Genomic DNA, 57,671 nt, shown 5'->3' on the forward strand with positions numbered 1-57,671 from the left:
TGTATTAGGCACGCCGCCAGCGTTCGTCCTGAGCCAGGATCAAACTCTCCAATAAAGTTTGAATCATAAGCTCTGAAACATAACACTTGCGTGTTGTATTACTTAAACCTCTCACTCGTCATTCAGTTTTCAAGGAGCAATCGACAGCAGCCGAAGCCGCTAACTTTGGTGCTTTATGTCGTCCGTCTCAGCGGCGACTTTTATAAGATACCACAGACGCTGCTACGATTGCAAGCGCAATTTACAAACTATTTACTGGTATTGAAAAATGGGGCCCGCAGGCCCCATTCCCAACACCATTACTCGCCTTGCCGTTCCCGCATCAGCGGGAATAACAATACGTCGCGGATGGACGGAGCATCGGTGAGCAGCATGACCAAACGGTCGATGCCGATCCCGAGGCCGCCGGTAGGCGGCATGCCGTACTCAAGTGCCCGGATGAAATCCTCATCCATCATATGCGCCTCGTCGTTTCCTTGTTCCCGCTCCTTGAGCTGCGCTTCGAACCGCTCCCGCTGATCGATCGGGTCATTCAATTCCGTAAACGCATTGGCATGCTCGCGCGCCACGATAAACAGCTCGAAGCGGTCCGTGAAGCGCGGATCGTCGGCATTTTTCTTGGCGAGCGGCGAAATGGCGGTCGGGTGACCGAAAATAAACGTAGGCTGAATCAGCGTTTCTTCGACGAAATGCTCGAAGAACGCATTCACGATGTGGCCGAACGTATGCGAAGGCTCGACCGGCACTTTATGCTCCTTGGCCAAGCGGTGCGCTTCCTCATCGGACATCTCCGCCCAGAAATCGACGCCGACCACTTCCCGAATGGCATCGACCATATGAACGCGGCGCCACTCCGGCTCCAGATTCACTTCATGGCCTTGATATTGAATCTTCGTCGTACCCAGCACTTCGCGAGCGATATGAGCGATCATCTCTTCCGTCAGCTTCATGATATCGCGGTAATCGGCATACGCCTCATACAGCTCGATCATTGTAAACTCCGGATTGTGGCGCGTCGAAATGCCTTCGTTGCGGTATACGCGGCCGATCTCGTACACCTTCTCCAGACCGCCGACAATAAGCCGCTTCAGATGCAGCTCGATGGCAATACGCATATACAGCTGCATGTCGAGCGCATTGTGATGCGTAATGAACGGACGCGCGGAAGCGCCGCCGGCGATAGCATGCAGCGTAGGCGTCTCGACCTCCAAGTAGCCGCGGCTGTCCAAATACCGGCGCATCGACTGAATAATCCGGGAACGGGCAATAAACGTCTGCTGAACATCCTGGTTCATGATCAAGTCGACGTAACGCTGGCGGTAGCGCAGCTCGACGTCCTTCAACCCATGATACTTCTCCGGCAAAGGCAGCAGCGACTTCGTCACAAATTCGAGCGATTGTACCTTAACGGACGTCTCGCCGGTTTTCGTCTTAAACACGACGCCGCGAACACCGACCAAATCGCCGATGTCGAGCAGGTCGAACGCTTGGTACGCCTTGTCGCCCACCGCATCTTCGCGCACGTAAATCTGGATTTTGCCGGTAATGTCTTGAATGTGTGCGAAGCTGGCTTTCCCCATCCCTCGCTTCTGCATAATCCGGCCGGCAACGCTGACGACCGGCTGCGACGCTTCCAGCTCTTCTTTGCTGGTGCCGTCGTAAGCGTCCAACACTTGCTTCGCATGGTGCGTCTGCTCAAACTTTTGCCCGAACGGGTCCACGCCCAAGCCGCGCAGCTCGTCCAGCTTGTCCCGGCGAATTTGCAGCAGCTCGCTTAATTCTTTACTCTCCGTCTCTTGACTCACAATAAACACTCCTATCGGGGGGTATAAACGGTGAAAAAAGCTTCCTGTAGGGAAGCTTTCTTATCAATCCGATTACTTCTTCTGAATATCGATAATTTGATATTGAATGACGCCGGCCGGAACGTTGACATCTACAGTAGCACCGCGGGATTTGCCCAGAATCGCCTTGCCGACCGGACTCTCGTTCGAGATCTTGTTCTGGAACGGGTCCGACTCTGCGGAGCCGACAATCGTATATTCAATCGTATCACCGAATTCAAGATCCTTCAACGTAACGGCACAGCCGACGCTGACGACATCGGTACCGACTTCGTCGTCGTTAATAATACGTGCGTTGCGGAGCATCTTCTCCAGCGTAATAATGCGCCCTTCGATAAAAGCTTGTTCGTTCTTCGCATCCTCGTACTCGGAGTTCTCGCTGATATCGCCGTAGCCGATCGCTACCTTAATCCGCTCCGCCACCTCCCGGCGCTTCACGGATTTGAGATGCTCAAGCTCTTCTTCCAGCTTCTTCAGACCTTCTTGGGTGAGAATAACCTGCTTCTCGTTCATTTCACCGATCTCCCGTCCTGTGAAAGAGTCAACTGCGTATATCTTGCCATTCACGTATCCTTAATATATTACCGGATAACCCCATCATGACTCGGTTTATTGCCTGATTATATTGCAACCGCTACCGATTGTCAAACATAGGGAAATCGCCCAATTGGGCGCCGCACAGCCTTAATAGACAACTGCCGTGTCGGCTTCGGCGTCGGATATTTGAACGGAGGATGCGTCGACTGAAGCAACAAAGTCCTGCAGGATACGCACCATCTCATCGCGCTTTGTCTCTTCCATGATGACGTCCTTCACACGTGCGGCACCCGGCATTCCTTTCAAATACCAAGCCAGATGCTTGCGCATTTCGCGCACGGCCGTGTATTCGCCCTTGAGCGCAACCAGCCGGTCCATATGCAAAATCGCAATCCGGATTTTTTCCGCCGGAGCCGGCTCGGGCAGCAGCTCGCCCGATTGCAAATATTGCACGGTTCGGTACAGCATCCACGGGTTGCCGAGCGCACCGCGGCCGATCATGATCCCGTCGACGCCGCTTTCGTCGAGTCGCCGCTTGGCTTCCTCCGGTGTGGAGATGTCGCCGTTCCCGATCACAGGAATGCTCACGGACTGCTTGACTTCCTTGATGACGTCCCAATCCGCCCGGCCGGTGTACAGCTGCTCCCTCGTACGTCCGTGAACGGACACGGCGGCGCCGCCCGCGCGCTCTACGGCCTTGGCGTTCTCAACTGCGTAAATATGCTCATGATCCCAGCCGATGCGCATCTTGACCGTCACCGGCTTGGAGACAGACGCCACAACCGCGGATACCATCTCCTCAATCTTACCCGGGTCGAGCAGCCAACGGGCGCCGGCGTCGCATTTGGTCACCTTCGGCACCGGGCAGCCCATATTAATATCGATAATGTCGGCATTCGTACGAGTGTCCACGATTTTGGCCGCTTCCACAAGCGTTTCCTTATCGCCCCCAAAAATTTGCAAAGACAACGGCTTCTCGCGTTCGTCGACGTAGAGCATCTCCATTGTCCGCGTGTTGCCGTGAACAATCGCTTTGTCGCTAACCATCTCGGCGCAGACGAGACCTGTGCCGAATTCCTTTGCAATCAGACGGAATGCAGGGTTGCAGACGCCGGCCATCGGGGCCAGCACGACTTGGTTCGGGGCGGTGACGTTGCCGATTTTCAACATGATGCAGTTCCCCCTCTCTGGAAAATGTGACTGTAATGCTTATCGAGTAACGGTCGGACTCAGCTCTTCCATATCGATGCCGAGTACGCCGGCAATATTCTGCAGGATGCGCGGGTCCGGTTTCCGGGTACCCCGCTCGATGGCTCCGAGGATTGCTATCGAAACGCCGAGCTGGTCGGCAAGTTCGTTCTGGGTATAGCCTTTCAATTTGCGGAACGCTCGGATTCGCTGAGCGATATTGATTTTTTCCATAAAGTGATGCCTTCCTTTCCTTCCAGTGTTTCCAACTGCCGTGTGAAGGATTCCCGAAGGTGTCCGGGCGAACCGATGTCATTCATTACCTCGAGCAGCGGCACGAGCACGAAGGCCCGTTCGCCCATTCTAGGGTGCGGCACGGTCAGTTCCGGTTCGGAGACTTGACGTTCTCCGTAAAGCAGCAGATCCAGATCGATCGTACGCGGCCCCCAGCGGATCGTACGCGTGCGGCCGAGCGATCGTTCAATGTCCAGCAAAGCGGCAAGCAGTTCCTTCGGCGAAAGCCGCGTTGCGACGGCGGCGACCATATTCAAGAAGGGCGGCTGCTCCGTATAGCCGACGGGGTCCGTCTCATAAATGCTGGATTGCCCGAGCAGTTCAAGCCCGGAGTGAGCGGCCAGCGCCTCTACGGCTAGCGCCAAATAATCCTCGCGCCGATTGATGTTGGAGCCCAAACCGATATAAGCGACCTCGCGCAGGCCGTTGAAGCCCGATTGGTCTTTCTGTTGCCGGTCGGCGGAAGCGCCGCCATTCGATTGTTCCGTCATTGTGTCGGTTATGCCCGCTTTCGGTGAATTTCGACAGATACCCCTTGCAGCTGTCCGCCGAATGGCGGATGCAGCTTCGTTACGCGGACCGTCAGTTCATGGATTCTAGTATAAGTATGGAAAAGCTCCATTGCAACCCGTTCCGCCAACGTCTCCAGCAGCTTCACGGGCTCGCCCTCGACGATTCCTTTGATCAGCGCATATGCGTCGGCATAGTTGATCGTTTGCTCGAGATCGTCGTAACGGCCGGCCTGCTCCAACGGCAAACGCATCGTGACATCCAGCATAAACCGCTGGCCCAGCCTCGTCTCCTCGGGGAATGCCCCGTGATATCCATAAAATAACATGCCCGACATGATGATCGAGTCTAGTTGCGGAGCAGCTTCGTTCATTAGATCATCCCCTTTGTGTTGACGTCGCTTCCGAGACTGCGGCGAACGATCGCATCCGTCATATCGGCGATGCGCCGGTTCGGCTTGATATCGTGGACGCGGACCATGTCACAGCCGGCCGCGATGCCAAGCACCGTCGTCGCCGCCGTCCCCTCAACAATATCATTCGCAGGCAGGTCCAGCGTTTGGCGCAAAAAGCTCTTGCGGGACGCTGCGAGCAGCATCGGATAGCCGGCAAGGCGGTCCGTCAGCTCGCCGAGCCGGTTCAGTACCTCCATGTTCTGCGCGTACGATTTGGCAAAACCCAGTCCGGGATCGACGATAATGCGCGACGGATCGATTCCGGCTTGAACGGCTGTATCGATAGATTCTTGCAAGTCGCTCACCATAGCGGCGATGAGATCTCCCTCGTATTCGGCGGAGCGGCGGTTGTGCATCAGGATGACCGGACAGCCGTAACGGGCTGCGGTACCGGCCATAGCCGGATCGGCTGTGAGACGCCACACATCATTGATGATATCGGCGCCCGCTTCAAGCGCACGGCTGGCTACCTCCGCCTTGTACGTATCCACCGAGATCGGTATATGCGGCAGTTCGAAGCGGATCGCCTCAATGACGGGCAGCACGCGCCGCAGCTCTTCTTCCAGGCTTACCTGCGCAGCTCCGGGCCGCGTCGATTCGCCACCGATGTCGAGCAGATCGGCGCCTTCCTGCACCATAAGGCGAGCCTGCTCCAGCGCCGCCTCAACGTTCGTGTACCGCCCTCCATCGGAGAACGAATCCGGCGTAACGTTCAAGATACCCATAATGAGCGTTCGGCGGCCTAATTCAAGCGTCAGCCCCGAAGACAACGGGATGGTGCGTATCGGATTTTGACGGTATGTCATAGGTTATTCGCTTCTTTCCTATAGTGATGCAGCAGCTGCCGGGTGATCGGCCCGGGCGTTTTGTCAGAACGGTTCAGATCGGCATCAATCAGAGCCCCGACCGGCACAAGCTCCTGAATCGAATTGGTCAAGAAAACTTCATCTGCAGACAGCAGATCCCCCCACGTATATAAGCCTTCTTGGACCGGAATCCTTTGCTTCGCCGCCAGCTCCAGCACATAAGCCCGTGTAATCCCCGGCAGGATGCCCGTTGCCAGCGAAGGCGTATACAGGCAGCCGCCCCGAATGAAGAACAGATTGCTGACGATACCTTCTGCGAGAAAGCCTTGTTCGGTCAGCATGAGACCTTCGGGCGGGGAAGCGTCGGTTCCGGCGGTGCTTATTGGGGGCTTGGCGAGTAAGGAACTGAGTTCGATTTTGGCCAAGTAATTGTTCATATAGTGAAGCGACTTGAAGCGGTATGCCCCCTCCGGCGTGTTGCGAGCCGTCCGCAGCTGGAGCAGCGGCTTGCCCCGCTGCTCCAACACCGGATCCACAGGCGGAAGGGGCTTCACGTACAGGATAATTGTAGGCTCCTCGTACTCGCCGGAAGGCAGCCCGAGCTGGTTCGGACCGGCGGTGACCGTCAAACGAAAGTAAGCGTCCGCGAGACCGTTCGCTTGGAGCAGCTCGGAGATTTGGCGTTCCACATCGGGCGCCGACAACCCGGGCTCAATTCTCAGCTGCCCGCACCCGTCGGCAAGCCGGTCCAGATGCTGCTGCAGCAAGAACGCGCGCCCCCCGTACGTCCTGAACGTCTCGAACAAACCGATGCCGTAAAGAAAGCCGTGATCGTATGCGGAGACCACGGCTTTCGCTTGTTCAATTAATGTTCCATTCATGAAGATCTTCATGCATTAAGCCTTATTGGCTGCGGCCGTGGAATTCAAGAAGTTGCGCAGCATCTGATGTCCGTAGTCGGTAATAATCGATTCCGGATGAAACTGAACGCCCTCGATCGGGTATTCCTTGTGGCGAAGGCCCATAATTTCGCCTTCTTCCGTCCGTGCGCTGATCTCCAGACAGTCCGGCAGCGTCTCCGCCTTCACGATCAGCGAATGGTAGCGCGTTGCCGTAAACGGCGAAGGCAGTCCTTCGAACACCGACTTGCCGTCATGATAGATCGGCGACGTCTTGCCGTGCATCAAACGCTCCGCTTTGATGACTTCGCCTCCGAACGCTTGCCCGATCGACTGGTGTCCGAGGCAGACGCCGAAGATCGGAATCCGGCCCTTGAACCGGTCGATGACCGCCAGGCTGATTCCTGCTTCATTCGGAGTGCACGGTCCCGGCGAGATCAGGATGTGGTCGGGGCGCAGCGCCTCGATTCCGTCCAGGTCGATCTCGTCGTTCCTCCGTACGGTTACTTGTTCGCCGAGCTCACCGAGGTACTGCACCAGGTTGTACGTAAACGAGTCGTAGTTATCGATCACGAGTATCATTGGCTTGTTCCTCCGTTAATTGGATTGCCTTCCACAAAGCCTTTGCCTTGTTCAGCGATTCGGCGTATTCCTTGTCCGGAACGGAGTCGATGACGATGCCGGCGCCCGCCTGCACCCATCCGACTTGTCCATTGACGACAAGCGTACGTATAAGTATATTAAATTCCAAATTCCCTCCGTAGTCAATCCATCCTAAGGCGCCTGTATACGGACCGCGGCGAACGGGCTCCAGCTCTTCGATAATTTCCATCGTACGAACCTTCGGGGCGCCGGTAATCGTTCCGCCCGGGAACGTCGCGGCAATAACGTCGAAAGCGTCGTTGCCGTCCGCAAGCTCGCCGGTTACCTCCGACACAATGTGCATCACGTGGGAATACCGCTCGATCGCCATAAGCTCGTCCACTTTCACGGTGCCGTAAGTCGAGATGCGGCCAAGGTCGTTGCGTTCCAGATCGACCAGCATGATGTGCTCGGCGCGTTCTTTTTCGCTCAGCAGCAGTTCCTCCGACAGCTTCGCGTCGTCCGCTTCGTTCGCCGATCTCGGCCTCGTTCCCGCGATCGGTCTTGTGCGCAGCTTACGGCCGTGCAGCTGAACGAGCAGCTCCGGCGATCCGGATACGAGCTTGACATCACCCAGACGCAGCAGTCCCATATACGGCGAAGGATTGACAATGCGCAGCGTTTCATAGATTTGCTCCGCTGTCACACCTAGATGCGGTGTCGTTTGGCGCGTCGACAAATTGACCTGGAACACATCCCCTGCCGAAATATATGCTTGAATCCGCTCCACCGCCCGCATGAACGACTCCTTGTCGAAAGAACGTTCAAGCCCTCTCAGCTGCTCGAGGTCGATATCCAGGTTCCGGTCCCGGACAGCTTGTTCAATCCGCTCGCGCTGCCGGACGATCGTCTCGTCGCGAGCGGCCCGGTCTCTGAAGACGCACCATTCGGCATACATTTGCTCGGCTCTCTGTTCCGCTTCCGAGTACAGCGTTGGTACGGTCTCGCCGTTGCGCAGCCCCTTATGAACGACGATATAGAGGTCTCCGGTCTCACGGTCGACAATATACAGCTCATCCACTAGAAGAAACGCATAGTCGGGTATTCCTTCATTCCGCGCTGCGACGGTCGGGAGCTTCTCCAGCGAACGAACGATATCATAGCCCCAATAGCCTACGCATCCTCCCAGGAAGGGCGGCAGCCCCGCCCCCTGCGGACGGGGAGCTGCGTGCGGTTCCAACCAGCGTTTGACGAGCTCCAGCGGCGCCCCGCCTAGCTCGCAGCCGGCTGCAGGATCGCTGCCGGAGCTGCCAAGCGGTGCGGATACGCTGGCTTCACGCCCGGTTCCGCGAATCACCGAGGCTGCCTGCCGTCCAAGATACGTATATCGTCCCGTTCTGCCGCTCTCCAATACGAACGATTCCGGCAGCGCTTCCTGCCAGGCATATAACCATGATAGCGGGAGCTTCCCTTCGGACGGATGCCTGCGAATGAAAGGAAGCTTGGTGTAGGGCCGCCCTTGCGCGTCCGCACCGGCTTCCGCCCACGCCTCCCATTCTGCCAATGTTGTCACGTTCAACCGTTCGTCCCCCCTGCCAATTTAGCCCTAAGTATAAGGGAACGATTCCGAAAAATAAAGCCCCGCCGCAAACAGCAAAACGGCAGCCAAACTCAACGAGTCTGACTGCCGCGGATATGTCTGGTTCTATTATTGATCTTCGAATTGGTACAGCGGCGTGCTGAGGTAGCGCTCGCCGTTGCTTGGTACGACGGCGACGACGCGCTTGCCTGCACCGAGCTCCTTCGCCACTTGCAGCGCTGCGAAGATCGCCGCACCGGACGAGATACCGCCGAGAATGCCTTCTTCCTTCGCTACACGGCGGGAAGTTTCGAAAGCTTCTTCGTTGTCCACCTTGATGACGCCGTCATAGATGGATGTATTCAAAATGTCAGGAACAAAGCCTGCGCCGATACCTTGGATCTTGTGCGGTCCCGGCTGGCCGCCGGACAATACCGGCGAATTGGTCGGCTCGACAGCGTAGATCTTGATGCCGGGGAAGTTCTCCCGCAGCACGCCGCCTGCGCCTGTAATCGTACCGCCTGTACCTACGCCCGCGATGAATGCGTCCAGCTTGCCGTCGTGGCCTTTGATCGCTTCGACGATTTCCGGGCCGGTCGTTTCGCGGTGGATTTTCACGTTCGCTTGGTTCTTGAATTGCTGCGGCATGAAGTAGCTTGGGTTCTCCGCTTGCAGCTCTTCTGCACGACGGATCGCACCTTTCATCCCTTCCGCACCCGGCGTCAGAACGAGCTGTGCGCCGTATGCGCGAAGCAGGTTGCGGCGCTCCATCGACATCGTCTCAGGCATAACGAGAATGGCTTTGTAGCCTTTCGCTGCGGCGACCATCGCCAGACCGATACCGGTGTTACCGCTCGTAGGCTCGATGATGGTGTCGCCCGGCTTGATTTTGCCTTCGGCTTCGGCTACTTCGATCATGGAAATCGCAATCCGGTCCTTTACGCTGGCGCCCGGGTTCTGGAACTCGAGCTTCACGTAAATTTCGGCATATCCTTCCGGTACGACACGATTCAAGCGAACCAGCGGTGTGTCGCCGATTAATTGCGTTACGTTCTGAACTAATTTAGCCATGATATGTCCCTCCTGAATAAAGTAAAGAGATAGAATATCCGAGTTAATCACTAGGTATTAATAATCCCATGATATCAGCCCATAGTCCCATTGTCAACCATTTCCCGTACAAGTCCTCTATACCCCGGCAACGGCTCGATCTAAGGGGAGAATGCCGGATCCTTGATTTCGGTCCGATATTTGATCCGCAACGTTTTCACAAGCTCCTGCAGCGGAGGCGCTTCGCTCAGCGCCAGCTGCTTGCGCACCTGCTCGCGTACCGTTTGCGGGTCGGCTCCCTTTTTTATTTTGCGCTCTTTCAGCTGAATAATCGCATAACGCCCATCTTCGATGGCGATCGGCTGCGAGAACGCGCCGACCTTCATGGTCAGCGCCACTTTCATGACAGAGGCCGGAAGAAACGGGTCCCCTTCCTCGATATACCCCAGATCGCCTCCGCCGTTCGCCGTCTCTTCATCGATAGAGCGGTCCCGCGCAACTTGCGCGAAATCCGCCCCCTTCACAAGCTCATTGTAAGCTTTATCGGCCAGCTCCCGGTTAGCGGAAATAATTTGAGCAAGGTGCAGCTCGACCCCCTGCTTGAATTCCTCGGGATGCTCGCTTATGTACTCGTTCACTTGCTCGTCGCTGATCTTAATGTTGTTCGTGGCGATCCGCTCCAGCAGCAGCTTATATAACATATCTTCACGAATTTGCTCGCGGGTCATCCCCAGCTGCTCTTTCATCGACTTGTAAAATTGCTCTTCGCCATCGTACCCTTGCTGCATCCGCTTGAGCTCTTGATCGATTTCTTCAGGGGTCACGCCGACGCCCAGCGCCTTACCCTCAAGCCGGATCGCTTCACGATCAAGCAGCTGATTCAGCAAGGTAGCGCCGTAGCGCCTGCCAAGCTCCTCGTACAGTTCGCCAAGCGTAAACGTTCGGCCCTCCACCGTCGCTACGGCACGCCCCGTATCGGTCAGCCCGCCCGAAGGCTGCTGGCTTGGAGCACCCGGAGTGTCCGGATGCCCGGTTCCGTTTCCTGCCGAACCCTGTGAGCCGAGCCCGCCGCGAAGCGTGATGACGCCGAGCAGGGCGGCTATAATGATCGCCTCGAGTGCAATCAAGCCCCACAGTCGCTTCGTCTTCTGCATGCCGTCTCCTTTGAATACCAATATTCCCTTTTATCCGATCTGTTCAATTAAATGCTTCAGGTCATCGGACTCGAAACGATAAGGCTCGTTGCAGTAGTGACATACCGCCTCGGCGAAGCCTTCCTCATCCAGAATGGCCTGCAGCTCGGTGCGTCCCAAGGAGATGAGCGCCTGTTCGATTCTTTCCTTCGTGCAAGGACAGTGAAAGCGGATATCCATGCGTTCCAGCACCTGAACGTCGGGCAGCACCTGACGCAAAATTTCCTCCGGCGTTGCCCCGCCGTCCAGCAGCTTCGTCACCGGCGGAATCGCAGCCAGCTTCTGTTCAATGTCGCCAATCTCCTCGTCCGTCAGACCGGGCAGCAGCTGTATGATGAATCCGCCCGACACGCGAACAAGCACATCCCGATCGGCCAAAACGCCAAGCGCAACGGCGGAGGGCGTCTGCTCCGAATACGCGAAATAATACGTAAAATCTTCCGCCAGCTCGCCGGAAATCAGCTGCACGCTGCCGCGGTAAGGCTCCTTAAGGCCCAGATCCTTCGTGACAACCAGCGCCCCGTCGACGCCGACCGCACCGGCGACGTCGAGCTTGCCGGCGGCATTCGGAGGCAGATCGACGTGCGGATTGTCAACGTAACCGCGCACTTCGCCGTTCGCATTGGCGTCCACCACGATTTTGCCGATCGGTCCGCCGCCATGAATTTGAATCGTCAGCTTCTCCTGCCCTTTCAGCATTGCCCCCATCATCAGCGCCGCAGCCGCCGTACGGCCGAGTGCGGCCGTAGCGACCGGAGACGTGTCGTGACGGCGGCGCATTTCTTCCGTGATGCCGGTCGTAACGACCGCAAACGCCCGTACCTGTCCGTTAAGCGCCGTGCCTCTTATCAAATAATCGCCCATGCGTTATTTTCCTCTCTCGGTATCCCTCGTATTTCGTTCATAGATGATGCGCAGTCCCTGCAGCGTGAGCATCGGGTTGACCGCATCAATCGCTTCGGATTCCCCGGCGATCAACTCCGCCAGCCCCCCTGTCGCGACTACGTACGGGTTCGTTCCATATTCGCGTTTAATGCGGCTGACAATCCCGTCCACCTGGCCGACATAACCGTAAATAATGCCCGCTTGCATCGCGGACACCGTATTCCGTCCCACCACGCTCTTCGGCTTGACCAGCTCAATTCGCGGCAGCTTTGCCGCTTTCTGATACAGCGCCTCCGTCGAGATGCCGATCCCGGGGGCAATCGCACACCCGAGCAGCTGCCCTTGCTCATCTAGATAATCATACGTAGTCGCCGTGCCGAAATCGACGACGATACAAGGCGCACCGTACAGCTCGAGTGCGGCTACCGCATTCACAATGCGGTCGGCTCCGACTTCGCGCGGCTGTTCGACGCGAATGTTCAGCCCCGTCTTCATCCCCGGCCCTACGATGAAAGGAGCCTTTCGAATATATTGTAAACAAAGGTTCTCGAGTACAAACATGAGCGGAGGAACAACCGAGGAGATCATAATCCCCTCGATATCGTCCGCCTTCAATCCTGCATGGTTGAATAACCCGTAAATCAGCATGCCGTACTCGTCAACGGTGGCCGACCGGTTGGTGGAGATGCGCCAATGATGCAATAACTGTTGTCCCTCATACACACCGAGGACAATGTTTGTATTGCCTACGTCGATAACGAGGATCAAGAGCCTGCAGCTCCCTTCCGCTCGTTCAGATCCAGACTAATATCCAGAGCCGCCACCGAGTAGGTCAGCCGTCCCACCGAAATGACGTCAACCCCGGTCTCCGCAATGCAGCGAATCGTTTCGAGCGTGACCGAACCGCTGGCTTCTATTACAATATGCGGAGCTTCCTGCCGCAAGACCGCCACCGCTTCTTTCATTAGACTTGTGGTCATATTATCGAGCATCACGATGTCGGGCCCGGCAGCAAGCGCTTCTTTCAGCTGAGCCATCGACTCCACCTCAATCTCGATCTTCATCGTATGAGGGATCGAGGCCCGGGCCGCGCGAATCGCCTGTGTAATACCGCCGGCGCCTTTGATGTGGTTATCCTTGATCATAACCGCGTCATACAAGCCGAAGCGATGGTTATGGCCGCCGCCGACGCGCACCGCATACTTCTCGAGAATGCGATGCCCCGGCGTCGTCTTGCGGGTATCGACCAGCCGCGTCGGCAGGCCGCCGAGCGCTTCGACGTACTGGCGCGTACGGGTGGCGATCCCCGACATCCGCTGCAGCAAATTGAGGGCAAGCCGTTCCCCCAGCATAATCGAGCGAGCGGAGCCTTCGACTTCCGCCAGCACCGTCCCCTTCGTTACCGCCTCGCCTTCCTGCACCTTCGCGGTAAAGCGAAGCTGCGGATCAACGACCTCAAAGACGGCCTCGGCAACCGGCAATCCGGCGACGAGCCCGTCCTCCTTTACGTGAATAATTCCTTTGGCCATAGCCGACGCCGGAATCGTCGTCAACGTCGTCACATCGCCGGTTCCGATATCTTCTTCCAGCCACAGCTCAATGCTGCGGCGCAGCCGTTCACGATTCAGCTCAAGCATCTTGAATGCTCTCCTCCAACTGTCCTTCCGGGGATAAGCGGAACACAACGTGCTTGATCCACCGCTCGTCGTCCCGCATCGGGAAGTCCGCGCGGTAATGTCCGCCCCGGCTCTCTTCTCGCCGCAAAGCGGCCTTAGTAGTAAGCATAGCACAAGTCAGCAAATTGGCAAATTCATACTCTTCCCGTTTGGTCAGATGGTATTCGAAGAACGACATCTGCCGTTTCAGCTCTTCCAATCCGTGCAGCAAGCTTTTCTGTTCCCGTTTCAGTCCGACCTCGCGCAGCATGACCTTCTGAAGCTTCAGCCTCTTCTCGACGACCGCCTGCTGAGGGGCTTCGCTTCGATGCGCCGCCACGTTCAGCCGCTCTCCAGCAGCGCCCAGCTCGGGAAGACCGGCGATGCGCTCCAGAATGCGCCGCCCGAATACGATCGCTTCCGATAGCGAGTTACTGGCGAGGCGGTTCGCTCCGTGCACACCGGTGGACGACACTTCGCCGCAGGCAAACAACCGCTTTACAGCGGTTTCTCCGTGCAAATCCGTCTTCACGCCGCCCATCATATAGTGCGCCGCCGGAGCTACCGGGATCCAATCCGTCGACAAATCCAAGCCGTATTGCAAACAATATTCGTAAATGGTCGGAAAACGATGCTTCACCAGCTCTTCCGACTCGTGAGTTATATCGATATAGACGAAGGTGGATTTGGTCGCTTCCATTTCGCTGACGATCGCTCTCGCCACGACGTCCCGCGGAGCCAGCTCGAGCTGCTCGTGATACCGCTCCATAAACCTTTCGCCGTTAATGTTGCGCAGGAACGCTCCTTCACCGCGAACCGCCTCCGAGATGAGAAAGCGCGGCGCGCCCGGATAGCACAAGGCCGTCGGGTGGAACTGGATGAACTCTACATCCCGGATTTCCGCCCCCGCCCTTAATGCGATCGCGATTCCGTCGCCGGTAGCAATATCCGGATTCGTCGTATACCTGTACAGCTGCCCCGCACCGCCGGAGCAGAGAATCGTCGCATCGGCTTCCACGATAACGCGCTGGCCGTCCGGCCGCTGTACGAGCGCACCGCGGCATTCCCCGTTCTCCGTCAGCAGATCGATGACATAATGGTCGTCCCATAGCTCAATATTAGGATCGCTCTTCGTCCGTTCGGAAAGCGAGCGTACGATCTCCGCCCCGGTAGCATCCCCTTGCGCGTGGAGAATGCGGCGGTGGCTGTGCGCCCCTTCCTTCGTCAACGCCAGCTCCCCATTCTCCTCATCGAACACCGTACCCATACGAATCAAATCGTGCACGCCTTCCGGTCCTTCATGAACGAGCACGTTGACCGCCGCCTCGTCGCATAAACCGGCCCCGGCTATGAGCGTATCGTTTCGATGATATTCCGGCGAATCCTCATCGGAAATCACAGCCGCAATGCCGCCTTGGGCATAGCGGGTATTGCTGTCGAGCAGCGATTTTTTCGTGATCATCAAGACCCGCTTTGTCTCGCTGGCTTTAATCGCCGTAAACAAGCCGGCAATCCCCGCACCGATCACAATAACGCCGGTTCGAACCCTGGGCAGCTGCTCCGTATCAAAATCTACCAAATATCGCGGGAACACCGCCCATCACCTCATCAGAGTACACGGAATACGCCGTCCGCAAGGACGGCGCTAGGAATCCGGAACTGTTATTTAACCAGCAGCATTCTTTCGAGGGACAGCCGCGCCTTATCCGCTACGTCCTCGGGGACGTAAATTTCCGGCTGCATCGTCTCCAGGCAGCGCGCTACCTTCTTCAGATTGTTCACTTTCATATTCGGGCAAACCAAGTATTTCGTGGCAAAATGGAACTTCTTCTCCGGCGAGTCCTTCCGGAGCTGATACCCTGTGCCGTCTTCGGTACCAACGATAAACTCCTGGCAGTCCGATTCTTTGCAGTACTTAATGATGGCGGTCGTACTGCCGACGAAGTCGCCCAGCTTCACAACCTCGGGACGGCATTCCGGATGGACGACGAACTGCGCATTCGGATGGGCGGCCCGCATTTCCTCGACATCCTTCACCGTCAGCATGTCATGCGTATTGCAGTACCCTTCCCAGATGATCATCTTTTTATTTGTGAATTTTGATACATAGTCGCCCAAATTTTTATCCGGCACCCAGATAATCTCATCCGAGTCAACGGAATTGACCACCTTCACGGCATTCGCCGACGTACAGCAAATATCGGTTTCCGCCTTAATATCGGCCGATGTGTTGATGTACGCCACGACCTTCGCGTTCGGATGCTGGCGCTTGAGCGCACGCAGTCCCTCTACATTGACCATATCCGCCATCGGGCAGCCGGCACGCTCGTCCGGAATGATGACCTTCTTGTTCGGAGCAAGAATCTTCGCACTCTCTCCCATGAAATGAACCCCGCAAAATACGATGACGTCCGCATCGGTCTGCGCCGCCTTCTGGGCAAGCAGGAAAGAATCACCGCGGAAATCGGCAATCTCTTGAATCTCGTCACGCTGATAATAATGAGCTAAAATAATGGCGTTTCTTTCTTTCTTTAGCTGGGCGATGCGCTCCTTAAGCTCGCGGTTTTGCTCCGCCTTACGCTCTTGCGCCAGCGCCTCCATTGTAGCCGCCATGCCGCTTCCCCCTCCTGTGGGTCACTCCTATTGGTAGTATCACCGCTGCCTATATTCATATGAAGTCAAATATTGAAAAGTTTACACCTACTTTACACTTCTAAGGGTAGTGTGTCAATGAGCAAATTCCCCGTAAAAACAGCAAAAAACCGGTGTGCTCGATAGCGCACGCCGGTTTGTGAATCGGGTCACATACTCTCGGTTTTCTTCGTATTCTAGGGAGGTTGGCCTTGGATGTTGATCTTCAGGTCGCCCTCGATATCAACTTCTAGTAAGATATCTCTAAAGAATATGGTGCGGAATTATAGGCACGTACTACCACCGTATATGTTCCAGTTTGAAAATTTGGAATCGATATTTCGTCTTGTGGGGGCCGATCTCCGCGCACACTCACATCTAAAGGAGAATCAGTGGATGGTGATTGCCCAAGTATTCTGTGCCCTGTTAATGTATTCTCGAAGGCGTCGAAGGGACACTATAAAAATTAATTTCTTCAATTGCATCTAATTTACTAAAGTCATTTTTGGTAAAGCTCATTTCGTAATTAAATTTTGATCCCGCACCAACTTCCGCCCGTTTCCCTAATAACTTTTCTAGCTTGTTTTGAAAAACATCCTCAGATGCAGTTTCATAAATCCTGATTGCAATTGGAAACAGTTCAGAATCGCTTCTATTTTTGTACTCTTCTTTTAGTAAAGATAAATCTTTGCTTCTCGTTATTGCGTTATTTGAAGGAGCACTATAAAAAACAATCTCTCCAATTGTATCCAACTTTTTCAAATCGCTTTTAGTAACGTTCATCGTGTAGTTATATATTGATCCAGCTCTTTTCTCCGCCCGTCTTCCTAATAACTTTACCAGCATATTTTGAAACACATCCTCAGATGCGTCTTCATAAATCGTAATTACAATTGGAAACAGTTCAGAATCACTACTGTTTTTGTAGCTTTCATTAAGTGAAGATACATCTTTGCTTAAATTGGCAGAACCAGTTATAGAGCGAGTGGGTACAACAAGATTAACGATCAGAATGACAACTGTTATCGCACCGAGAATCACCCGAAGTGCCAATAAAACCCCCCCCCCTAAAACGTTAGAAATATATAATCCTCATCTGCTCCTTATTTCTAAAATTAAGACGATGAATAACCGTTGGAAGTTGCAGGGAAACTATTTCATTATTTGTTATCGCAATAAGATGGTCATCGCTTTTCGAGAGCAAACAAGCATTTACCGGCACGACATCAGAGAACTTCTATAAAAAAATAAATCCGGCGCACTTTACGCACGCCGGATTGTCAATCACTTATTATTCGGTTTTCTCCGGATCCTTCGGAGTCTGGCCTTGGATGTTGATCTTCAGGTCGCCTTCGCTGATCGTCAAGGAATCGGCCGTCGGTCCTTCTCCATTACCGCTGGCTTCCGTCTTCCCGTCGATCGAGCCCGTCTCGAGGAGTGCGATGATCTCATCCTTGTCGAGCGTCTCTTTCTCCAGGAGCGTCTTGGCAAGCAGGTGGATTTGGTCCGCATGCTTCGAGAGAATTTCTTTCGCCCGTGCATAGCAATCGCGAATCATTCTCTGCATTTCCTGGTCGATCTCATAGGCGATCGCGTCGGAATAGTTCTGCTCGTGACCGATATCGCGGCCGAGGAACACCTGCCCCTGCGACGTACCGAACTGCATCGGTCCGAGCTTGTCGCTCATGCCGAATTCCGTAATCATGCGGCGGACGATGTCCGTTGCCTTCTGGAAGTCGCTGTATGCGCCGGTGGCGATCTCGCCGATGAACAGCTCCTCCGACACACGGCCGGCAAGCAGTCCCGTAACCTTGTCAAGCAGCTCGCTCTTCGTCTGCATCATCTTGTCTTCGCCTTCTTTAGGCAGCATCATGACGTAGCCGCCTGCGCGGCCGCGCGGTACGATCGTCACCTTGTGCACCATATCGGCGTTCTCGACATGGTAGCCGACAATCGCATGACCCGCTTCATGATAAGCGACCGTGCGCTTCTCGCGCTCAGAAATAATGCGGCTCTTCTTCTGCGTACCGACAATAACGCGGTCGAACGCTTCTTCGATCTCCTCCATGGAGATATCGCGGCGGTTGCGGCGGGCTGCAATGAGAGCCGCTTCATTCAGCAGGTTCTCCAGATCCGCACCGGTAAAGCCTGTCGTATAGCGAGCAAGCGAGTCAAGCTTCACGTCCTTCGCCAGCGGCTTGTTGCGCGCATGGACCTTCAGTACCGCTTCGCGGCCCTTTACGTCTGGGCGGTCGACCGTAATTTGACGGTCGAAACGGCCCGGACGGAGCAGCGCCGGATCGAGAATGTCCGGACGGTTTGTTGCGGCGATGATAATAATGCCTTCGTTGGCTCCGAAGCCGTCCATCTCGACGAGGAGCTGATTGAGCGTCTGCTCCCGCTCGTCGTGACCGCCGCCAAGGCCTGCGCCCCGCTGACGGCCGACGGCGTCGATCTCATCGATGAAGATGATACAAGGCGAATTCTTCTTCGCGTTCTCGAACAGGTCGCGTACACGGGATGCGCCGACACCGACGAACATCTCCACGAAATCCGAGCCCGAGATGGAGAAGAACGGTACACCCGCTTCGCCGGCAACCGCCCGCGCCAGCAAGGTTTTACCTGTACCCGGAGGGCCGTTCAGCAATACGCCCTTCGGAATGCGGGCGCCGACTGCCGAAAATTTGCGCGGATCCTTCAAGAACTCGACGACCTCGACAAGCTCCTGCTTCTCCTCGTCGGCTCCGGCCACGTCCTCGAACGTAACCCGCTTCTTCTCTTCATTATATAAGCGCGCACGGCTCTTGCCGAAGTTCATCACTTTGCCGCCGCCGCCCTGCGCTTGATTCATCAGGAAGAAAAACAGGATGAAGATGATCACGAACGGAATAATCGAGGTCAGGAACGAAATCCAGATGCTGTCCCCGTCCATCTTCAAATATTCTTCCACGACCTCCGGATGGTTCTCAATCGCGGCGATCGTGCGCTCCTCGGCAGGACCGCGGGTAAAGAAGTTTTTCTTCTCGGGAGATTCCGGCGTCTTGTACTTTCCGTTGATCAAATAGGTGTAGCCGTCGAACTTGATGCTGACCGAGTCTACGTTCTGCTTATCCAGCTCCTTCAAGAACTGGTCGTAGGAAATTTGCACCTTCTGCTCGTTCTGCTGACTGATAAAATGGACGATACCGACCGTTACCAAGAAGATGAGCAAATAAAATCCGGTGTTCCGGATGATCCGATTCATCTCCCTACCTCCTCTCGAGACAACAATTCATAAGTTGAATACGTATTGCTTTACTTCGTATAAATCTCCGGCTTCAGGATGCCGACGAAAGGAAGGTTGCGGTACTTCTCTGCGTAATCCAGACCGTAACCGACAACGAAAGCGTCGGGAATCTCAAATCCTCTATAGTCCGGCTCCAGCTCGACGGTACGGCGAGCCGGTTTATCGAACAACGCGACAACCGAAATGGACAGCGCGTTGCGTCTTTCCAGCACATCGATTAAATAGCTGAGCGTCAGCCCGCTGTCAATAATGTCTTCGACAATAATGATGTCACGGCCTTGTACCGGTACATCGAGGTCCTTTATGATTTTGACTACTCCGGACGACTTGGTTGCCGCTCCGTAGCTGGAAACCGCCATGAAGTCCAGCTCGATCGGCACGGTAATGCGTTTCACCAAATCCGCCATAAAAATAAATGCGCCCTTCAGCACGCAGATGACCAGCGGATTGCGGCCTTCGTATTCGCGTGACAGCGTTTCGCCGAGCTCTTTGATCTTATTTTGAATCGTTTCTTCGCTGTAGAGTACTTCTTGAATGTCTTGAAGCAAGGAAGGCCCTCCTAATGTAAAGTATGAAGACGCAGGCTCGGGCATGCGATGCAGCGTCATTCGAACAAGATGAACGGAAGCCGAATTTACGGCGGCGACGTCGGACCGCTTGACTCCGGGGATCCACAGGATTCGCCCGGCGGCATCGGTGACGATAGGCAGCCTGTCGCGCGTACTTTGCGGTACTTTCTCGTCAATGAAGATATCTTTTACCTTTTTGGAGCCGTTTAATCCAATAGGGCGCATCCGGTCCCCGCTCCGGCGCGAACGTACGGTCAGCGGAAACTCCAGCAAATCCCCATCGAAAATCGCACTGTTCTCCGTCTCCCTGGGCGTCGTCACCGAACCGGTCGTGCCTTCCGCCGCGGGCCGCTCGAAACGCAGCTCGGCGTGAAGCTCCGGCAGGGGCAAGCGCTCCGTACCTTCTCTCCATATATATTCGAAGGTCGGCGGCGATGGAGACAACGGGCTCTGCACGGCGAAACGAATGCGGTCGTACTCCCGCCGAAGCCGGCAGCCGGCGCCGAGGTCGAGCGCCAGATGAGGCGTTCCTTCCTGCAGCATAGCGAGTCTCGCCCGCTCCAATATGGGGAATTCGACCAAGTCCCCGGAAATAAGATAACTTAATATTAGTTTAACGAGACGCCTTTGTAAAGCAACGGGGAGCCCGGCGAAAGCTCTCCGGTCCAGCTCGCAGCTCCGTCCCGCCCCTGTGTCCTCCATGCCCGTTCGAACGATCCTCGCGAAGGCCTCGCGGGCTTGCTCGGCGATATAGGCGTCTTCATCCGCCGCCGTTTCGGCCAGCCGGTTAAGCGCTTCCGAAAGCTGTGGGTTCACCATTCGGAGATACGGTATCACGTCCAGACGAATGCGGTTGCGCGAATATTTCAAGGAGCTGTTGGAGCTGTCCTGCACATAAGGGAGATTATTCGCTTCAATGTAGCTCAAAATCTCTGACTTGTATATACGCAGGAACGGTCTTATAAGTTCCACTTTTTTTTCGGTGCGCCGTTCCGGGATGCCGGCTAGTCCCGACATGCTCGTTCCGCGCAGCACTCGCATCAGCACGGTCTCCGCCTGATCGTCGGCATGATGGGCGAGCGCCAGCTTCTCCGCGCCCCACCGCTGCGCCGTTTCCAGCAAAAATTCATAGCGCCGCTCCCTCGCCGCCGCCTGCGCGTTATCGCCGCTCGCCGCCAGCTCCGCCGGCATATCCAGCTTCGCCACCGCGCACGGAAGGCCGAGCTGCGCGGCCATCCGCTCGACGAAATCGGCTTCCGACGCCGATTCCGCACCGCGGAAGCCATGATCCACATGGGCGACGATGAGTTGCCACGCCCACTCCGGCTTCTGCGATAACGCAAAAAGGACATGCAGAAGCGCCACCGAATCGGGCCCCCCCGATACGGCGACGACCATCGCATCTCCTTGCCGAAGCAAGCCGGCGGCGCGAATACGCCTCTCCGTCCGTCGTATCAAATTCATGTTCGTATCCTTTCTATTAATAACGGCTCCGTTTACCGAAGCCAAAAATAACAAACGGTAGCAATACATAAAGCAAGCGACGCTGTGAACATCACCTTCAGCCACGGCGCAGCGATGCCCGGATCCCTTCGCGTTTGGATTCGGCGGTCCAGGACGAGCTTGCGCCACATGTCCGCCGCTTCTTGCGAATCGGCAAAGGTGCCCTCCAGCGCTTTCTTGAACCAATCGTACAAGGGACTTAAGCGGGGATTCTCCTTAACAAGCGCCAGCAGCAGCTCGGCGCTTCGGTTCTGCGGCAGCATCTGCTGAAACTTATTGAATTGCAGCTTCTGGTCGACTGCGATCAGCAGCAGCACGGCTAAGGAGAACAAATCGTACGTATCTTCCGCAACGCGGTCACCGGCGTTCCAGGCGCCGCGATCGTACAGCTCCGTGAACTGCTTGACCGAACGCCCCTTCTCGGACATGCCGCCGAAATCGATCAGCTCGACTTGCGCATAGCCGTACACCAATACATTTTCCAGCTTCATATCGCCGTAAATAAATCCGCGCTTGTGCAGCTCCCGCAGCCGGTCCAGCAGGTTCAGGCCGATGACATACAGCCAATCCCGGCCGCGCCGCTTCAAATATTCGCGGATGGTCACGCCGGGAATGTATTTCATGACGAAGAACGGGACGCGCTTCCCGTCCAGCTCAAGGTCGTCGGATTCCAGAAAGTAGCCTCGGAACATAGAGGATGTTTTGGACAATGACAAAAGAGCATTGACCTCCATCTGCAAATCGAGAGAGTCAAAGCCCATTTTGAGTGCGTAAGTGTTGCTGCCGCGGCGTACCAAATACACTCGGCCGTTGGCGCCCTCGCCAAGCAGCCTTACGATGCGGTATATGCCGCCGCGCCATTTCCCCTTCACGATCGTACCGGGGGCGATGCTTATGTTAGACCACGTAGTCACTAAGGTATCCGTCCTTGGCCGCAATCGCGTGAAGGCCCCCCTGCTCCGATTCATAGCCGGCCTGTTGTACCTGACCGGTCATATATCCGATAACGTGCTGCATAGCAGGGCCAGTCGGGGTTGTCCCCCTCATGTTTATTTTATAGAACATTTTTGCAATTTGCGCAAGGTTTGTCGTCCAGCCTGTATCCATTTCTATCTCGCTGCCGGATGCTGTTCCGGGAAAATGAAACACGGCCACGCGGCTCTCCCCGGTCCGCGATTTCAAGCTGAGCATCAAGTCCCGGATCGCTTCGCGCACGGCGTTCAGCTTCGGCTTCATGCTCGCGCTGGCGTCGACAAGCAAGGCGATGTCCAGCTCGGACGTTTCGCTAAGCTCGTCGATGACATGAACGACCTGCGCGCGCTTGTCCGGCGGCAGCATACCGAGCTCCCCGCCTTCGCCGAGAATCTGCTGAAGCTCCTTGTTTACGGCTTGCTGTATCGTATGAGCGACAGTTTTGCGGGTCATCATCTGCACGGTTTGCGCCAGCTGGGCCGGCTGAACGATCCGGCTCATGCCGCCCCCCGCTTCCGCAATTTCCCGAATTTCTTCCGTGCCGAGTACGCCCAGCTCGCCTCGGTCGATCACACCGATCACGTTCACCGTAATACCTTCCGCTTTCGCATGCGCCGCCGCGATGACCGGGCTTACTCCGACGTTGGAGCAGCCGTCTGTGATGACGATAATTTGTTTCATAATAATCCGCCTCCCGTACTGTCATGCTCTAGCATTCTACTAGCAGTATGGACGGATTTGGAAGAGTTTAAACGTCAGGATTCCAGCTTGACCGCTTTCGTCCAGGAGACGTCGCGCCCCCATTTTCGTTCCCGGTGAATGTAGATGGCGTAGGCCTCCTGCTTAGCTGCGGGTTGAACCGCCGCATTCGGATGCGGCTTCAGCAGCGCCTGCGCCGTGTAGCTGCCACGGGCTCCGGTGTACTGCATGAACGGCTCGGCGAGCTCGCCGGCAGTAACGGAGACGCCGATCTGCTGCAGCATCGTTTGCACTTCTTGGGTTAGAGCTGCTGCGTCCGATGCGGCCGGCTTCAATACGTCAGACTGCGGCTCTTCCAGGACCCGGGTCTGTGTCGATTGTGTGCCGGGAACATAGATGTACCAGCTATCGATGCCGGCGGGTGATGTTGTACCTGCGCTAAGGCGGTTCACCGTGAGCTCCGCGACCTGCGTTTCCCCGTTCAGCGGCTTTACATCCGGAACGGAAGCTATCGGCGCGAGTTTGCCCCGCAAGCTCACGTCATCCGGGGATACGCTCGGCTCCAGCCGAAGCCAGAGCAGCCAGACCGAGATGAGAACGGCTGTGAGGATGGCGATGATCGTGGTACGAACCATTTTAGCTGACATGGGGATGAACCTCCTCCTTTGTTGCAACAGTCGGCTTCTCGCCGAGAATGACCGCCGCCGAAAACAAAGACAGCAGCGGAATGAACGGGATGGCGTAACGGGAATGCGTCAAATAAATCATATACAGCGCCGTCATCATGCCCAGTAAGGACAGCAGAAGCTGGACTTCCTTGCGCTTGCGCAAGCGCCACAGCCCGATCGCTCCCGGAATGACAATTGCATAATGATACAGGATCGGGACGGAAAGCGGAAGGCCGGCCAGGCTGATCCAATAATACACGTCTCCCCATAGATATAGGAACTTGCCTACGGTATACCATGCCGTATACAGCAGCGGCTGCGTACGGAAGCCGTCCTTGATGCGCTGTTTCGCCCATTCGCTGTCGAAGCGGTCGTTCGCGCGCAGGTCCGTCGAGGGATGCCAGCTGCGCTGTTCCTCGAGCGTAGGCGGAATGAACGGAAACGTGCCGAGCAGCAGCGGATTGCCTCCGGCCTGGGTAAGCGGCACGAACGTTCCTGACACGTGGTAGTTGCGCACCCACCACGGCGTAAGCGAAACGAGAACGATGACGCCGGCTACGACGGCTGAGAGAACGATCGTGCGCCGCCGGCTTCGCGTGTGCTGCCACAGCAAGAGCAGCAGAAACATGAGCCCCGGCCACGGCGCGATCGTCGGCCTGACATAAATCGCTGCGGCCCAGGCTATGCCGAAGAGGATGGCCGTCTGAAGACGGGGCTTGTCATACAGCCGGAGCATCAGCTCGGTCAGGATCAGAATGAGGGGCAGGAACAGCGCCTCCGTAAGCAGCAGATTGGCCACCAGGTTCAGCGAAGGCGAGAATGCGCATAACGCCACTGCGCCAAGAGCCGCCCTCTGCCCGACAAGCCGCAGACCGATCCGATGCAGGATGAGCAGCGATGCGGTGAATATAGCCGCCTGCACCAGCCGGACCGCGTTGGGGTACCAGGACGTATCGCCCAAGATGGCCATCATGGCGGCGAGAAAGGCTGGATACCCCGGTGTGATGAACAGCGTCGGCTGCGTCGGGTCGTTGTAGGTAAACATGCCGGTTTGCAGCCAAATTCGGGCGGTTCGTATGTATTGTACGTCGTCGGATTGCAAGCTGTAGTGCGAGCCTTCTAGGAGAATGATGACGGCCTTCAGAAGGAATGAGCTCCAAAGCAAAGCTGCCAGCGGATGCTGCTTGCCAATGGGGATCCAGCGTGACATGTCGTGCGGTTTCCTTTCCTTTCATTGCAAATCCCGTAGCCGTAGCATAACACGTTTGAAGTGGCGTGTGCATCTGTCAGGGGGGGAGAGGGTTGAGTTAGATTGGGGTGTGCGTTGGATTGGGGGATGGCGTAGCGGTGAGGGGGAGTTAGGCTGTGCGCTGAATTGGGGGGGATGGCGTTGGGGTTAGGGGTAGGACGGGTGCTGGGAGTTAGCGGCAAACGACAAGGGGCCCCACATTGTATTCAAGACGAAGGCCGGCAAAATATAACGGATTCTCAGGGCGTAAATGGGAGTGAATTCGCAGCTACAATAGATTTAGCGGATTTTCAAGGCGTTATCGGCGACGGAAATCGGAAAAAGCCCCCGTTTTTGCTCAACCGATTTATTTTTGCGCCCTCAAAAGTCGTTATTTTGTTGCAGACGAGGGATTCGATAGAAATAACGCCTCGAAAGTCGCCTATTAAATTCGCACCAACTACATCAGGACCCGCAGCCCCACCAAGCTGCGAGTCCCCACCACAGACCTACTATGGTAATTAACTCACCGTCCGCGGACGCTCGATCCGCTGCATCCCCGGCCAGCGGAACGTTGCCCATTCCGGCTGATACTTGTCGATACGCGCCACAACGACCGTCATGTCGTCCATAATATCGCCCTGCTGATAGCGGACAATGCGCTCCAGCAGCATATCCGCATAGTCCTGCGGGGATTCGGCGTCGATCTCCAGCACCATCCGTTTCATCCACATTTCCTTGTTCACCGCAATGCCCGGCGCATCGTAAATCCCGTCGGTCATCATCACCAGCGTATCCCCAGGCTGAAGCTGCAGCGTCACCAGGTCGACGTCCAGATCCTGCACGATCCCGACCGGCAAATTATTCGCCGAAATGACCAGCACTTCGTCGCCGCGTTTAATGAAGCTAGGCGTCGATCCGATTTTCAGAAACGTCGTCTTGGCATTGTACTGATCGATCAGAGCAAGATCCACCGTTGCGAACACCTCGTCCGTCGAGCGCAGCATCAGCACCGAATTGACCGATTTAATCGCCAGACGTTCGTCCATCCCCGACTGCAGCAGCTGCTGCAGAATCGACAGCGCCGCCTGGCTTTCCGCCCGGGCCCGCTCGCCGTTGCCCATGCCGTCGCTTAATGCAACCGCGAACTTCCCATTCCCTAACTCCACCGTTGAAAATGAATCCCCCGACAGCAAGTCGCCCCCTTTCGCCGCACCGGCCACACCGGTTTCGATCTCGTACTCCTTCGCCGACGCGAACACGACCGTGCTGTAGCCGTCGCCTTTCGTATGCCGCTCTTCCCGTTTGACTGCGATATGTTCGCCGAGAATCTCGGACAGCATGGGAGCAATGATCTTGCGGCATTCATCGAAGCCTTTGGTATATTGATGGATGATCTCGATCTCAACGTTGCCCTCATCCAGCGAAATAATATCGATCGAGTTAATGGACAGCCCGAGCTCCTCCAGCGTGGAACGAATCTGCTCCTCCTGGTGGAACAGCTCCTGTCCTTCCCGTTTGATCTCCTTGGCCAAATCCTCCATTACCTGCGATACGCCCGACAGCTGATCGGCGACCAGCTCGCGGCTGTCGATGATTTGTTTTTTCCAGTGCTGGTCGTTCTTGTACTGTGCATACTGCTGCTTCATGACGTCGAGCACCTGCTCGCTCTTCACGCACATTTTTTTCCATTCGGGCGAAATATCCCGCTTGCTCATCGCACCACCCGCCGCACCGCTGCTGTCACGAACCTCGATTTCGGTCATCATATCCGTCATATACTTATAGGTTTGATAAAATTTCTCGTCCCAGCACTGCCTATGCTTCCAGCACGATTCACAGGTTTTGGCGGCTACGGCGTTCATGAAATGGCCGACCTCTTCTTCCCGCTGCACGGCTTCGCTGTTCACGGTCACCTGCTTGAACGAACGGGAGAGCTGGCGGAATACCTCCGAGAATTGCTCAACGCGGCTCGCGGTCAGGTCCCGCACCCGGCGTACGTAATCCTGCTGCGATTTCAAATTTTCCTGAGTGCCCGGCACATACTTGGCCAGAATCTGAATGACCGAGCGCGGAGTGAGCAGGAACAGGACGATCGCCGCGATGGATTCCCATGTGGACTGCAGTACATTCACGCCGCTCCCGATATAGAAGCTGAGAATGGAGGAGCCGACCAGAAGGCCGAAGCCGACCGCAGCCCGTTTCCCTTCCTTAAGCAAGCCCGCCAGCATGCCGGAGAAGGCGAGCAGACTCATTTGGTAAATGGCGTTCGCATTGGCCAGACTCAAGATAAGGCCCGTGATCACCCCGACCGAAGCCCCGAGCGGCGCCCCGCCTACGAGTGCGAACAGCAAAATCAAATAGCGCGACATCACATGCTCGATCGTAACCGGCCCGACCTGCCATCCGACCGTTCCGGTCATGACCGAGGCGAGCAGAATGATCAGACAGATGATTTCCTCATGCTTCAAATGGTAATTCTTCCTGGTTACCGTAAACACCGGCAGCGCCTGCACGAAAATCAGCGTTAACACGAAGCTCAGCACCGACTCGACCGCTACCATCGTAATGGCATACCACGTCAGCTCCGCGACGACCAGATTCGCGAACAGCTGGACGAGGAACGTTGTCATGAACACCATGACCGGCGCCAAGGAGATGTCGGAGCGTTCGAACTTCTCCACGCCTTTCTGGATAAGCAGAAACACGATGATTTCGGTGACGATCAGCCCGGTCTGCGGCTGCGCCGCGAACAAGCTTCCCAGAAACAGCCCCGCCCCGATCCAAGGCAGCAAGTCCCTTCGAACGAAATACATGACCGCAAAATATGCGACCGCAAACGGCGCCAGCTCCTCAAGGATCATCGCCCTCCCGAGCAGCACCGCCATGGCAATCAGCAGGAAAGCCCAACGGCGTGCAAGCAGCGCTTGGACGAAACGATTTTGGACTAAGAATTGAATCGCTCCCGCCCGGAGCTTGTCCGACGCTCCGGCTACATTCATTCTGAGTGAGATGCCACCATTTCGTTTTAGCATACGCTTACGAACACCACCTATTCTCGATTTCGGTTTCTCTATCATAGCGGGAATCTATCGGAAAGTTTGTCATAATGAGTTGGTAGATTCAAAATGATTTCCGACAAAAACGCAGGGTGTGCGAAACAGCGCGAACCTATAAGCGGAAAGCGGTCTGCGTATGCGTATGGGGGGCTCAGCGTCAAATGGCGTAGAGGATTGTTGGGCAGATGCGGCGGGAATGTGTCGAAGCGGGGACCCGGGGAACAAGCTTCGGATCGGTGGCGGGAATTCGGCCGTAGCTTCAGGCGCGATGTCGAATTGCAACTGGGAACTGTGCGCCGGGCCTCACCATCGAACCTCAGTCCGCATACTGCAGCCGCTTCTGTCTAAGAGGCGTTTTGCTCCAGCTAACGGTTCATGAGGTCAAAATACCCTAATCGAACTTCTAGCTTGACCTGATTCCCCCTTATTAACTAGCGAAATGGCCACCGGCTTCGCGGCTTACCGTCCCTTGCAGCGGAGCCCTCGCTTATTCACAGATATCGCCGTGCATAGCCACATAAAAAAACCGCAAGTGTGAGGTTACCCTCTCCACTTGCGGCTTTCGCATGTATAAGTTAGTCGCGTCTGGCGCCACGGCCGCCGCGTTTGCCTTCGGTATTCTTCTTCAGGGAAGAGATGCGCTCTTCGCTGTCTTTCAGGAAGCGAGACATCTTGTCTTCGAAACTCATCGATCTTGGTGGACCGCCACGATCTCCGCGACCGCCACCGCGTGGACCGCCGCCGCCTCGTGGGCCGCCGCCAAATCCGCCGCGATCTCCGCGCGGGCCTCCGCTTGCGCCGCCAAATCCGCCGCGATCTCCGCGTGGGCCTCCGCTTGCGCCGCCAAATCTTTCGGGACGAGCCGCTTCTGGGGGTCTTTCGATCGTCTGCTTGATGGACAGACCAATCTTGCCGTCCTTGTCGACGTTAATCACTTTCACCGTCACGATATCGTTCAGTTTCAGGTGATCGTTAACATCTTTGACATAGTTGTCGGCGATCTCCGAAATGTGGACGAGACCGGTGACTCCGCCTTCGAGTTCGACGAATGCCCCGAAGTGAGTAATTCCTGTCACCTTGCCCTCTAGCTTGCTGCCCACTTCAATTGCCATATAGGTACTTGTTCCTCCCTTAAAATGTTCAAAAAGACTTGGCTATGCCGATTATACCTGATTCGAGAGAATACGGTCAATACAAGCAACACAAATTGGGCTTGGGCGAGGGCGGGCAAAGTTATGGCATCGCTTTAGTTGCCGGGAACACCGTCTCTCCGGGCTTGTACCAATGCAGTTCGGTCCGAATCTTCTGCTCGATATATTCCTTATCGTTGAGCCGTTCAACTTCTCGCTTCGTCTGCTCGTTCGTCAGCTTGAGTTGTTGCAGCTGATCTTGCAGACCTTGCATCTCGGCCGTCTTCAAATTCAGCTTCGACCACTGGGCTACAAATGCCGGCAGCGCCCACGTCAAGAATACGACGACACAGAATAGAAGCATTCGTTTGCGGCGCTTGGCACCTTTATTCAGTTGTATGTTCGCCGGCATGGCGTTTGCGCGCACAGACATCAACAACGCAAGCCTCCTGTATCCGTATGTACTGTTAGAACCACCGACGCAGCCAGACCCACATACGCTCAAACCAACCGCCTATTCGAGCAAGCCACCTGGGCATCCGCAAATGCTGTTGCAGCGGCCGCCAAATAGGCCGAGTAAGCCAAATCAGCAGCTTCCAAAAAGGATACAGACATTGTAGCACAATTCGGTACAGGAAAATAGCCAAAGCCGCCAAGAACCCTAAAAATAGGATAAACAGCCTATACAAACCTATAATAGGCTTAACTACGACAGTTTCTACTGTCTTGACAAGGAAACGGAACAACGCTTTCACCGTGCGGATCAAATAATGCATGACCGAGATGACCGCTTTGCTCAGAGAAGTAAAATAGATGACTACCCCGATGAGCAGCCCGATAAAGACGAACAGCCGGACTTGTCCGTGATTGCTCCAGTATAAAATGCGGAATACGAGAATCGTCGCCAAGCTCCAATAGAGGAGGTCCGTCACCGGCTGCGTCCATCTTGGCACGCGCAGCTGGCCGGCAAGCACGCGGAAGCCGTCGAACAGAACGCCGAGAGCGAGGCCGCTGACGAACATCATCCATAGAGTCAGGAATTGAACATTCAGCGTCACTTAAACAGCTTGCCCAAGAATCCCTTGGACTTATCCGGGGAGTTTGCATCTACATATCCAAGCTCGTTCACATAACCCTCGATGGCGACGAGACCCTGGTCGAGGCTTAAGTTCTTGATATGCAGATTTTGCCCTTTAATCATGAGAAAGCCGCACTCCGTCTCCAGCAAAAACTCCTCGCTGTCAAAGCTTTCGACATTCAGGACACCGGAAATTTCAAGCAGCTTGCGGTTTAACATTTTGATTTCTTGGCGCTTGGGCGCTTTCGGTTCGATCATGACAAGCCCCTCCTTCTAGAACAAGCATATGGGGGTGCAGATCATTTTAGAACCGGTTCGCCCGCCGCCGGTATGGCAAACAAAAAGAGCGACCCCCAAAGTGATCGCTCTCTCCTTATTCCTCAGCCCGGTAAGGCTCTTCCTTGACCAAGGTGTACATCGTTGCAGCGTCTTCCTTGCGGGTCGATTCCGTGAGGCGCTCGACGCGTACCGTCACGATCTTCTGGCCGAACTGGATCGCCAGCTCGTCCCCCACTTTCACCGCGCTGCTCGGCTTCGCCTCCCGGCTGTTTATCCAGACGCGCCCTTGCTCGGAAACATCCTTCGCAACGGTGCGGCGCTTAATCAGCCGGGACAGCTTCAGGAACTTGTCCAGCCTCATTACTTCACAGCTTCTTTAAGCTTGTTGCCAGCTTTGAAAGCCGGAACCTTGGACTCGGCGATCGTGATCGTAGCGCCGGTTTGCGGGTTGCGGCCCGTGCGGCCGGAGCGCTTGCGGGTTTCGAATGTGCCGAAGCCGATCAGTTGTACTTTATCGCCTGCGGACAGGGCGGTTTCGACTTCGCCGAGGAAACCGTTCAGCACAGTTTCGACATCTTTCTTGGTCAGGCCGCTCTTTGTTGCAATGTTGTTGATCAGATCTGTCTTGTTCATGTGGATATGTACCTCCTACAGGTAGTAGATATTCGGCGGAACTGCAGTTCCCCGTATGAGAGCTTTGGGCGGATTGCCATGTTCATCCTGCTCGCACTATGTATTCTTTGCGTAATGTAAAATTCCTGCTAGCCACGCGGGTTCCGAGGATTTTTTTTTGCTTCCTGCCACCAGTTCTCCATCTCTAATAAATTAGTTTGCGCAAAATTTCGTCCGCTTAAACGCAGCTTTTCTTCGATATAAGCAAATCTTTCCATAAACTTCCTGTTCGTGGCGGCGAGCGCTTCTTCGGGATCAACCTTCAAGAATCGAGCTAAATTGACAACGGCAAAAATCAAATCGCCAAGCTCGCCGATCCGCTCCTCGTCGGTTCCCTCCGGAGTCATGACCTCTCGTACCTCGCCAAGCTCCTCTTCGATCTTCGCCACTACGTCCCGTACATCGGACCAGTCGAACCCGACCTCCGCGGCCTTCTTTTGCAGCTTATAGGCCTTCATCAGCCCCGGCAAGTCGCGCGGCACACCGGCGAGCAGCGACTGCGCAGCAGGGTCGATCCCTTTGCTCCGCTTCTCCTCGGCCTTAATGTCCTGCCAATTCGCCAGCACCTCTCCGACGCTCTCCACTGCAGTATCCCCGAACACATGCGGATGGCGGCGGATCAGCTTCTCGCTGATCGACTCCACGACATCGTACACGTCGAACGTCCCGACTTCCGCCTCCATCTGCGAATGGAGCATGATCTGCAGCAGCAGGTCGCCCATCTCCTCGCACATCGCGTCCGGGTCGTCGTCGTCGATCGTCTCCAGCACCTCATACGTTTCTTCGATCAGATGCTTGCGCAGGCTCTGGTGCGTCTGTTCCCGATCCCAGGGGCACCCTTCCGGACTGCGCAGGATCTCCACGATTTCGCGCAGTCGCTCGAACGACCGGTTGCGCAGCTCCTCGCGCTCGCTGCGCGGCACCCAAATCAAGGATAGGTTGCCATAGCCTTCGACACGATCAAGCTCATACAGCGGTACCTTTACAATCCGCTCCTGGCCCTCCACGCCGAGCGCATGCCCCACCACGACCTCGTAATCATCCGGGAGCATGTCCATCAAACCGAGCTTCACATCGGATGCCGTCAGTTCGTCGTACACTTGGGCCACAATCGTATGCACGTTGGGCTCGAGGCCGCGGGCGTTCATATTCGTCGCATCGAGCAGACGGAAGCCCTCGATCGGGTCAAAGCCGAATCGCAGGAATGCTTCGTCAAGAAAGCTTTCGCCGCCCTCCACACGCAAGCTTACACCTGCTGCGGGGCAGCGCTCGCGCAGCAGCTGCACCGTACGCTCCGCCACCATCGGATGTCCGGGCACGGCATAGAGCAGCTCGTCCTCCGTGTTCTTGGCGAGTGCAACCAGGCGCTCGGCAATATGTTCATAAACGGCCTCAAAGCTCGTCTCAGCCACATAGATGCTGTCAAACGACTCGTAAGCGATGTCGTGACGCCGCAGCAAATCCACCATCGGGTGTTCGTCCGTACGCAAATATAACGGAAGGCCGGAGCGCAGCTTATTCCATACACCAAGGGTCAGCTTGTTCTCGTCCCCGGTTCCGAGTCCGAGCACGGTGATTCGTGCCATATCAGGCCACCTCCAATATGTTCCATTATAACCGACCGTCATAAAAATAAAAAAGCTTTCCCGCGGGGATACGTCTTCGCGAGGAAAGCTTCGGTTTGTCGGATTGCTCCCGATTACTGCTCCATCTGCTTCGCCAGGAAGCCTGCGGCGGTCTCCGCCATTTTCATTTCCATCTGACCCATCTTCACCGATTCGTCTTTGGAGACAAGAATGACCGATCCGATTGGGTCCCCGCCCGCTACGATCGGCGCGATAACGAACGAGCTGTACGTATCCGCCGCGTCCTTCGTAATATCGTAGGTGCCTGTCGTGCCTTCCAGAGTGGTCTTCCGGTTTTCCATACAGGTTTCGACGACAGACCCGATCGCCTTTTCCAGAAAATCCTTCTTGGAGCCTCCGGCAACGGCAATGACGGTGTCGCGGTCGGAAATCATGGTGATATGGTTTGTACTCTCGTATAACGATTCGGCGTACTCCTTGGCGAAATCGCCCAATTCACCGATTGGAGAGTACTTCTTGAGAATGACTTCCCCGTCACGGTCGACGAAAATTTCCAGCGGGTCACCTTCACGAATCCTCAATGTGCGGCGTATTTCCTTCGGGATAACGACTCTGCCCAGATCATCGATCCGGCGTACAATTCCAGTTGCTTTCATGCCTCTAGATGCCTCGCTTTCCTTGAAGATTAGATACGACTGGATGTCGGTGCGCTGTATTCATGAATGGAGGGGACTCGAATCGTAGCCATAGTATTCTACGAGTCCCAGATTCTTATACCAACTTGCCACCACGGGGGAGATCGTAGTACCTCTGCCTCTATGTGGCTATGTAGCCGCTCCGCCGTACTTATAGATTGTCCATGTTTAACAAATAAAAACAGGATGCCCTCTTGGAGCATCCTGCCATTGTTGGTTATTTGCTTGGTGCCGGCGTCGCCGGCGTTGTCGTTGTGCCTTCCGCCGGAGCGGTTGGCGTCGCGCTTGGTGCCGGCGGCTGCGGGAGGTTGTTGGTCAAGATCAGACCAGGCAGCTCCTTCTCCATGAAGTCGTAAGCGCTCTGCTCGGCGACTTCGGATTTCAGGCTGTCCTTTACTTCATCGAAGGTCTTCGTCTTGCGGGCGTCGACCCTCATGACGTGATAGCCGAATTCAGTCTCGACCGGATCGCTGATCTTGCCGATCGGCAGCGTCGCCGCGGCATTCTTGAAGCCTTCCACCCACTGGTTGATGTCGGCGTCCTTATATTGGCCTCCCGTGTCCTTGGAACCCGGGTCGTCGGAGTACTCCTTGGCGAGCGCCGCAAAGTCGCCGCCCTTGTCGAGCTTGTCCTTCACTTCCTTGGCACGGGCCAGCGCCTCTTCCTTCGTGCGGAGCGCCTTCTGCCCCGTCGGGTCGCTCGGATCGGTCAGACCGATGAGAATGTGGCTTACCGTAGCTACGCCATACGCACCGGGTTCCGCCTTCAAACGGTCGTCATAGCTCTTCTTCGCTTCGTCGTCGGTAACTTTTTCTTTCAAGCCGCCGATACCGTAAGAACTCATCTTGAGGAAATCTTCAATATCCGCCATCTGCAGATTATTTTTCTTCAGCTGCTCGTCCAGTCCGCCTTCCATAGCGCCGAAGTACATTTTGAATTGCTCCAGCTGACTTGCCACCTGCTTGTCCGCTTCGGCCTTGACCGGATCGGACGCCCGCGAAGCGAGCACCTTCATCGCGATCAGCTGCTTCAGCAGGTCCTGCTGGAAAGCCGGATCCGCTGCGTACTGCTCGAGCCCCGGATTAATCAGCTTGTTCACATTCATGAACGAATCGAAATTCGCCTTCGTAATGGTGCCATTCTCCTTGTAGGTAGCGATGACGTCTGTCGGCTTGTCGGTATTCGTCGTGCCGCCGTTTGCCGCGTCCTTGTTTCCTCCGCATGCCGCCAGCGCCAGGACTAGAGCGGCAGTGAGCAGAACGAGCGCCCACTTGCGCGCTGTAGTCGGTTTATTTTGCAACATCTTGCAATTCTCCCTTCGGTTTCAGAGCACCTTTGTATTGGACCAAGAATTTCTCCACGAATGCGATGGATTGTTCCGGCGTGAATCCTTTGCAGCGAATGTTGATGACAATCTGCGGTCCGGATAGAAGCTTGACGCGCCCGTCCCACTGGGACGACATGGCATGCAGCTTCTGCCCGTCGAGGCGGGCGTTCTGATCGGCGCTGATCTTGATCTGGAAGTCGTCGCCCTTCTGGCTGATCTGCTCGATGCGGTATTCGGCGCCGAACGCCTTCAGCCGCGCTACGGCAAGCAGGTTTTGAACCGCCTGCGGCGGCTCGCCGAACCGGTCAAGCAGCTCGTCGGCCAAATCCTCCGCCTCCTCCAGGGAGCGGATATTCGCCACCTTCTTGTAAATCTCGATCTTCTGCATGCTGTCGTAAATATAGTCCGACGGCAGGTAAGCGTCGAGCTGAATGTCCAGCTGGGTGTTCCAATCCTGCTCCTGAACGGTCTCCTCGCCCATCTCCTTCTTGCGCTGGGCGATTTCCTCCGCCAGCATCTGCGAATACAGATCGAAGCCGACCGAAGCGATGAAGCCGTGCTGCTCCGCACCGAGCAGGTTGCCGGCCCCGCGGATGGACAAGTCCCTCATGGCAATTTTAAACCCTGAGCCAAGCTCTGTAAACTCTTTGATCGCCTGCAGGCGTTTCTCCGCCACTTCCGTCAGCACTTTATCCCGCTGATACGTGAAATAGGCGTAGGCGATCCGGTTCGAGCGGCCGACGCGCCCGCGCAGCTGGTACAGCTGGGACAATCCCATTTTGTCAGCGTCGTGGACGATCAGCGTGTTGACGTTCGGGATGTCGACGCCGGTCTCGATAATGCTCGTCGACACAAGTACGTCGAACTCGCCGTCCAGGAAGTCGAGAATCGTCTTCTCCAGCTCCTGCTCGGTCATCTGGCCGTGGGCGACAGCGACCCGCGCGTCCGGGACGAGCATCGAAATCTGCTCCGCCATCTGGTTGATGCCCTGCACCCGATTGTACAAATAGTACACCTGGCCTTCGCGGGCCAGCTCCCGTTCGATCGCTTCGCGCACTAACGCGGTGCTGTATTCCACCACATACGTTTGAACCGGGAAGCGATTTTCCGGCGGCGTCTCGATTACGGACAAGTCCCGCACCCCGAGCATCGACATATGCAGCGTACGCGGGATCGGCGTCGCGGTCAGCGTCAGCACATCCACATTCGCCTTCAGCCGCTTCAGCTTCTCCTTATGCGTCACGCCGAAGCGCTGCTCCTCGTCGACGATCAGCAGACCGAGGTCTTTGAAAATCATATCCTGCGACAGCAGCCGGTGCGTCCCGATCACGACGTCGACCGTTCCGGCGCGAACGCCCTTGATCGTCTCGTTCTGCTCCTTCTTGGAGCGGAACCGGCTCAGCACCTGGATATTGAATGGATAGCCCGAGAACCGCTCGCGGAACGTCTCGTAGTGCTGCTGAGCGAGAATGGTCGTCGGAACGAGCACGGCCACCTGCTTGCCGTCGATCGCCGCCTTGAACGCCGCGCGGATCGCGACCTCGGTTTTGCCGTAGCCAACGTCGCCGCAAAGCAGCCGGTCCATCGGGCGCGGCTTCTCCATATCCTTCTTGATTTCTTCGATCGCCCGCAGCTGGTCGTTCGTCTCGTCGTACGGGAACATCGCCTCGAACTCCTGCTGATAGCTCGAATCGCGGCTGAACGCGTAGCCTGGGGTCGATTGCCGCTGCGCATACAGCTTGATAAGATCGTCGGCGATATCCTTGACGGCCGAGCGGGCTTTGGATTTGGCCCGATTCCAGTCCGCCCCGCCAAGCTTGTAAATCTTCGGCTCCTTGTCCTCGGACCCGACGTACTTCTGAATCAGATCGATCTGCTCGATCGGCACCGACAGCTTGTCGCCGCCGGCGTACACAATATGCAAATAATCTTTATGAATGCCCCCGACCTCTAGCGTGCCGATGCCTACATATTTGCCGATGCCATGGTTGACGTGTACGACATAGTCCCCGACCTTGAGCTCCTGATAGTTCTTGATCCGCTCGGCGTTCTCGATCTTCTTGTCGACCTTGCGCGCCTTGCGCTGCTTCTGCGTGAACATCTCGCCTTCCGTGATGACTACCAAGTGGACCGACGGCAGCTCGAAGCCGGACTGCAGGGAGCCGTTCAAAATCAGCGGTTCCTCGATGCTATAGTCGGCAAGCACCCGCTTGACGCGGTCGACCCGCTCTTCGCCGCCGGACAGCACCATCACCTTCACGCCCGACTTTTTCCAGCGCTCCATCTCCGACTTCAGCACGTTCATCTGACCGTGGAAGCTTTGCATCGCCCGCGACACGAAGTTGACGATGTTCTGCGGCTGGGCCCCCGGTACCTGACGCAGGAACAGCGAAAGGAACAGCGTCGGGTACGGTCTGCGGTGCAGCAGCGTCTCGTACGTCTTGGACAGAACCAGCGACGGCATTGCATGACCTTCCGTCAAGGCGTGCGTCATCCATTCCGCATCGTCCCGCTCCAGCTGCTTCGCCGTTTCGAGCAGGCGCGCCGGTTCGTCGATCAGCAGCAAAGTGTCCTTGGATACGTAATCGAGCAGCGTCTGGCGTTCCGGGTACAGCAGCGACATGTATTTGAAGATGCCCGGAAAATGCTGCCCCTCGCGCAGCCGCTCGATATCGTGTCCGATCCCCTCCAGCAGCTTCTCCTTCGCCGTGCGGTCGGTCATCTTCGCAAGCTGGGCCTCCAGCAGCTCGTACGCATGCTGCGCCGCTAGTTGAAAGCGCTTTACATCGGTCAAAATCTCCCGGCATGGCGGAATATGGACGACGTTTAATTTATCCACCGACCGTTGGTCGGAAATATCGAACGTACGAATGGAATCCACTTCAATGTCAAAGAGCTCGATTCTTACGGCCAGAGGAGAAGTTAATGGGAAGAAGTCAATGATACCGCCGCGGACGCTCATCTCGCCTTTGCGCTCGACCTGCTCCACACGCTCGTAGCCGAGCTCGGTCATGCGCTCGAGGAACGCGCTCAGCTGCAGCTCGTCCCCAACCTTCACATCAAGCTGACAATCCGCAAATATGTCCCGGTTCGGCAGCAGCCGCCGCAGCCCGGCGAAAGGAGTAATGACGATGCCGTCATAGCCCCGCGCCAGCTTCGTCAGCACATCGATGCGCGAAGCAAGCATCTCCGGGGAGGAGGCGGCCGCCTCGGCGGCGATAAGCTCCTGCGACGGATAGAGGAGGACGCGCTCTTCGGACAAGCATTCGACGAGATCCTCATGAATCTTTTGCGCGGCAAACATGTTATGCGTTACGATCAAGAACGGCCGCTTCAATTCATTCTCCAGCGCGGCAATCATCACTTGGCGCGACGAGCCGGTCAATCCGGATACGATCTGCTCGCGCATGCCGCTGCGTACGCCCTGGACTACGGATTGGAAGTCACTATCCGCCGAGAATGCTTCTAGCAAAGCTTGTAAAGCCTGCAAGTCTGGTGCACTCCTCTCACGTTTCAATCCACGCCCGCATGAAGCGGGCGACACCGGATTTGCTTCTCACAAAAAGAAGCCTCGAAGCGTATTCGGCGAATGTCGCCGAACCTGCTCCAGGCTGGTTCCTACGATTAGCCTCGTTATTGCAGGGGACTGCCAAGCAGAGACAGCTCCGGGTTGTTCTCCAGCGCTTCTCTGCAATAGTCGCAGACCACCTTAACGGTGACGTCTCCGTCTACGTTATAGGCTATTATATCTCTCCGCTCTTCGGGGGTCAAGAAATGGAACCCCAGCTGCATCTCACTGACATCCGCCTGGTTAATCTCGCCTTGGAATGTCAGACAATGCCTGCAAATGTATTTCACTGACATCAGTGTATGCCTCCCAGAAGGTTTGTATTACCTTCCAGTATGCCCAGTTCGGCGAGGATTAGGCATGGTCGGCGGATTTGTTTGGCGAGCTTCGGGCGGGGGGCGGTGCCTGCTCTGCGCGATAGACCGAGGACGCCCCTGTCCGGGCCGTCTTCGCCCTCCGTCGCGGCGCGGCAGCGCCATGACGGCCCTGTTCGGGCCGTCCTCACCCGCCCGCGCGGCGAGGCGCATTACGGACCTTTCCCCGTCACAGCCGGCCTACCCGTTAAACTTCGCCATCGTTTTCTCAAACGGATTCGACAGCGAGAACTCCATGGCGTCGACAACGTTGTCCAGCAGCGCATCCATCCGGCTGAACTCCTCCTTCGTAAACGCCGCAAGCACGTAGTTCGCGATATCGAAGCCAGGCACGGTCGGTCTTGAAATGCCGATGCGGATCCGGTTAAACGTCTGCGTTCCCGTATGCTGAATGATCGACTTGATGCCGTTGTGGCCTCCGGCGCTCCCCTGATAGCGTAGACGGATCGAGCCAAAGGCCGTATCGAGGTCGTCGTAGAGGATGACGACGTCTTCCAGCGGAATTTTGTAAAAATCCATGCAAGCCCGCAAAGACTCCCCCGACAAATTCATATACGTCTGCGGCTTCAGCAGGTAAACCTTCTCCCCGCCGACATTGCCCTCGGCCAGCAGCCCCTTGCACTTATTCTGGAACTTGTTCAGGCCGTGCTTGTCGGCGAACCGGTCCACAGCCATGAAGCCGATATTATGGCGCGTCTTAGCGTATTGAGACCCCGGGTTGCCGAGTCCGACGAAACACTTCACTCCCGCCCGCCTCCGATCTGTATACTATAATTTACTGAAAATTTATCTTCTGTCACTTTGACTATTGACATTTGCCAGTTATTGGCTATATTTTGATAAAGTAAGAAAACGCTTTCCGGAGCAGGTGATCGCTGTATGACGTATGGCAACGGAGAACTGCTGCATGAAGATCGGCATTTTTACGATCACGTCGAGTACCAGGTTCCTGTCCAAGTGTACTGCCAGGGCATTCACCGCGACATTGGCTACGTAGAATATTACTCCGAATTTTTCATCAAAGTCAACAACACCTACTACAATCGCAAAATGTTCACGTTCGTCTCGCGTCCCGGCTACTAACGCCAATCTTCCCGGCCGTAGGGCCGGAGCCTCCAAGCCCCTAACGCACAGCAACGCAAACAGGCTGCCCCGCGAAGAAGCAGCCCATGCCCATGCTTATGCCACGACCAACCACTGTACCGATTACACCGTCTCGCCGACCTTATCCGCTTCCGTAGGCGCCCCGGCAACCGGTTCGCCAGCCGACTCCTTGTCGACAATCTCTTCGTCCGTCCCCGCCTTCTGAGGCGCCAGCACCGTCACAACCGGCTGATCCGGCTCGGCCTTAAGCTCAAGGCCGGCAGGCAGCTGAATCGAGCTGACCAGGAACGATTCGCCCAGCTGCAGCTCGCTGACGTCGATTTGAAGCGTCGCCGGAAGATCTCGCGGCAAGCAGCGCACCTCCAGCTCATGCAGAATCGTCTGCAGCATGCCGCCCTCCTTCACGCCCGCCGCTTCTCCGACGAATTCGAGCGGCACGGTCGCCCGCACCGGCTCATCCATATTGATTTGATGAAAATCGACATGCAGCAGCTCGCGCGTCACTTTGTCCCGTTGAACATCGCTCAACATGACCGGCTGCGTACCGCTTCCCGGCACGTCCAGCTCCACAATCGCGTGGCGGTTCGAGCGAAGCAGCTGATTCAGATCCTTCTGATCGATCAGCAGCGACGTCGATCCGACCTTCTTGCCATATACAACCGCAGGGATCTTGCCCTCGCGGCGCAAAAACTTAACCTCAGCCTTCGTCAATCCGTCCCGGGCTTCCGCCTTCAGCGAAATCGTCATAATTGAAAAAAGCCTCCCTTGTTTGGATGAGTATACCTATACTCTGTCCAAAATCGGGAAGCTTCACTCTTATTTTTTGGAATTTGCTTCTTTCTTCGCCTTGAACCGCGCCTTCAGCTTATCCGCATATCCCGGTTTGTTCGTTTGGCGCTCGCGCGCGATCGCGAGATCGCCTTCCGGCACATCGTTCGTGATGGTCGAGCCTGCTACGACGTAAGCCCCCTTGCCGATCTTCACCGGTGCGATCAGGTTCACATTGCTGCCGATGAACGCGTCGTCCTCGACTTCCGTGATCTGCTTATTGAAGCCGTCATAGTTAACGGTAATGGCGCCGCAGCCGAAGTTCACGTTGCTGCCGATTACCGCATCGCCGACATATGCGAGGTGCGACACCTTCGAGCCTTTGCCGAGCGTAGCGTTCTTCACCTCGACGAAGTCGCCGATCTTGACGTCCTCGCCGAGCTTGGCGCCCGGACGCAGGTAAGCGAACGGACCGACGGAGCTTTCCGCGCCGACAACCGCTTCCTGAAGGACGGAATGCTTGATCGTTACGCCATCGGCTACCGTACTGTCGGTAATGTCCGCGCCCGGTCCGATCGTGCATTCCGCGCCGATCGCCGTGCGTCCCCGCAGGACGGAGCCCGGATATACAACCGTATCGGCACCGATCGTCACACCAGCCTCAATGTACGTAGCGGCCGGATCGATAATCGTTACGCCGTTCACCATATGCGCGCGGTTGATCCGCGCCCGCATCAGCCGTTCCGCTTCGGACAGCGCCACACGGTCGTTCACGCCGAACGACTCATCCGCATCCTTCGTCACATAGGCTTCAACGATATCGCCCTGGTCGCGCAGAATGCCGATGACATCCGTCAAATAATACTCGTTCTGTGCGTTGTTATTCGTCACTTGAGCAAGCGCCGCAAACAGCTTCTTATTGTCGAAGCAGTACGTCCCTGCATTGATTTCCTTAATGGCCGCTTCCTCCGGCGTGCAATCCTTCTGCTCTACGATCCGGACCACGCGTCCGTCTTCACCGCGCACGATGCGTCCGAGGCCGGTCGGATCTTCGAATATTGCCGTCAGCATCGTTACCGCCGCACCGCCGCGCTCATGCGCTTCCACCATCGCCTGCAGCGTCTCCGGACGGATGAGCGGCGTATCGCCGTAAACGACGACCGTCGTTCCTTCCAGATCGGCAAGCAGCTCCTTCGCCTGCAGCACCGCATGCCCCGTTCCGAGCTGCTGAGCCTGAAGCGCGTAGCCCACTTTATCGCCAAAATATGCCTGTACCGCCTCCGCACCATGCCCGACGACGACGACAGTCTGCGCCGGATCGAGCGCCGCCAGCGCGTCGACGACATGACCGACCATCGGCTTGCCGCACACCGGGTGCAGCACCTTGTACAGCTTCGATTTCATCCGCTTCCCCTGGCCTGCCGCCAATACTACCCCGTAAACCGCCAAAGCCGTCACTCCTATCCTTCACGATGCTATATCGTATGATTTCCTTCATCGAATATAGCTTATCTTCAGCCAAAAGAAAAGAGAGCCCGCAGGCTCTCTAGTGCAAGTGAGTCAAATGCCCACTTAAGCTCCTTCTTCAATAACTTCCTCCTCAGCTGCGGCCCGATCGTACTCGGCCAGAACAGCTGCCTGAATCTTCTCCCGAGTTGTGGAGGAAATCGGGTGTGCGATGTCGCGGAATTCCCCGTCTGGGGTCCGCTTGCTCGGCATCGCAACGAACATGCCATTGTTGCCGTCAATGACACGAATGTCATGTACGACGAACTCGTTGTCGATAGTGATGGAGGCGATAGCCTTCATTCGACCTTCCGAGTTCACCCGGCGGAGTCTAACATCGGTAATTTGCACTTGAGTTCACCACCTTTTGTCGTAACGTTTGCTTGGATGTAACAATTCCACATTTTAGTGCAAATTCCTTCTGCGTTATTTGAATATTTAGCGTTTTTTTAAAAATGCCGCCTGTATACGACACCGTTCGACTTATACCGTGGCCACCAATTCGATTTCGACAAGAACATCCCGCGGCAATCGCGCGACCTCTACCGTCGAACGAGCGGGTTTATGGTCGCCAAAGTACGAAGCGTATATTTCATTCAGCTCGGCGAACTGCCCCATGTCCTTCAGGAACACGGTTGCCTTGACGACTTGCTGCAAGGAGGAGCCCGCTTCGGCCAACACCGCCTGCAAATTCCGGAATACTTGATGCGCCTGCTCCTTGATGCCGCCCTCGACGAGCTGACCGCTTGCATCCAGCGGGATTTGACCCGACGTGAACACCAGATTTCCCGCCTTGATCGCTTGCGAATAAGGGCCGATCGCCGCCGGCGCACCTGTTGTTGCAATGATTTCCAAACTCATCGTGTTATCCCTCTTTCTCGTCAAAATAATTACCGGGGAATACCCCGACCTGCTTCGTCTTCGGGTCAACGGCCGTCATCCGCGCCAGCGACACATAATTGTCGACAAGACGCTCCTCCGCTTCCGTCGATTCCACGAACACGCCGATCCCTTTCACCGTCGCGTTAAATTCCTGCAGCAGATCGATCATGCCGCGCACGGTGCCGCCGACCCTCATGAAGTCGTCAATAATCAGCACCCTCGACTCTTCCTTTAGCGCACGCTTTGCGAGCGACATCGTCTGGATTCGCTTATTGGAGCCGGATACATAGTTGATGCTGACTGCCGAGCCTTCCGTTACCTTGGCATCGCGGCGTACGAGCACGACCGGCAAATTCATGAACGATGCCGTCGCGTAAGCGAGCGGAATGCCCTTCGTCTCTACGGTCATAACCACATCGACATCCTCGTCGGCGAACGCCGTCGCGAACGTCTTGCCGAGATCCTGAATAATCGACGGCTGGCCTAGCAGATCCGTCATATAGAGGAAGCCGCCCGGCAGAACGCGCTCCGTCTGCTGCAGCTGGGCGCACAACCCTTCGACAAGGCGCAGCGATGCCGCCTTGGTCATTTTCGGGGTAAAGCGGACCCCTCCCGCAGCACCCGCCAGCGTTTGGAGCTCGCCGAGCCCCTCATCTTCAAAAACTTCCTTAATAATAGCCAAATCCTCGCTGATCGAAGACTTGGCAGAGTTGTATTGGTCTGCGAACGTAGTCAGCGGGATGAGGACATGGGGGCGAAATAACAAATATTGCGTCATTTCTACCAGCCTGGCGCTGCGTTTTAACTTTTTCATGAGGTTCACCCCGCATAATCCGAATATTATACAGAAAATATACCATTTTTATACGCTTTTATTCAAGCAAGTCGATGCAAATTATATTGACATACACTTTACATCTAGTTTACATAGGATTAAGTCACAGGAAACTCCCGCTAATGCCGCTCCTGCAGCCTTGCTGTAAATAACATCCGAACCTTAAACCCCCAGCCAACATCTCGCCAAATAAAGGAGATTTGGAATTAGATCCATTTTTAGGTGAAGTATTGCTGTTAGACTGCACATTCTCAGATGCACCCCGAGTCGATGCCGCGTTGAACCTGCTGTTCCGATGGGCCCTTCTCCGGATTGAAAGCCTCTATATATACGTAATTTCGTTCAAAATGATAAAGATCCATGCACACTTCGTCGAACTTGTGTGAAAGTTCGATCAAAGAATCGGGGAGCCGTAACGTATACATCGGAATTGCAGCGAAAAGAGCGAACACCATAGAATGCACCATTATGTAACCGCTCGCGTCATTTTTCCCAAAATGCCCCCAGCCTGCACTGCCGTCCGCTCCATGGGATATTCCCATTATGCCAACAGATGCACATGATCCCAGAAACAATATGACTTGTCACTTCCCCGGCAGCAAGCGGAAACAGCCTTTGCCCCGCTTATACGCGTGCCTTTCCCGGCGAAACATAAGCCGCCCTATGAAGCCAAGCGATATAAGCCCTGATTATTTAAAGCAAAAAGCCCCGTTCAGCTTCTCAGCCGACCGGAGCTCCCCCGCCCAAACTACACCATGAATTTAACCTCTACATCAGCATGCGAACCGCGTACACTTCCTTGCAGAAGCCGCGCAGGCCGTTATAGACACGGGACACCTTCGCTTCTTTGGAAATGAGTCCGAATACCGTCGGACCGCTGCCCGACATCAGCACGCCGTCGGCGCCCAGCCGCTGCATGCATTCCTTCACGTGCTGCACTTCCGGATACAGTGACAAGGTCACGTCCTCGAGGACGTTGCCCAAATTGGCGCACATCGCGTCAAAATCCTTCCGCACAATCGCCTCGACCATCGCCGGAATGGAAGGATGCTTCGGGATCGCCGCCGCATTCAACTTCCCGTATACCTCCGACGTAGAGACGTTAATGGGAGGCTTGGCCAGCACAACCCAGCACTGCGGCGGGGAAGGGATCACCTCCAGCTTCTCGCCTCTACCGCGCGCGACGGCCGTCCCGCCTGTGACACAGAATGGAACATCCGACCCCAGCTCGGCTCCAAGCACCTTAAGCTCCTCCGTGGAAATGCCGAGTCCCCACAGCCGGTTCAGTCCGCGAAGCGCCGCCGCCGCGTCGCTGCTGCCTCCCGCCAGCCCGGCCGCCACCGGGATTTTCTTATCTAAATGAATATAAACGCCCTTCTTGACGTCATACCGATCTTTGATCAGCTTCGCTGCCTGGAAAGCCAAATTTTTCTCGTCAAGCGGTATGTAACCGGCCTGGCTGGAGATAATGATCGTGTCCCGGGGAAGCTCTTGCAGCTCGAGACGATCCGCGAGATCCACCATCGTCATGATCATCTCGACCTCGTGATATCCGTCGTCCCGCTTCCGAAGCACATCGAGGGATAAATTAATCTTAGCCGGGGCTTTCTCATAAATCTTCAACTGCGGTACACCCACCTTCAACGCTTATGCCGTTAGACTATTATAGCAAAAGCGCACAAGAAAAGCTAAAGCCCGCGGGCTTTAGCTTAATTCAGAAGCTGCTGCTGATTGTAGTAGGAATCGGGCATCGCCGCCGCAGCCTGGAACGGATAGGTCGGGATAAAGCCTTGTCCGCGCGAGTAAGCATATCCTGGAGCTTGCGGCGGTTGCGGGCTCGGAACCTGGTAGGCGGGGCGCTGAGGAACGGCTTGGTACCCCTGCTGCTGCTGCGCATACCCTCCCGCATATCCTGCTTGCGGATTAACCGCCGGCGCACCGTAGGTATTACGCTGCTGCATGGACGGCGGCTGCTGCTGTAAGCCCGCTTGCTGCTGCGGGTACCCGTAGGCCGGCTGTGCATAATCTTGCGGCGCACGGCTTGTCTGGTAATCTTTGGCAAGCTTCTCTTCGGCAATCTGGATCGCCCGCTTGACCATGTTGCCTGCATCCTTCGTCCGTATGCCTTCCCAGCCTTCACGCATCACCGTTTCATAGAAGCCAAGGTCCTTCGCCAGCTCATATTTGAACTCTTCCGACATGACGCCTCTTCTGCGACTCATGGGAACTCCCCTCCTCTATGCCAAAATGTAACCCTAGTGTGTCCATCCGGGATGCCGCTCATGCAAATGCAAATTCCGATAGCATGCCGCAGCACACAAAAAAACCCCGCAGCCTTTAGGCCCGAGGTCGCAATGGTCTCTATGTTAATGCTGGATGTAGGTGATGCGAACTTCTCCGTCGTTGTTACAGACCGTTACTTCTACGGATTCCGTTAAAATATCCGCATAGCTGTATGACACCCGCTTAAATGCATGCTGTTCCTGATCCAGCTTGACAATGAACACGGAAGGGTACGTTTCCTCCAAAACGCCGGATCTCTCAACCGTCTTGCGACGTCCGCCGTTCGCTCTCAACATAATCTTCTGCCCGACATGGGGCTCGAGGCTGCGCTTGATCTCGAGCAGCGCATTTTTCGCCATTGCGTCTACCACCTCTTTCCATTTCGATTATAGCTCGTTCGACGAGTTATGTCAAATTGGGCCAAAAATTATATCACCCTAACAATTACATTGTCAACGGTCAAATTCACTAATTTTTGTTACCCCGTACTTATCCTTTGTTAATTGTCAAACTTTATGCAGAGGCGCGCACGGAAAAAGCCAGACTTCCGGACAGCATTCGCCACGCCGCCCCCCGCCGGCCCGGCGACAGCAAAAAGAGCGGCCCCCGCAAAGGAGCCGCCCCAAGTACTGCAATATTTGTTGACCGGCAGGATTACACCGCACCTTCCCCAGTCGCAGCCGCGTGCATAATGCCGGGCAGACCGACGCGAAACGTCCCGCGGGTTTCCACACCACCTAGACCGTCAAGCCCGCTGACCGTCATCGACACGATGTCCGTCATCGACACGGTGTCCTTAATCGAGGTGTACGCAACCTTCGCCGCAATGCAAAGCGGATCCAACGCATGGATCAGCACACGGCCCGGCGAAGAGGCAAAATTCGCCCCGGCCTGCAGCAGCGCCTCGAAATGCGATTGGCAGGCTCCGGCCACGATCGTAAGGTTATCCCGGTTGCGGTCATACTGCCGCGCAGCCGTTACTGCATGAACGAAATTCAGCGAATTTTTATAGCTGCTAAGACTATGCATATCATTTTTGCGGTTCTTTAAGATACCGTCGTGCCCGGTAATGACGACAATGTCCGGCCGAATCTGCGGAAGCAGGCGGTAAAGCGCATTCGCCATTTCCGATTCCGGGACAAAGAACCCTTCCGCCGGCACCCTCAGCTCGCCGTATAACGTCATGCTTTTGCGCAGGTACGAAGCATCGCCGTCCAGATGGAGCACCTTCCCCGGCACTTCAAAGTACGAATTCGGCTTTTTGCCCGCTCCCGAAGTGCCCGAAGAAGATGGATTCCGCTGCTGAATGCTGGCCCGCACCAGCTCCCAGCGCTGTAGAGCGCCCTGCACTAACGGCGCGGCGGTATGTGGGTAACGAAACGGCTCGGTAGGTTCGACGACGGCCAAATCCGACAGCGGGGAGTCGGCGAGCAGCCGATAATCGACGCCGCGCAGCACGGCTCGCCTCGCTTCCAGCTGGTGGATCCGGAAGATGATGTCTCCGCCGTATGATTTTCTCGTCACCAGATCTCCTTGCTTCATCGCAAATCGCCTCCTCCGCTATTGTATGGCGGGCGATCGTGATTGGTGCCCATCCGCGCCGTAAAGAAAAAGAACCGGCGGGTTCAATCACCCATCGGTTCTCGCAGCAAGCCGCAGATGCGCATGAAGCGCGTCGCTAAGCAGCGCGTACTCGGCCATGGAGAGCGTCTCCCCGCGCCGGGACGGCTCAATGCCGCAGCTGTGCAGTACGGTTTCGAGCTCAGCCTTGTTTTCTTTGCTGAAATACCTGGCCGCCAAATTGTTGTAAATCGTCTTCCGCCGCTGCACGAACGATGCCTGCACGACGTCGAAGAAGAACGCCTCGTCCACCGTTTGGACGGGAGGCTCCTTGCGAACCTTCAAGCGGATGACGGCGGAATCGACATTCGGCTGCGGAATGAACACGGTGTGCGGGACGATCGTGACCAGCTCCGGCTCGCAATAGTACTGCACCGCAATGCTGAGGGAGCCGTAATCTTTGCCCCCCGGCTTCGCCGCCATGCGTTCCGCCACTTCCTTCTGAATCATGACGACGATGTTCTCAAGCGGCAGCCTGTCCTCCAGCAGCTTCATGATGATCGGAGTGGTGATGTAGTAGGGGAGGTTCGCGACGACGCTGACCCCCGACACCCCTGCAAACCTTTCCGCGAACAGCTGCTTCATATCGACCTGCAGCACATCGCCATGAACGACGGCGGCGTTCGGGTACGGCTCGAGCGTTTCTTCCAGAATCGGCAGCAGGCGCTGATCGATCTCAATGGCCACGACGCGTCCCGCTTGCTTAGCAAGCTGCTGCGTCAAGGCGCCGATGCCGGGTCCGATCTCGATCGCCCCTTTGGATTCGTCCAGCTCCGCAGCGCCGACAATCCGGTTCAGCACATTTTGATCGATCAGGAAATTTTGCCCTAGACTCTTCTTTAATTTGATGCCGTGCCGTTTCAGGACGTCGTTCGTTCGTTTGGGCGAAGCAATATCTTCATGTAGGGAGTTTGGGTTCATCGATAGGTTCCGTCCTTTGACAGCTGTAGATGATGTTTCGAAAATTGTACCTGATCCGCCTGCAACATTCCACCTTGCACTAACGTCTGAAACATTGACGAAAGCTTCACGGAGGACTCAGCAGCGCGACGGCTGAAGCGAACTCCTCTCGCGTAATGCGGAAAGCCGCACAGCGGCGGTGGAACTGCTTGCCGTTGCAGTAGCCGATCCCCAGCGTGTTGCCCACGGCAAGCCTGCGCGCCGCGGCGTCGGGATGCACCAGCAGCCCGGCATCCATCAGATCGGTCCACGTCACTTCCGCCTCGCCGATGTCGGCATATTCGGTACGAACCGTGTCCAGCGCACGTCTTATCGCCTCCGGGGAAGCGTTCTCGACACCGATGTCCCCCTTGTGCTCCGCAAGCTCCTGCGGCAGAAACGCATGCTTGCAGCCCGGCACTTTGGCCGATATGATCTTGCGGATGCGTTCTCCGGCATGATCCGGATCCGTAAACACGATGACGCCCCGGCGCTCCTTGGCCAGCGCAATCCGGCGCAGCACGTCCTTTCCGATGGCGGACCCGCCGGTCTCGATTGTATCCGCTTTGACAGCTCGCTTGATGGCGGCAGTATCATCCTTGCCCTCAACGACAATAATTTCCTGAATCACACGCAGCTCTCCCGTTCTTACTCTCGGCCATCATACCGTTCGTACTTCCCTATGCAGAGAAAAAGAAGAGGATATCCTCTTCTTCTCCAGCTTCTGTATGTGCAACTCCGGATACTTTGTAGTATGCCCAGAGCCGATTATGCTCAATCCTCAGATGGCTTCTTCGGACCGATGACGTACACCGTGTATCCGTACTTGGTGCCGAAGCGATTCGCGTAGCTTTCGTTCTCGAAATAAACATCAATTTTATTGCCCTTCACAGCACTGCCGATATCTTCGGCCCGGCGGAAACCGATGCCGTCGATGTATACCCACCAGCCGAGCGGAATGACCTTCGGATCAACAGCGATCGTACGGCCTTCCGTTACTGTAGTACCCGTGTATGTCTTGCCGTAGCCCGGACTGTCGGTGTCTTTCCCGGTCGAGGCGACGCCCGCCGAGTAAGCGGTCAGCGACACGTTGTTCAACACTTGCTTGTAATTAAACGTCTTGCCGCTCTTCGAGACGGCATCGACATCCGGCGAGCTCGCCGACAGCACCGTTACCGGCGCCTTCGTGCCAACCGCCACGACCTTGTTCACTTTCTCCTGGGCGACTTCCAGGTTGACGACATTCTCGGCAACAAGGACGCCATCCTCATATACCTTCTCCATCGTCTTGGTCAGTACGCCTTCCTTGCCTTCCTGCACAACCTTCTCTTTACCCTTGAGGATCGTAGAATCATTCTTCTTCTCCGTTTCGAAAGCGATCGCTTCGTTCACTTCCGCAATCTCTTTCTTCACGCGAATGACCTGCACCGACGCATCCTCGCTGATGCCGGTTTCCAGCGGCGGAACGACTTTATCCAGCTCGCCGAGCGCAATATTCAATTCCTGTAATGCACTTTGTACCGTCTTGCCTGTGGTGAATACAGTTTTCGTCTCTCCGTCAGCAGTCAATCGGATCGGTTTCGCATGGTCGATCGTGATCTTCATGCCGTCCGTCAGCTTTGCGCCGAGGTCGGCGGATACGCGATCGTGCGCTCCGATCGTAATGGCTTGTTCATCCAGTAGGCGTTGCAGGACAAATGCTCGAGTTTTCACCTGTTGTTCCTGTCCATTCACTACTACGGATACGCTCTTGGTAGCCGTACCGTACAACAACACCAAAAACATGAAAGTAATCGCGCATGACAGTAAGGATAATGTCATAGTTAGACGCAAGTTTTCATGCTTCCATCGCAATGCGAAGGTCATGCTGGATGATCGCTTTACATGGGTTTCCGCGCTTGGAAAAGTTCCCACTTCTTCGGTCCTCCTTCAAAGCCCCGCCGTCGAGTGTTACGCATGATCAAAATGACGTGACTAAGGTTTAATGGTTAATGCGTTCTGTCTGACCATCGATATCGTGTGAGCGGCAAATCACCTCCCATGATACGATTGTACGAGCAGCGCCCTCCCATGATGCCAAAGTGCTTGAAGACAACAAAAAAAGGCCGCCAGAGAAGAGGACGTCTTCCCCGTGGTCTTTAGTTAATTGTCAATAATGGAAGTTGACAATAAGACACGACAAAGGTTACCTCTCTAAACACGCTTACGAGGTTAGCTGACGGATTCGGACGCTAGAGTCGCCCTACCTCGGACTTGCGTAACTAAGCCCTTGGATTCACCCCGAAACAACAACCCGGTTCCCCCGTTTTCCTTGCGGAAATTAAGCGATTGGTAAATTGGTATTTTTTTAAGTTATTATGAAAGTAGTTTACGTCCGATTAAAGCAACTGTAAAGCTAACCGCAATACCAAAATCGGCTTAATTGCGGCGTTTTTCCCAACAAAAGTTCACTTTATCGCTTAATTCCTACGTTTCTCGTCCGTATACATTCATTTTTGTGAATTGGGTTACAAAGGCGGAGGAAATTAGGCAAAAAAAGGAGCATATCCATGATCCCGATCCTACAAATCGACCGGCTTTACGGCGGATATTTGCCCGCGAAGCCGGTCCTGCAAGATTTGCAGATCACCGTCCAGCCCGGCGAAATGGTCGGCTTGCTCGGTCTGAACGGAGCCGGCAAGAGCACGACGATCAAGCACATCCTCGGCCTCCTGCTGCCGCAGAAGGGCGAAGTCCGCGTCGCCGGCCGGACGCTGCAGGAAGATCCGCTCGGTTACCGCGCCGCCTTCGCTTACGTGCCCGAAACGCCGGAGCTCTACGATGAATTGACGGTCCGCGAGCACCTGGAGCTGACGGCCATGGCTTACGGCTTGACCGGCGAGCAGCTGCATTCGCGGATGGAGCGCCTGCTGACCGAGTTCAACATGACGGACAAGCTGGGCAGCCTCCCGATCCAGCTCTCCAAAGGAATGAAGCAGAAGGTCATGATCATGAATGCGTTCCTGGTCGAGCCTGCCTTATATGTAATCGACGAGCCCTTCCTCGGGCTCGATCCGCTCGCCATGCGTTCCCTGCTTGAGCTTATGGTGGAGCGCAAGCGCCGTGGAGCCAGCCTGCTCATTTCCTCTCATATTCTGTCGACGATCGAGCCTTACTGCGACAAATTTGTCGTACTTCAGCGCGGTCGAATCGTGGCGTCCGGCGACATGGCGGCGCTGCGCCGAACGGCCGGCTGCAAGAGCGACGCCGCGCTGGACGACGTCTTCTATGAGCTGATCAAGGAGGACCGCCGCTGATGTCTCTGTCGAAACCTGAAGTGACGGCGGGGCGAACCGCAGGGCAGCTTTGGCGACGCCGTTTTACAAGCTTCGTGCAGGAGTCGCTGACGTATTGGCGCGACGTTGCGCGCGGCGGCTTCGTCCTCGTGCTCGTTGCGGCGGTAATCGGGGGCGCTTATGAATATGGCAGCGTGCTGCGTCGGCTGCCGGACGATTTTCCGGACTTATGGGTCGTTATGCTCATCCTGGCACCCGCATTGACGTTCGGCGGCGTCCGCACGCTGCTCAAGCCGGCGGACCGCGTGTTCCTGGTGCCGATGGAAGGCAGGCTCGGACCGTATTTTCGCGGGGCTTTCCGGTACAGCTTCATTGTGCAAGCCGGCAAAACGCTCGCCGCATTGACGCTGATTTGGCCGCTCTATGTCCATTTTCACCCAGGAGTGCAGCCGCTGGCGGGAGCGCTGGCCACTGCGCTTGCAGTGAAGGCCGGCCACTTGTATGCCGACTGGCAGGAAATGCGCCTCGTCAGCCTTCGTCGCCGGACTGCGCTCGTCTGGTTTCGTTTGGCCGCTGCGGCCGTGTGTGTCTGGGCATGGTTCCGATATGGTCTGGGCTGGGGCTGGTTGTCCGTAGGGATAACTGTCATGCTCTGGGCATTTCTTCTATATAATAGTAGATTATTTACGGTCGGCTGGGATCGGCTGCTGCAGCGCGAAGCGGCCCAGCGCAAACGGCTGTACCGCTGGTTCCGCTGGTTCACCGACGTGCCCCAGCTGCCCGGGCCCGTGCGCCGGCGGAGCTGGCTCGGCTTGTTGTCTCGCCGGCTCGCCGTCCGTCGGGAGCATACGTTTACGTTCTTGTACGAGAAGACGCTGCTTCGGACGGAGCTGTTCGGGATGTATGCCCGCCTGCTGCTTGTCGGTCTGCTGCTCGTCGGGTTCGTATCGGAGCTGTGGCTGAAATCGTTGTTTCTTGCTGCGGTACCGCTGCTCGGCCTGGTTCAGCTGTCCGCACTCGGCGATGCCCATCGGTATACGTTTTGGCTGGAGCTGTATCCGGTCGAGCGGCGGCTGCAGACATCGGCTGTCTTGGGGCTGGTGGCGCCGCTCGCCGTCCTGCAGGCCGCTTTGCAGAGTATTGTTTATGCGCTTACGGCGCCGCACGGGGTATGGTCGGCTTTGATGCCGCTGCTGACCTTGGGTGCCGTGCTGCTGGGGCTTCGCTTTAAGCTGCGGCCGTCGCTGCAGCGGAAATTTGAGAGGAGCGGCGGGGCGGACGGATAGATTGGGATGCTGGGGCGCGGTGCTTCCGGGGATAGCCCCTTGTTAACAGTCCTTTGACAAGGATGACCGGCTTACGCCGAACTATGGACGGGCGCGTTTAGGCGTTAAGCTGGTTGTGAGACGTAGTGCTGGTTGCTCGGCGTCGATTCTATAGCTTAACGCCACTCAAGCAGCAGTCAGCAGAGTATAGAGGGACATTTTGTGGCCCGCAGCAAGAGATAGCGGCTTTCGCTGACTTTTCAGACGCGCGCTTTTCCAAGCGGAAAAATGCCAGCTTTCTAACCTTCGAAGCCGCAGCCTAAATTAGACCGTATGAAGGCGTGATTTTACTTGATACCTGCTGGAAATTAGAAATAGCGGATCCCCGAGGTCTTATTTTTCCTGAGTTGCCCCAAAATGCCCTGATTGCTTGGCTTTGCAGATAAATAAAGGTCTATGGATCCTCTATTCGGGGGACCAACGACCAAATCGATAAAATAAATCCTTGTCGATCCGCTATTTCTCTTGTTTCCTGAATAAGCCTCCACAACTTCCCGCTATTATTGTAGAAGTAGTCTGGATCTACGACATACTGATGCACCCGGGCATCGTAGATCAGCAGGTCAACATTCCTGCACGTTTGCATTGATTCGGGAGGGAAGCTTTCAGTTGCAATAAGGTGTCGTCGAGCTGGGGTTGCAGGCGGTGCGCTCAGATGAAGGCGCGGGGCGGCGATGAGCTGGGCGGCAGGCGGGTTCAGACAAGCGTGTGGGCGTCGCATTATGTCTGCAGCTCGAACGGTGCCGTATGGTGCAAGTTCGAGAGATCGAACGGTTAGTATGACGCGAAGTTCGAGAAATTGACGATGCCTTGTGGCGCGAAGTGCACGAAGTCATTAGGTGCCGCTTGGAGCGAAGAGCAAGAGTTCGTCCGGACCGCATCGAGGAAGTACACGAAATCGTTAGCGCCGCAAGGAGGGAAGAGCAGGAGTTCGTCCGGGGCCGCATGTGGAAAGAGCAAGAGTTCGTCCGGGGCCGCATGTGTGATGAACGAGGTCGAACAGTGCCAGTATCCTCCATGGTCAGGAAGCCGTTCAACACAACACCGCCGCCTATCCGAAGCAAGCATGAAAAATGAAAAACGCTGCTCCCCTCCATGCGAATGGTCGGAAAGCAGCGTTCTTTCATCTCAGCCCCAGCAGGCGGATCGCATTATCGGTCGTCACCTGCGCCAGCTCTTCCAGCGAGATGCCCTTCAGCTCCGCAGCCGCCTCGGCAACCAGCCTCACGTAGCCGGTTTCATTGCGCTTGCCGCGGTAAGGATGCGGGGTCAGATATGGGGCATCCGTCTCGATCAGCAGCCGGTCCAGCGGCACCTGCTGCAGCACTTCCTTCGGCTGCTTGGCGTTCTTGTATGTGACGGGGCCGCCGAAGGAAATGTAGAAATTCATATCGAGGCACATTTTGGCCGTTTCCCACGAGCCGGAGAAGCAGTGCATGATGCCGCCCACTTCCGAGGCCTTCTCTTCGCGCAGAATCGTCACCACATCGTGGTGCGCCTCGCGGTCGTGGATCACGATCGGCAGCCCCAGCTTGCGGGCGAGCCGTATTTGCTCCCGGAACACGCGCTGCTGCACGTCCTTCGGCGACGTATCCCAGTAGTAGTCGAGCCCGATCTCGCCGACGGCGACCACTTTCGGATGCTTGCACTGCTCCTCCAGCCACTCGAGGTCCCCGTCCTGCATCGTAACCGCATCCTGCGGATGCCAGCCGGCCGTCGACCAGATGCAGTCATACCGCTCGGCGAGGGCGATGGAGCTCGGTATGTACTCCCGGCCCATCCCGATATTGACGATCCGCGTCACGCCGGCTTCCCTTGCGCGGGCAACGACGGCGTCCCGGTCATCGTCGAACTTCTCGGAATTCAGATGTGTATGCGTATCGGTTAGCATTTTGCCGCCAATCTCCTTAATCCGTAATCAGTTGAAGCAGCGCCTCGGGGCCGGATAGTCCCAGCTTGCCGATCCACTCCTCGGGGTAATACACATGATGCTTGCCGAGCTGCAGGCTGCTGATCGAGCGCACGATCTCGGACTTCTTCGTAATTTCGGTCAGCCGGCCGCCGTCATAGAGCAATATCGGCAGCTTCTCGTCGGCTTGACCCGGACGGTACACATCATAAGCAAGATCCGACGGGAAATCAAGCTCCATATAGCTTGCCGGATCGATGTCCACCTTCTGCATCAGCTCGATGATTCGCTGCAGCTTATATGGCTCGTACGGCTCCAGCACCATATACTTGAGCAGCTTCCGGTTGAGAAACCGGTCGCACAGATCGGACAAGATCGGGTCCGCCTCCCGGCTCCAGAACTGCAGCACCGTCTGCATCAACGCCTCGTCCAGCGCCAAGTAATCGTGCACCTTCATCCGATTCTCGAACAAGGCCTGCAAGGGCTGCAGCATGAAATTGAATGTATAGCTATCCTCATAAAGCCCTTTGGCTCTTTCGAATATTTTGTTAAGCAATATTTCGGCGGACCGCGTTACCGGGTGAAAATACACCTGCCAATACATTTGGTACCTCGCCATGAGATAGTCCTCCACCGCATGCATACCGCTCTCTTTGACGACGATATGCCCTTTGTATGGCCGGAGCACGCGCAGGATGCGTTCCAAATCGAAGGTACCGTAATTCACGCCTGTAAAATACGCATCCCGCAGCAAATAGTCCATTCGGTCGGCGTCGAGCTGCGAAGAAACGAGACTGACGACAATTTCTTCCTTGTAGGACTTGCATATGACGCCGGCGACCCGCTGGGGAAAATCGTCCGACACCCGCCGCAGAACCTCATTCACTTCCGTATCCCCGAGCACGATGCGGATCGTCCAATCCTCGTGGTGCATCCGGAACGCCTTCTCGATCGAATGGGAAAACGGACCGTGCCCGAGATCGTGCAGCAGTGCCGCACACAGGCAGAGCAGCCGCTCTTCGGCCGGCCAATCGTCGTATTGGTTGCGTTCGAATTGCGAAATGATTTTGCGGGTAATTTCGTAAACGCCGAGCGAATGCGAGAACCGGCTGTGCTCCGCCCCATGGAACGTCAGAAAGGAAGTGCCCAGCTGACGGATGCGTCGGAGACGCTGGAATTCGCGCGTGTTGATGAGGTCCCATATCGTCTGGTCTTGCACGTAGATGTACTTGTGGACAGGGTCTTTAAACACCTTTTCTTCTTGCATCTGCGTGACCTCCTCGGCTACAAAAGGGAATAGTTTTCATAATTTCGACATATAATGCTGATTTTCGTGTCGATATATGTCGAATATATTGAAATTGGGGGTAGTCAAGCTTCCAATTTTTTAGTACTATTTTACATGAGGACAGCTTTACTCTCAACTTTTCAAATAGTTGCAATTGCTTGTAATTCCAATACGACAGCCATACTCCGCCTGACATTCTAGGGATTACGTGGTAAAACTCGTCTATGAAATACAGAAAAATAGGTTGACTGTTTTGGGAATGAATGGTATCATAGTAATGAAAACGATGTCGAAATGTGCCGACAAAAATTTTACTACCTACACGGAAGGGGACTTCATAGATGATGAAATCCACTGGTATCGTTCGCAAAGTTGATGAGCTTGGCCGCGTTGTAATTCCAATCGAACTGCGCCGCACCCTGGGGATCGGCGAGAAGGACGCATTGGAAATTTATGTAGACGGCGAGCGCATCATGCTTAAGAAATATGAGCCTGCATGCATCTTCTGCGGCAACGCGGAGAACGTTACATACTTCAAAGGAAAAATTGTTTGCAATGTTTGCTTATCTGAGATGCCAACACCTGTGACAAAATAAGAATTATAGTATATAATAGAAATAAGCAACACCCAACTTCGGTAATTCTAACCTTTTTCATATCTCCTCTATGTCCCTAACTAAGGTCCCTTGCCTTGGATTAGGGATATTTTTTTTGTAAAGGAAAGAGCGGGGCTGCTGCGGATCAGAAATACGAGCACCGGTTCCCTCCTGATGTTCCCCTCCCCTCCCTCCCTTCCAGCCAACTGCATGCTGCCGGGATCACCCCGAGCACACTGCTACAACAATGCATTATAGATGTCGCGCTTGGAAACGCCGCGGTCGGCGGCGACTTTCTTGAGGGCATCCTTGCGGGTGTCGCCTTTGGCCTCATAGTGCGCGACATGGTCCTCTAGGGAAAGCTGCTCCCACCAGGCGTTGGCTGCGGCAAGCCGCGCTTCCGCGGAGGCGCCTTCCACGATAAGCACATATTCCCCTTGCGGCGGATGCTCGGCGAGATGCTGCAAGCATTCGGCGATCGTGCCGCGAGTAAATTCCTCGTAGCGTTTGGTCAGCTCGCGGGCGAGACAGATGCGGCGCT

At 55.8% G+C, this 57,671-nt stretch carries 56 protein-coding genes, 1 pseudogene and 1 riboswitch (1 of these 58 running past the window's edge); of the genes and pseudogenes, 5 read left to right on the plus strand and 52 right to left on the minus strand.

The genetic code is table 11. From position 1 onward, the window contains the following. Positions 1 to 299: 299 nt before the first annotated feature. The 37 genes from lysS to pth all read right to left on the minus strand — a co-directional run bounded on the left by lysS (position 300) and on the right by pth (position 39,544). Positions 300 to 1,814 (minus strand): lysine--tRNA ligase, encoded by a 1,515-nt coding sequence (lysS, locus tag ACFFK0_RS27225; RefSeq protein WP_377473920.1) that lies wholly within the window; start codon positions 1,812 to 1,814, stop codon positions 300 to 302. Positions 1,815 to 1,877: 63 nt separating this feature from the next. Continuing rightward, entirely contained in the window at positions 1,878 to 2,357 is a 480-nt protein-coding gene (greA, locus tag ACFFK0_RS27230; protein ID WP_377473922.1) for a transcription elongation factor GreA, read from the minus strand. A gap of 171 nt (positions 2,358 to 2,528) precedes the next feature. Further along, positions 2,529 to 3,551 carry a tRNA dihydrouridine synthase DusB gene (dusB, locus tag ACFFK0_RS27235; protein ID WP_377473924.1) on the minus strand — a complete coding sequence of 341 codons (1,023 nt, stop codon included), beginning with the start codon at positions 3,549 to 3,551 and terminating at the stop codon, positions 2,529 to 2,531. 39 nt (positions 3,552 to 3,590) lie between these two features. Beyond that, positions 3,591 to 3,803 carry a helix-turn-helix domain-containing protein gene (locus ACFFK0_RS27240; protein WP_377473926.1) on the minus strand — a complete coding sequence of 71 codons (213 nt, stop codon included), beginning with the start codon at positions 3,801 to 3,803 and terminating at the stop codon, positions 3,591 to 3,593. Next, positions 3,755 to 4,354, minus strand: a complete 600-nt coding sequence (folK, locus tag ACFFK0_RS27245) for a 2-amino-4-hydroxy-6-hydroxymethyldihydropteridine diphosphokinase (protein WP_377473928.1) — start codon at positions 4,352 to 4,354, stop codon at positions 3,755 to 3,757. Before folK ends, ACFFK0_RS27240 begins: the two co-directional genes overlap by 49 nt. An 8-nt stretch (positions 4,355 to 4,362) precedes the next feature. Then, positions 4,363 to 4,746, minus strand: coding sequence for a dihydroneopterin aldolase (gene folB, locus ACFFK0_RS27250; RefSeq protein ID WP_377473930.1), 384 nt, complete (start codon positions 4,744 to 4,746; stop codon positions 4,363 to 4,365). Beyond that, a complete protein-coding gene (gene folP / locus ACFFK0_RS27255; protein WP_377473932.1) occupies positions 4,746 to 5,633 on the minus strand; it encodes a dihydropteroate synthase in 888 nt (295 codons plus the stop codon). Before folP ends, folB begins: the two co-directional genes overlap by 1 nt. Beyond that, the gene (pabC, locus tag ACFFK0_RS27260) at positions 5,630 to 6,526 is read right to left on the minus strand and encodes an aminodeoxychorismate lyase (protein ID WP_377473934.1); all 897 of its coding nucleotides are present in this window, start codon (positions 6,524 to 6,526) and stop codon (positions 5,630 to 5,632) included. The genes folP and pabC overlap by 4 nt, the downstream gene beginning before the upstream one ends. Before the next feature lie 3 nt (positions 6,527 to 6,529). After that, the gene (gene pabA, locus ACFFK0_RS27265; RefSeq protein ID WP_377473936.1) at positions 6,530 to 7,114 is read right to left on the minus strand and encodes an aminodeoxychorismate/anthranilate synthase component II; all 585 of its coding nucleotides are present in this window, start codon (positions 7,112 to 7,114) and stop codon (positions 6,530 to 6,532) included. Then, entirely contained in the window at positions 7,095 to 8,693 is a 1,599-nt protein-coding gene (locus ACFFK0_RS27270; RefSeq protein ID WP_377473938.1) for an anthranilate synthase component I family protein, read from the minus strand. Before ACFFK0_RS27270 ends, pabA begins: the two co-directional genes overlap by 20 nt. Before the next feature lie 129 nt (positions 8,694 to 8,822). Then, the gene (gene cysK, locus ACFFK0_RS27275; RefSeq protein ID WP_377473939.1) at positions 8,823 to 9,764 is read right to left on the minus strand and encodes a cysteine synthase A; all 942 of its coding nucleotides are present in this window, start codon (positions 9,762 to 9,764) and stop codon (positions 8,823 to 8,825) included. Between the two features lie 140 nt (positions 9,765 to 9,904). Further along, a complete protein-coding gene (locus tag ACFFK0_RS27280; protein ID WP_377473941.1) occupies positions 9,905 to 10,897 on the minus strand; it encodes a peptidylprolyl isomerase in 993 nt (330 codons plus the stop codon). Positions 10,898 to 10,927: 30 nt separating this feature from the next. After that, positions 10,928 to 11,800: an Hsp33 family molecular chaperone HslO gene (gene hslO, locus ACFFK0_RS27285; protein ID WP_377473943.1), complete on the minus strand. Its 873-nt coding sequence runs from the start codon at positions 11,798 to 11,800 to the stop codon at positions 10,928 to 10,930. A gap of 3 nt (positions 11,801 to 11,803) precedes the next feature. Beyond that, positions 11,804 to 12,589 (minus strand): type III pantothenate kinase, encoded by a 786-nt coding sequence (locus ACFFK0_RS27290; RefSeq protein ID WP_377473945.1) that lies wholly within the window; start codon positions 12,587 to 12,589, stop codon positions 11,804 to 11,806. Then, positions 12,586 to 13,458: a carboxylating nicotinate-nucleotide diphosphorylase gene (gene nadC, locus ACFFK0_RS27295; RefSeq protein WP_377473947.1), complete on the minus strand. Its 873-nt coding sequence runs from the start codon at positions 13,456 to 13,458 to the stop codon at positions 12,586 to 12,588. The genes ACFFK0_RS27290 and nadC overlap by 4 nt, the downstream gene beginning before the upstream one ends. Beyond that, complete coding sequence (gene nadB / locus ACFFK0_RS27300; protein WP_377473948.1) at positions 13,451 to 15,070, minus strand: L-aspartate oxidase; 1,620 nt, start codon at positions 15,068 to 15,070, stop codon at positions 13,451 to 13,453. Before nadB ends, nadC begins: the two co-directional genes overlap by 8 nt. A gap of 68 nt (positions 15,071 to 15,138) precedes the next feature. Continuing rightward, positions 15,139 to 16,077 carry a quinolinate synthase NadA gene (gene nadA / locus ACFFK0_RS27305; protein ID WP_377474082.1) on the minus strand — a complete coding sequence of 313 codons (939 nt, stop codon included), beginning with the start codon at positions 16,075 to 16,077 and terminating at the stop codon, positions 15,139 to 15,141. Between the two features lie 456 nt (positions 16,078 to 16,533). After that, positions 16,534 to 17,160, minus strand: a complete 627-nt coding sequence (locus ACFFK0_RS27310; RefSeq protein WP_377473950.1) for a hypothetical protein — start codon at positions 17,158 to 17,160, stop codon at positions 16,534 to 16,536. 238 nt (positions 17,161 to 17,398) lie between these two features. Further along, the gene (ftsH, locus tag ACFFK0_RS27315; protein WP_377473952.1) at positions 17,399 to 19,351 is read right to left on the minus strand and encodes an ATP-dependent zinc metalloprotease FtsH; all 1,953 of its coding nucleotides are present in this window, start codon (positions 19,349 to 19,351) and stop codon (positions 17,399 to 17,401) included. A gap of 50 nt (positions 19,352 to 19,401) precedes the next feature. Continuing rightward, entirely contained in the window at positions 19,402 to 21,426 is a 2,025-nt protein-coding gene (hpt, locus tag ACFFK0_RS27320; RefSeq protein WP_377473954.1) for a hypoxanthine phosphoribosyltransferase, read from the minus strand. Between the two features lie 32 nt (positions 21,427 to 21,458). Continuing rightward, positions 21,459 to 22,379 (minus strand): protein kinase domain-containing protein, encoded by a 921-nt coding sequence (locus tag ACFFK0_RS27325; RefSeq protein WP_377473957.1) that lies wholly within the window; start codon positions 22,377 to 22,379, stop codon positions 21,459 to 21,461. After that, positions 22,363 to 23,118, minus strand: a complete 756-nt coding sequence (locus ACFFK0_RS27330) for a vWA domain-containing protein (protein WP_377473959.1) — start codon at positions 23,116 to 23,118, stop codon at positions 22,363 to 22,365. Before ACFFK0_RS27330 ends, ACFFK0_RS27325 begins: the two co-directional genes overlap by 17 nt. Before the next feature lie 74 nt (positions 23,119 to 23,192). Beyond that, entirely contained in the window at positions 23,193 to 23,783 is a 591-nt protein-coding gene (locus ACFFK0_RS27335; protein WP_377473961.1) for a hypothetical protein, read from the minus strand. Further along, positions 23,773 to 25,014: an ArnT family glycosyltransferase gene (locus ACFFK0_RS27340; protein ID WP_377473963.1), complete on the minus strand. Its 1,242-nt coding sequence runs from the start codon at positions 25,012 to 25,014 to the stop codon at positions 23,773 to 23,775. Before ACFFK0_RS27340 ends, ACFFK0_RS27335 begins: the two co-directional genes overlap by 11 nt. 539 nt (positions 25,015 to 25,553) lie before the next feature. After that, a complete protein-coding gene (gene spoIIE / locus ACFFK0_RS27345; protein ID WP_377473965.1) occupies positions 25,554 to 28,034 on the minus strand; it encodes a stage II sporulation protein E in 2,481 nt (826 codons plus the stop codon). Between the two features lie 632 nt (positions 28,035 to 28,666). Beyond that, positions 28,667 to 29,203 (minus strand): S1 domain-containing RNA-binding protein, encoded by a 537-nt coding sequence (locus tag ACFFK0_RS27350; RefSeq protein WP_377473967.1) that lies wholly within the window; start codon positions 29,201 to 29,203, stop codon positions 28,667 to 28,669. 121 nt (positions 29,204 to 29,324) lie between these two features. Continuing rightward, positions 29,325 to 29,654: an FtsB family cell division protein gene (locus ACFFK0_RS27355; protein ID WP_377473969.1), complete on the minus strand. Its 330-nt coding sequence runs from the start codon at positions 29,652 to 29,654 to the stop codon at positions 29,325 to 29,327. Positions 29,655 to 29,688: 34 nt separating this feature from the next. After that, on the minus strand, positions 29,689 to 30,279 hold the full coding sequence (gene yabQ / locus ACFFK0_RS27360; protein WP_377473971.1) for a spore cortex biosynthesis protein YabQ: 591 nt from the start codon (positions 30,277 to 30,279) through the stop codon (positions 29,689 to 29,691). After that, positions 30,276 to 30,557: a sporulation protein YabP gene (yabP, locus tag ACFFK0_RS27365; RefSeq protein ID WP_377473973.1), complete on the minus strand. Its 282-nt coding sequence runs from the start codon at positions 30,555 to 30,557 to the stop codon at positions 30,276 to 30,278. The genes yabQ and yabP overlap by 4 nt, the downstream gene beginning before the upstream one ends. A gap of 115 nt (positions 30,558 to 30,672) precedes the next feature. Continuing rightward, complete coding sequence (locus ACFFK0_RS27370; RefSeq protein WP_377473975.1) at positions 30,673 to 30,939, minus strand: RNA-binding S4 domain-containing protein; 267 nt, start codon at positions 30,937 to 30,939, stop codon at positions 30,673 to 30,675. Next, positions 30,939 to 31,211 carry an HU family DNA-binding protein gene (locus ACFFK0_RS27375; RefSeq protein WP_377473977.1) on the minus strand — a complete coding sequence of 91 codons (273 nt, stop codon included), beginning with the start codon at positions 31,209 to 31,211 and terminating at the stop codon, positions 30,939 to 30,941. Before ACFFK0_RS27375 ends, ACFFK0_RS27370 begins: the two co-directional genes overlap by 1 nt. Positions 31,212 to 31,339: 128 nt before the next feature. Then, positions 31,340 to 32,836 carry a bifunctional methyltransferase/pyrophosphohydrolase YabN gene (yabN, locus tag ACFFK0_RS27380; RefSeq protein ID WP_377473979.1) on the minus strand — a complete coding sequence of 499 codons (1,497 nt, stop codon included), beginning with the start codon at positions 32,834 to 32,836 and terminating at the stop codon, positions 31,340 to 31,342. Between the two features lie 113 nt (positions 32,837 to 32,949). Continuing rightward, positions 32,950 to 33,492 (minus strand): stage V sporulation protein T, encoded by a 543-nt coding sequence (spoVT, locus tag ACFFK0_RS27385; protein ID WP_377473981.1) that lies wholly within the window; start codon positions 33,490 to 33,492, stop codon positions 32,950 to 32,952. A gap of 256 nt (positions 33,493 to 33,748) precedes the next feature. Further along, a complete protein-coding gene (locus ACFFK0_RS27390; RefSeq protein ID WP_377473983.1) occupies positions 33,749 to 34,834 on the minus strand; it encodes a peptidylprolyl isomerase in 1,086 nt (361 codons plus the stop codon). After that, positions 34,821 to 38,348: a transcription-repair coupling factor gene (mfd, locus tag ACFFK0_RS27395; protein WP_377473985.1), complete on the minus strand. Its 3,528-nt coding sequence runs from the start codon at positions 38,346 to 38,348 to the stop codon at positions 34,821 to 34,823. The genes ACFFK0_RS27390 and mfd overlap by 14 nt, the downstream gene beginning before the upstream one ends. Positions 38,349 to 38,491: 143 nt before the next feature. Further along, positions 38,492 to 38,722: an anti-sigma-F factor Fin gene (gene fin / locus ACFFK0_RS27400; protein ID WP_377473987.1), complete on the minus strand. Its 231-nt coding sequence runs from the start codon at positions 38,720 to 38,722 to the stop codon at positions 38,492 to 38,494. 258 nt (positions 38,723 to 38,980) lie between these two features. Next, the gene (pth, locus tag ACFFK0_RS27405; protein WP_377473989.1) at positions 38,981 to 39,544 is read right to left on the minus strand and encodes an aminoacyl-tRNA hydrolase; all 564 of its coding nucleotides are present in this window, start codon (positions 39,542 to 39,544) and stop codon (positions 38,981 to 38,983) included. Positions 39,545 to 39,679: 135 nt separating this feature from the next. On the opposite strand from pth, the gene ACFFK0_RS27410 reads away from it, so the two are divergent. Further along, a complete protein-coding gene (locus ACFFK0_RS27410) occupies positions 39,680 to 39,883 on the plus strand; it encodes a hypothetical protein (RefSeq protein ID WP_377473991.1) in 204 nt (67 codons plus the stop codon). Positions 39,884 to 40,006: 123 nt separating this feature from the next. On the opposite strand, the gene ACFFK0_RS27415 is transcribed toward ACFFK0_RS27410, so the two are convergent. From ACFFK0_RS27415 to ACFFK0_RS27470, 12 genes and pseudogenes are all read right to left on the minus strand, one after another. Further along, entirely contained in the window at positions 40,007 to 40,651 is a 645-nt protein-coding gene (locus tag ACFFK0_RS27415; RefSeq protein ID WP_377473993.1) for a 50S ribosomal protein L25, read from the minus strand. Positions 40,652 to 40,720: 69 nt separating this feature from the next. Continuing rightward, positions 40,721 to 42,121: a bifunctional UDP-N-acetylglucosamine diphosphorylase/glucosamine-1-phosphate N-acetyltransferase GlmU gene (glmU, locus tag ACFFK0_RS27420; RefSeq protein WP_377473995.1), complete on the minus strand. Its 1,401-nt coding sequence runs from the start codon at positions 42,119 to 42,121 to the stop codon at positions 40,721 to 40,723. A gap of 123 nt (positions 42,122 to 42,244) precedes the next feature. Further along, entirely contained in the window at positions 42,245 to 42,529 is a 285-nt protein-coding gene (gene spoVG / locus ACFFK0_RS27425) for a septation regulator SpoVG (protein ID WP_036655543.1), read from the minus strand. A gap of 132 nt (positions 42,530 to 42,661) precedes the next feature. Then, positions 42,662 to 43,039, minus strand: coding sequence for a RidA family protein (locus ACFFK0_RS27430; protein WP_377473998.1), 378 nt, complete (start codon positions 43,037 to 43,039; stop codon positions 42,662 to 42,664). A 4-nt stretch (positions 43,040 to 43,043) separates the two neighbouring features. Continuing rightward, a complete protein-coding gene (purR, locus tag ACFFK0_RS27435) occupies positions 43,044 to 43,874 on the minus strand; it encodes a pur operon repressor (RefSeq protein WP_377474000.1) in 831 nt (276 codons plus the stop codon). A gap of 789 nt (positions 43,875 to 44,663) precedes the next feature. Next, positions 44,664 to 45,518 carry a 4-(cytidine 5'-diphospho)-2-C-methyl-D-erythritol kinase gene (ispE, locus tag ACFFK0_RS27440; protein ID WP_377474002.1) on the minus strand — a complete coding sequence of 285 codons (855 nt, stop codon included), beginning with the start codon at positions 45,516 to 45,518 and terminating at the stop codon, positions 44,664 to 44,666. A 422-nt stretch (positions 45,519 to 45,940) separates the two neighbouring features. Then, positions 45,941 to 46,117 (minus strand): annotated as a pseudogene (locus ACFFK0_RS27445) (small, acid-soluble spore protein, alpha/beta type); the annotation flags it as partial. Between the two features lie 144 nt (positions 46,118 to 46,261). Then, complete coding sequence (veg, locus tag ACFFK0_RS27450; protein WP_377474004.1) at positions 46,262 to 46,537, minus strand: biofilm formation stimulator Veg; 276 nt, start codon at positions 46,535 to 46,537, stop codon at positions 46,262 to 46,264. A 295-nt stretch (positions 46,538 to 46,832) separates the two neighbouring features. After that, the gene (yabG, locus tag ACFFK0_RS27455; RefSeq protein ID WP_377474006.1) at positions 46,833 to 47,720 is read right to left on the minus strand and encodes a sporulation peptidase YabG; all 888 of its coding nucleotides are present in this window, start codon (positions 47,718 to 47,720) and stop codon (positions 46,833 to 46,835) included. Between the two features lie 87 nt (positions 47,721 to 47,807). Beyond that, positions 47,808 to 48,719, minus strand: a complete 912-nt coding sequence (gene rsmA, locus ACFFK0_RS27460) for a 16S rRNA (adenine(1518)-N(6)/adenine(1519)-N(6))-dimethyltransferase RsmA (protein ID WP_377474008.1) — start codon at positions 48,717 to 48,719, stop codon at positions 47,808 to 47,810. Positions 48,720 to 48,825: 106 nt separating this feature from the next. Then, positions 48,826 to 49,368 (minus strand): ribonuclease M5, encoded by a 543-nt coding sequence (gene rnmV, locus ACFFK0_RS27465; RefSeq protein WP_377474010.1) that lies wholly within the window; start codon positions 49,366 to 49,368, stop codon positions 48,826 to 48,828. Positions 49,369 to 49,511: 143 nt separating this feature from the next. Beyond that, on the minus strand, positions 49,512 to 50,603 hold the full coding sequence (locus tag ACFFK0_RS27470; RefSeq protein ID WP_377474084.1) for a resuscitation-promoting factor: 1,092 nt from the start codon (positions 50,601 to 50,603) through the stop codon (positions 49,512 to 49,514). Between the two features lie 318 nt (positions 50,604 to 50,921). After that, a riboswitch (cyclic di-AMP (ydaO/yuaA leader) is annotated at positions 50,922 to 51,074 on the minus strand. A gap of 212 nt (positions 51,075 to 51,286) precedes the next feature. Here ACFFK0_RS27470 and ACFFK0_RS27475 point away from each other — a divergent pair. From ACFFK0_RS27475 to ACFFK0_RS27485, 3 genes are all read left to right on the plus strand, one after another. Beyond that, a complete protein-coding gene (locus tag ACFFK0_RS27475; RefSeq protein ID WP_377474012.1) occupies positions 51,287 to 52,033 on the plus strand; it encodes an ABC transporter ATP-binding protein in 747 nt (248 codons plus the stop codon). After that, positions 52,033 to 53,298, plus strand: coding sequence for an ABC transporter permease (locus ACFFK0_RS27480; RefSeq protein ID WP_377474014.1), 1,266 nt, complete (start codon positions 52,033 to 52,035; stop codon positions 53,296 to 53,298). The genes ACFFK0_RS27475 and ACFFK0_RS27480 overlap by 1 nt, the downstream gene beginning before the upstream one ends. 694 nt (positions 53,299 to 53,992) lie before the next feature. Further along, complete coding sequence (locus ACFFK0_RS27485) at positions 53,993 to 54,115, plus strand: hypothetical protein (protein ID WP_377474016.1); 123 nt, start codon at positions 53,993 to 53,995, stop codon at positions 54,113 to 54,115. Between the two features lie 345 nt (positions 54,116 to 54,460). On the opposite strand, the gene ACFFK0_RS27490 is transcribed toward ACFFK0_RS27485, so the two are convergent. Together ACFFK0_RS27490 and ACFFK0_RS27495 are read right to left on the minus strand one after the other, a co-directional pair. Then, positions 54,461 to 55,228 carry a TatD family hydrolase gene (locus ACFFK0_RS27490; RefSeq protein ID WP_377474018.1) on the minus strand — a complete coding sequence of 256 codons (768 nt, stop codon included), beginning with the start codon at positions 55,226 to 55,228 and terminating at the stop codon, positions 54,461 to 54,463. Positions 55,229 to 55,244: 16 nt separating this feature from the next. Further along, a complete protein-coding gene (locus tag ACFFK0_RS27495; protein WP_377474020.1) occupies positions 55,245 to 56,513 on the minus strand; it encodes an HD domain-containing protein in 1,269 nt (422 codons plus the stop codon). A gap of 362 nt (positions 56,514 to 56,875) precedes the next feature. On the opposite strand from ACFFK0_RS27495, the gene ACFFK0_RS27500 reads away from it, so the two are divergent. Next, on the plus strand, positions 56,876 to 57,130 hold the full coding sequence (locus ACFFK0_RS27500) for an AbrB/MazE/SpoVT family DNA-binding domain-containing protein (protein ID WP_134755896.1): 255 nt from the start codon (positions 56,876 to 56,878) through the stop codon (positions 57,128 to 57,130). A gap of 239 nt (positions 57,131 to 57,369) precedes the next feature. Here the strand turns inward: ACFFK0_RS27500 and rsmI are convergent, their stop codons facing one another. After that, positions 57,370 to 57,671 carry the final stretch of a 16S rRNA (cytidine(1402)-2'-O)-methyltransferase gene (gene rsmI, locus ACFFK0_RS27505; protein ID WP_377474023.1) on the minus strand. 619 nt of this gene lie beyond the right edge of the window, so only the last 302 of its 921 coding nucleotides appear in the window; its start codon lies off the right edge, out of view; the stop codon is at positions 57,370 to 57,372.

Origin of the sequence: Paenibacillus chartarius, assembly GCF_042432825.1 — a bacterium.
Classification (GTDB): domain Bacteria; phylum Bacillota; class Bacilli; order Paenibacillales; family NBRC-103111; genus Gordoniibacillus; species Gordoniibacillus chartarius.

Bases quoted from the DNA above. Each gene is read 5' to 3' on its own strand.
- ACFFK0_RS27355 (WP_377473969.1), bottom strand. From the start codon at position 29,654: ATGTCTGTGCGCGCAAACGCCATGCCGGCGAACATACAACTGAATAAA.
- ACFFK0_RS27470 (WP_377474084.1), bottom strand. From the start codon at position 50,603: ATGACCTTCGCATTGCGATGGAAGCATGAAAACTTGCGTCTAACTATG.
- ACFFK0_RS27430 (WP_377473998.1), bottom strand. From the start codon at position 43,039: ATGAGTTTGGAAATCATTGCAACAACAGGTGCGCCGGCGGCGATCGGC.
- dusB (WP_377473924.1), bottom strand. From the start codon at position 3,551: ATGTTGAAAATCGGCAACGTCACCGCCCCGAACCAAGTCGTGCTGGCC.
- fin (WP_377473987.1), bottom strand. From the start codon at position 38,722: ATGTCAGTGAAATACATTTGCAGGCATTGTCTGACATTCCAAGGCGAG.
- cysK (WP_377473939.1), bottom strand. From the start codon at position 9,764: ATGGCTAAATTAGTTCAGAACGTAACGCAATTAATCGGCGACACACCG.
- nadA (WP_377474082.1), bottom strand. From the start codon at position 16,077: ATGGAGGCGCTGGCGCAAGAGCGTAAGGCGGAGCAAAACCGCGAGCTT.
- ACFFK0_RS27240 (WP_377473926.1), bottom strand. From the start codon at position 3,803: ATGGAAAAAATCAATATCGCTCAGCGAATCCGAGCGTTCCGCAAATTG.
- hslO (WP_377473943.1), bottom strand. From the start codon at position 11,800: ATGGGCGATTATTTGATAAGAGGCACGGCGCTTAACGGACAGGTACGG.
- ACFFK0_RS27410 (WP_377473991.1), top strand. From the start codon at position 39,680: ATGACGTATGGCAACGGAGAACTGCTGCATGAAGATCGGCATTTTTAC.
- ACFFK0_RS27390 (WP_377473983.1), bottom strand. From the start codon at position 34,834: ATGTTGCAAAATAAACCGACTACAGCGCGCAAGTGGGCGCTCGTTCTG.
- yabG (WP_377474006.1), bottom strand. From the start codon at position 47,720: ATGAAGCAAGGAGATCTGGTGACGAGAAAATCATACGGCGGAGACATC.
- spoVT (WP_377473981.1), bottom strand. From the start codon at position 33,492: ATGAAAGCAACTGGAATTGTACGCCGGATCGATGATCTGGGCAGAGTC.
- ACFFK0_RS27370 (WP_377473975.1), bottom strand. From the start codon at position 30,939: ATGAGGCTGGACAAGTTCCTGAAGCTGTCCCGGCTGATTAAGCGCCGC.
- hpt (WP_377473954.1), bottom strand. From the start codon at position 21,426: ATGAATTTGATACGACGGACGGAGAGGCGTATTCGCGCCGCCGGCTTG.
- ACFFK0_RS27500 (WP_134755896.1), top strand. From the start codon at position 56,876: ATGATGAAATCCACTGGTATCGTTCGCAAAGTTGATGAGCTTGGCCGC.
- yabP (WP_377473973.1), bottom strand. From the start codon at position 30,557: ATGATCGAACCGAAAGCGCCCAAGCGCCAAGAAATCAAAATGTTAAAC.
- ACFFK0_RS27330 (WP_377473959.1), bottom strand. From the start codon at position 23,118: ATGAAACAAATTATCGTCATCACAGACGGCTGCTCCAACGTCGGAGTA.
- greA (WP_377473922.1), bottom strand. From the start codon at position 2,357: ATGAACGAGAAGCAGGTTATTCTCACCCAAGAAGGTCTGAAGAAGCTG.
- folP (WP_377473932.1), bottom strand. From the start codon at position 5,633: ATGACATACCGTCAAAATCCGATACGCACCATCCCGTTGTCTTCGGGG.
- ACFFK0_RS27280 (WP_377473941.1), bottom strand. From the start codon at position 10,897: ATGCAGAAGACGAAGCGACTGTGGGGCTTGATTGCACTCGAGGCGATC.
- ACFFK0_RS27415 (WP_377473993.1), bottom strand. From the start codon at position 40,651: ATGACGATTTCGCTGAAGGCGGAAGCCCGGGACGGATTGACGAAGGCT.
- veg (WP_377474004.1), bottom strand. From the start codon at position 46,537: ATGGCGAAAAATGCGCTGCTCGAGATCAAGCGCAGCCTCGAGCCCCAT.
- ACFFK0_RS27485 (WP_377474016.1), top strand. From the start codon at position 53,993: ATGAAGGCGCGGGGCGGCGATGAGCTGGGCGGCAGGCGGGTTCAGACA.
- folK (WP_377473928.1), bottom strand. From the start codon at position 4,354: ATGACGGAACAATCGAATGGCGGCGCTTCCGCCGACCGGCAACAGAAA.
- purR (WP_377474000.1), bottom strand. From the start codon at position 43,874: ATGAAAAAGTTAAAACGCAGCGCCAGGCTGGTAGAAATGACGCAATAT.
- spoIIE (WP_377473965.1), bottom strand. From the start codon at position 28,034: ATGAATGTAGCCGGAGCGTCGGACAAGCTCCGGGCGGGAGCGATTCAA.
- yabN (WP_377473979.1), bottom strand. From the start codon at position 32,836: ATGGCACGAATCACCGTGCTCGGACTCGGAACCGGGGACGAGAACAAG.
- ACFFK0_RS27340 (WP_377473963.1), bottom strand. From the start codon at position 25,014: ATGTCACGCTGGATCCCCATTGGCAAGCAGCATCCGCTGGCAGCTTTG.
- ACFFK0_RS27375 (WP_377473977.1), bottom strand. From the start codon at position 31,211: ATGAACAAGACAGATCTGATCAACAACATTGCAACAAAGAGCGGCCTG.
- nadC (WP_377473947.1), bottom strand. From the start codon at position 13,458: ATGCTTGAGCTGAATCGTGAACGGCTGCGCCGCAGCATTGAGCTGTGG.
- ACFFK0_RS27475 (WP_377474012.1), top strand. From the start codon at position 51,287: ATGATCCCGATCCTACAAATCGACCGGCTTTACGGCGGATATTTGCCC.
- ftsH (WP_377473952.1), bottom strand. From the start codon at position 19,351: ATGAATCGGATCATCCGGAACACCGGATTTTATTTGCTCATCTTCTTG.
- ACFFK0_RS27490 (WP_377474018.1), bottom strand. From the start codon at position 55,228: ATGCTAACCGATACGCATACACATCTGAATTCCGAGAAGTTCGACGAT.
- ACFFK0_RS27335 (WP_377473961.1), bottom strand. From the start codon at position 23,783: ATGTCAGCTAAAATGGTTCGTACCACGATCATCGCCATCCTCACAGCC.
- pabA (WP_377473936.1), bottom strand. From the start codon at position 7,114: ATGATACTCGTGATCGATAACTACGACTCGTTTACGTACAACCTGGTG.
- folB (WP_377473930.1), bottom strand. From the start codon at position 4,746: ATGAACGAAGCTGCTCCGCAACTAGACTCGATCATCATGTCGGGCATG.
- ACFFK0_RS27350 (WP_377473967.1), bottom strand. From the start codon at position 29,203: ATGGCAATTGAAGTGGGCAGCAAGCTAGAGGGCAAGGTGACAGGAATT.
- pabC (WP_377473934.1), bottom strand. From the start codon at position 6,526: ATGAAGATCTTCATGAATGGAACATTAATTGAACAAGCGAAAGCCGTG.
- ACFFK0_RS27480 (WP_377474014.1), top strand. From the start codon at position 52,033: ATGTCTCTGTCGAAACCTGAAGTGACGGCGGGGCGAACCGCAGGGCAG.
- ACFFK0_RS27495 (WP_377474020.1), bottom strand. From the start codon at position 56,513: ATGCAAGAAGAAAAGGTGTTTAAAGACCCTGTCCACAAGTACATCTAC.
- rsmA (WP_377474008.1), bottom strand. From the start codon at position 48,719: ATGAACCCAAACTCCCTACATGAAGATATTGCTTCGCCCAAACGAACG.